The sequence below is a fragment of the Saccharopolyspora sp. NFXS83 genome (genome assembly GCF_026241095.1).
GTDB lineage: Bacteria > Actinomycetota > Actinomycetes > Mycobacteriales > Pseudonocardiaceae > Saccharopolyspora_C.
In genome coordinates this window covers 1-54957 of sequence record NZ_JAPFGB010000018.1, presented here as the reverse complement: position 1 = coordinate 54957, position 54957 = coordinate 1, and the positions used below count along the sequence as shown (strand labels likewise).

Genomic DNA, 54957 nt, shown 5'->3' with positions numbered 1-54957 from the left:
GTCGGCGGCTTCCCGATAGGTGCCGTAGGTGTCGGGTCGCAGTTCGTAGAGGCGTGCGATGACGCGTTCGTTCCAGACCTTCTTCTCCGTCTCCGGCACCACGGTGAGGACGTCTTCCAAGAGCGTGTCTCGGCGGGAGTCCTGTTCGGACTGGAGCTGCTCGCCGATGGCGTGGCCTGTCAGGGTTCCGGCCTGCTCGCGCAGGTGTCGGGCGTAGCTGACGACCTTCTCGGCGGCCGGGCCGTCGAGCCCAGCGACCGTGCGCACGATCTGCGCCTCGCTGCCTTCACCCACCAGGTAGCCGATGCCCTTGTCTTCCCATGCGAACGTCGTGGCCCGGACGCCTTGCTTGTACTTGGAGGTGCCCAAGACCATGTCGTTTTCGGTCTGTCCCTGGACTTTCAGGCAGAACCGGGTCGAGACGTTCGCGCTGATCCCGGTCGGCAGGGACTTCGCGTCGGGGCGTTGGGTGGCGAGCATCAAGATGATCCCCAGCGCCGGACCCCGCTTCACGAGGTCGGTGCAGATCGCTTCAAGTTCCTCGCCGAAGTCGGGGTGCTCGAACCACACCTGGCACTCATCGACCCCGATCACGATGGGGTGCAGCCGCAGGCTCTTATTGCTGGCCAGATCGGGGGTGACCTTGTTCTCCGGCGCCTTTCCGTTCTTCGCCAGGTCGCGGATCAGCTTCGCCCGGCGCCGCAGTTCGTCGCGCAGTGCTCGCAGGTCGGTCACGGCCTGGTCGATTTCCTCCGGCTCGTCGCCGACCCCGTGGACGTGGGTGACGGATTCGAGGGGGTCGAGGTCGCCGGTGCCTTTGAGGTCGTAGGTGTGCAGCTCCGCCCGTGGATCGAGGGCGGCGATGAGCAGCAGCTCGCGCAGCGCGAACGTCTTGCCCATACGGGGAATCGCCCCGATGACCACCGAGGTGAACATCAACCGCAGATCGACCCACCGGCCACGCTGATCGGTCCCGAACGGCTGGGACTGGAACAGGTCCACGTTGTTGCCCTTGCGCAGCGCCCACGCGGGCTGGGTGGCCTTGCGCATGTCCTGATCGCCGACCCAGAGCACGAGGCGTCCGGCGTGCTCGGCGTTGTCGGCCTCCGGCCACACGCACCCCAGCGGTCGGCGCAGGCCGGAGGCGAGCTTGGCGCGACGCTCCATGATGTCGCCCGGTGTCACCCCCGGCGGAAGGTCGATATCCGCCCGCCAGCCCTTCCCGTCCCGGGCGATCGGCCGGGGGAACCCGACTCCGGTTCCGCCCTTGCCCAATGCCTGGTTGATCAGGGAGATACCCAGGGATGCCAGTGCGGTTTCGACGGCGCCGGAGGTGAGCTTGGGGACCTTGGTGGACTCCACCGCCCGCGACGCGATCGGCTTGTCAGAAGGCGCTCCCAACCAGCCCAGGCCAGCGAGCGCGAGCACGGCCGCAGTCCACTGCACCGCAGCGGGAAGCACGGCGTGTCCGAGCAGGACCGCAGCCAGCGCGGCCACGCCGAGCCCAGTAGCGATGATCGCGCGAGCCCTGACCCGTCCGTCCCGCTGCTGGGACAGCTTCAGGTACTCGGCGGCGTCCTCCCGCCGTGCCGACGCGAGCCGCACCGGGAGACCTTCGGCGTCGCCGATCCACCGCAACAGGCCACCGACCAGCCGCAGTGTGCCTCCCGGAATCCGCATGACGACCCGAGCGACGTAGACCGGGCACCGCACCGCATGGAACCCGGCTGAGTGCCCGACATAGCCCAGCGCCCACCGAGCGGTAGCCCGGAACTCCTCGGCATCCTTGGCCCACGCCGGGAGGATTGGGAGCCGCTTCTCAGCCCGGACCAGCGCCGAACCGAGCTCGGGCTTCGTCGGCTGGTCCACCTGCGGCGGCTCGACGATCTCCCCGTCGATCACCTCCGCCTCAGCCTCGGCCGACTCCGGCGCGGGCTGATCGGTGGTGGGTGTGGTGACTCGTTCGGAGGGCAGGTGCAGGACTCGGGCGCTCTGCTGCTCGTCCTGGTCCTGGTGTTCCTCGTGGTTGGTCATGGGGTCACCTCCGGGTGGTCGGTGTGCAGCAGGTGAGTCAGAGCCGCGCCCATGCCGAGCACGGCAACGGGCAGGCAAGCGACCAAGGTGGTGATCCACCACGGGGCGGCGGTCATGCCTGCGGCGGTCATCAGGTGGTAAGCGACCTGCCCGAGCGCTCCGAGCCCGAGGGAGCCCAGCGCGGAGACCTGGGCGAACCGGCGGGCTCGGCGGGGAACCTGGCCGGACAGCCACACCCGCAGTGCGTAGGCGGCGTAGGTCTCGACTCCGATGGGGAGCGTGATCGCGGTGTTGAGTTCTAGGCCGTCCCAGATGCCCGGAAGGGGGTGCACGATCCCGAACCCGGTGAGCCCGCCGAGCCCGACCCACCCGGACCAGATCGCTACGAACGCGGGCAGCGCCAGCAGCAGCACCGGCCAGCGCGGGACCGGCTTGCCGACGGTCGGCGGCTCCGGGTTCACGATCTTGCTGACCTGCTCGGACTCGACCGGACTCGGCTGCTCATGAGCGGTCGGTTCCTCCGGCTCACCCCGCTCGGCCGGGGCGGGATCGGCGGGTTCCGGCTCTGGACTCTCCGCTTCGTCGTGGCCCTCGTCGGGCGGCTCTGTTGCCTGCTCGTCGGGGGCCGTCGAGTCCGGTTCGGAGACCAGGTGCAGCCGAACCGGGTTCGTCTCCTCCAAGTCCTGGGCGGGCTCGGTGAGCAGGTCCAGGACCGTGTTGGCCTTCTTCGCGCCGATCTTCAGTTCCGACATGAGCCGGTTCCGCGACGGCAGTTCGCCGAGGTCCGCCGCGAGCTGCCGAGCCTGCGGCAGGAGATCTTCGATCGGAGTCGGGTAAGCGCTCTTCGCGGTGGTCACCGGGCCACCTCCGGCAGCAGCCGGGGCGCGGGGATGCGGTCGCCGAGGTACTCGACGGCGAGCATCACGCCCTTCAGCAGCACGATCACGGCGAACGCTCCGAGGGCGGTGGTGCGCACCAGCCCGGAAGCCAGCGACAGCGCTACCAGCAGCACGGCGGGCAGCACGGCCCACCGCAACGCCTGGAACGTCACCCGCACGGGCGGGGCCACGATCCGGAACAGGCGCACTAGCATCGGATTCCTCCTGGTTAATCAGGGATTGGTTGGGAGCCCCGGCCCAGCACGGTTCTTGGCGGGATTGGCTGGGCCGGGGGCACCCCTAGCGGGAGTGGTGGTGGAGCGCGTCGCGGACGATCAGGTCGTGGTCGAACGCCAGGCGACGGGACAGCGCGACGTCGACGGGCATCCAGCGGGCGTCTCGCGCGTCGTCTCCGGCGGTGGCGGGCGGCATCGTCGGCAGCAGCGCGGTGAAGGCCACGGAGATCACTCGGCCGCGCCGGTCGCGGTCGGGCTCGTCGTAGACGCCGACTTGCTCCAGGTGCCCGGTGGTCAGGCCGGTCTCTTCGGTCAGTTCGCGACGGGCAGCGGTGAGGAACCGCTCCCCGGTGTCGACATAGCCACCCGGAAGCGCCCAATGCCCCGCGAACGGCGCCCAACCCCGGCGGATGAGCAGCACGTGGCGGACTCCGCCGGACTCGGCGAACAGGACGATGTCGGTGGTCAGGCTGGCGTTGGTGATCTCAGACAAGACAATGCCCTTTCAGACGGTGGTGCGGGTTCAGTCGAAGGTGATGCCGCCGGTGATGACCCCGGCCTGGATGCCGACCACGCCACCGCGGTTGACGTTCACGACGGTGCCGCCCGGCTCGGTGATCGCCGGGTCCTCGGAGTGCTTGCCCTCGGCGAGGTCGTCGGCGGTGTAGCTCCGGCCGCCGATGTGGACGGTGACGTGCTTGGACATGGCTCCTCCTGGTGGTGTGGTGGTCAGAGAACGGCGGTGAGCAGGGCGGCGACGGCCAGCCACAGCCAGTGCCAGGACTGATCGAGCACGTAGGCGCCGGTGCCCAGGCTCGGGTTGTCGTCGCGTCCGGTGCGAGGTGCGCCGAAGCGGTAGAACTCGCCGTTTCCGACCCGGTCCGCCAGTGCGGCGAGGGTGTGGCGGCGGTCGGCCCAGTAGTGGGTGATCGCGCTGACTACCTGGCCGACGACGAACCCGGCCGGGCTGATCGGCAGGCCGAGCACCGCCCACAGCAGCGCGACGGTTCCGGCGGTCGCGGCGGTGTAGGACAGCACGTGCTTGGCGCAGCTGAACCGCCCGAGCCAGTCCGGGCGACCTTTGTTCGCCGCCTGGTGCGAGGTCTGCAACCAGTGATCAGCGACGTGATGCGCCACCAACAGCGCAGGCAGAACCGCAGCGAAGATCAGCGCAGGCTCCAGGTGACCGATCATCACGCGGCCTCCCCGTCCAGCTCGGCCGCCGGAACCTCGGCGGAGACCAGCCGGAGCACCGTGTTCCCGGCCCGCCGTTGGTAGCGGCGCAGACGAACCCGTTCGCCGGAACCCATCTCCGACCAGACGTACGGCGTGACGACGGGTTCCGGGGAACCCAGCTCCTCGGCGACGACCGCATCCCAGTGGTCCCGCACGTGCAGGCGGTCCCATTCCTCCAACGGCGCTTCGCAGTCGGCGAGCCCTTCCGGCAGGGCGTCGAAGTCCAGGTAGTGCATCTCAACTCCTTGGTAATGTCGCAAGACATCTCGGATGTTTGAAGACATTAGGTAAGACGAGGGGTCGTGTCAACCCCATGTCTCAAGACGTTTCGAGTAGGGTGATCGCGTGGCTGACAACGCTCCTGACGAGGACAAACGCCCTGCCAGTCGTCGCGTGGCCGACGCGCTCATGACCCGGATCGAGTCCGGCGACCTGCGACCAGGTGCGGCGCTGCCGACCTACCGGGCGCTCGCCGATGAGTTCGGCGTGGCCGTGAACACGGCGATGGCGGCGGCGCGGCTACTGCGCGATCGGGGCGCGGTCACGATCCGCCCGAACGCCGGGGCGCAGGTCCGCGACCACTCGGAAGACGTCGACCTCGCCGCCGAGCTGAAGAAGGTTCGGGCCGAGATCGGGGACCTCCGGGCCGAGGTCCGGCAGTTCGACGCCATGTTGGGAGACCTCGAATCACGGGTCGCGACGCTCGCCGAGCACGCGGACAAAGAGCGCAGCATCAGCTGACCTCGCCGAAGAAGGTCATCAGGGACTCGCCAACGTGACCGGCTCCCGCCATCGCCGTCGTCACCAAGTCGGCTGCCGCTACCGGGCTCTTGATGACCAGAGCCAGAAACGCCACTAGGGCGAGTGCGAACACGAATTTCGGCAAGGCGCCGCCGCTGGACTTCATTCCCGGAATCGTCTGCTTCGCCATGAGTTCGCTCCTTCTCGCCAGTTCCGCAAGGGCCGTTGTCGCTTGCACATCTAGATTGCGCCCTAAAGCGACGGAGCAGAACTGCCCTACCGCCCCCTCCGCGCTGAACTTTCGCTGAACCGGCACCCCTGAACTTTCACTGCACTTCGGTACGGCGCGGGTTCAGTGCCAGGCTGTGAAGTGCGATGCTGGCGCGCATGGAGCTGAACGGCGCACCCGCGACCCTCGACCAGATCAAGGCGCTGGCCTTGACGAACTACGGGCACTTCACCTCGATGCTGGTCGAGGAAAACCGGGTCCGCGGACTGTCGCTCCACCTGGAACGCCTGGTCAGGGACTGCCGGCACCTGTTCAACGTCGAGCTGGACACCGACCGCGTGCGCGAGTTCATCCGCAAGGCGTTGGCCGGCGCCGAGCAGCCGACCACGGCCCGCGTGACGATCTACGACCCGACGTTGGAAATGGGAGCCATCGGCGCTACCGCCAAACCACACGTGCTCGTCACCACCCGCCCGGCGTCAACCGAGCAGCCCGCACCTTGGCGAGTGCAAGCCGTCTCATACCGCCGTGAAGACCCGGCGATCAAACACGTCGGCCTATTCGGCGCAATGAAGCACCGGCGCGCGGCACAGCGCGACGGATTCGACGATGTTCTGTTCCTGAACCCGGACGGAACCATTTCGGAAATCGCCACCTCGAACATCGGTTTCGTTCGCGGGGATCAGATCGTGTGGCCGCGCTCGGAATGGCTCGCTGGCGTGACGATGGGCCTGCTGCGCCAAGGGCTCGATGAAGCCGTCACAGAGGAGCCGTTGACCCTTTCGGACTTGCCCGCGTTCGATGCCGCGTTCGCGACGAACGCCGCGTCCGGGGTCCGCGCGATCGTCGCCGTGGACGGCACCGAGTGGCCCGACGATCACCCCAAGCTCGGCGAGCTGCGCGAGCTGTACGCCGAGATCCCCGGCGAAGAGATCTAGCTCTTGCGCTCGCGGGTTAGGCTCCCCACCAGCAACATCGGGTTCAGGGGAGTGCAGCTCAAGTGGCGACGGTTCACCAGTGGTCAGGCGTTGAGGTCCGAGCGCTTCGCGACGCGAAGCGGATGAGCATCCGAGAGTTCGCCGCCCACCTGGGCATCAGCGAACGCATGATCTCGAAGTGGGAAGCGGGCGGGGAGAACATCCGCCCACGGCCGGTGAACCAAGCCGCGCTCGACACCTGCCTGAACCGCAGCGACGCCGACACCCAAGCCCGTTTCGCGCATCTGACCGGTGATGCGCTCGTGTCCGGCGCCGGTGACGACTCAGGGCCTGCTCCGATTGGGAGCAGCAAGGTTCGCCACCCGGCGGACGGCAGCGAGATGGTGGAAGTCGAGGGGAGCGTCTTCCTCTCCGGCCGCAGCAACGATCCCGTGTGGCTGGCCGGGTACTTCCTCGACGTGCATCCGGTGAGCAACGCCGACTACGCCCGTTTCGTCGCCGCGACCAGACACCCCGCGCCGAAGCACTGGCCGGACGGCGAGATGCCGGCGGAACTGGCCACGCATCCGGTGGTGTTCGTGACCTGGACCGACGCGGCGGCCTACGCCTCGTGGGCGGGCAAGGCGCTCCCAACCGCGCAACAGTGGGAGAAGGCCGCCCGAGGCACGCGCGGCAACGTCTACCCGTGGGGCGACCAGCCCACCCCGGCGAAGTGCAACGTCCGGGAGAACGGCATCGGCGCCACCACCCCGGTCGGCCGCTACCAGAGCGGCGTGAGCCCGTACGGAGTCTATGACCTGTGCGGCAACGTCTGGGAATGGTGCGTAACCGGGTCAACTCCTGGCCGCCGTGAGCTCAAGGGCGGTGCGTGGACGAGCCCGTTCGAGCGCTGCGCACCACCGTCGTTCAACGATGCCGCCGAGTCGATGTGCGACGACGACACCGGCTTCCGCTGCGCAGTGTCTGCCGAAGATATGCGGAAGCTCCTCGGAAGCTAGCCCGAGGCAACGGCCTTGCCGCCTCTCGCTGAGACCAAGGGGTTCAGGGCGCCCGTTTCGAGTCCTCTACGGCGATCTCAACGCCTTCTGAGGACGTCTCTAACACCACTCGGTGCTGACAGGTGCTGAGTGGCGCGCTTGTGAGGGGTTCGCCTGGCGCAGGCGCACCCAGAAGCTCGGCGAGAGCTGCCAGCGTCGAGGCCAACCGGACCCGCTGATCGTCTGTGACCTGACCGCCGGGAAGCGCGAACGCAACTTCGTCCAATTCCCACTGCGCAGTGCGGAGCACGACAGCCAACCGTGATTTGTCGCTCATGGACACACAGTAGACGACTATGTACGTCTCTAGACATCCTTGGTCGTAGAGGTTCATCCGTACAGGTCAACGGGTATCCAGACTGATGTCATGACTTGGCAGGACCGTTCCGGCCGCATCGACCACGACGGGCCGGTGACGGTGTGGCAGCAGGTTGCCGACGACATCACCGCCGACATCGAGTCGGGCGAGCTGCCGTCGAACTCCCGCCTGCCCAGCGAAGCCGAGCTCACCGAGCTGTACGGCGTCGCCCGAGGGACAGTGCGCCGAGCATTGGCAGCGCTGGCCGACGGCGGAACAGTGACCGTGGTGCACGGACGAGGCACCTTCGTAGCAGCACGTTAGGCGCAACTAAGCCGCAGCAGCGGACACGCCGCAGCCATACGTTCACCACGTGACCAAGCGGCTGCTGTCCCCCGGCGAGCTGGCGAAGGGGGCTAGGGTCTGCCGCCGCTCCATCAGCCGTTACGCCGACGAAGAGCTGATCTCCGTCGCGCTCGTCGCGCATCGCGGCCGACACAAGTTCGACCTCGACGTCGTCCGCGAAGAGCCACGAAAACTGCCCAGAACCGTCGGCGAACTAGTTTTGCCGTGCGCATCCTGACTCAGGCCAGCCGATAAAATGCTGTTATTCTGGCGTGCTGCGTTTTGGTCGCCCTGGGAACCAACCTGCGGGGAACCCAGGGCGCTCTACCAGAACCGATCGCTAGAGCCTACCTACCCCGCCGCAAGTGTTGCAGTCGTTGTTGTTGCCGCTCCCCTCGCAGTTCGGGCACTCGTCTCCTGGCTTCAAACCGACCACGTTGCTCATGTGAATCAGCTTCGCCAAATTAAGTTGATCAAGGGAGTAGCAGGATTTATCCACAGCTTTATCCACAGGCCCCCAGGTCGCGCCGAGTAGGCGCTCATGGCAATCTGAGGCGATGCATTCGAGACTCACGATGCGCGGTCGCATCACCGAATCGGGAGCGCTCCGCACACGCGTGTGCGGTTACGCGGATTGGGAAAACTGGGAGTTCGAGGTGGAGCTGTGGTGGCACGAGGGCAACCTCTGGGGACGGATCGATTCGACACCCCCAACAAATACAGAGGAAGCGATTAAGTATCCGCCGGAAAAGGTATGCGATCGGATCGTCCAGCTTGTTGCAAGCTCCTACGGATGGGGAGACCTTGATCCCCTCGTGGCGATCACAGCAGCAGGATTGCCAAACCCGAGATACAGCAGGGATGAGGACATTCGAGCTGGAGCCACTGCAGCTATCTACCGAGCAGAGCAGGAACGCAACGCGATCTACCGGGAACTAGGGAACGCTTTCAATGACCAACGAAAGCACGACCAGGCAGCTCCCCGTCACGCGATCAGCAAAGCTTTTGGCCTAAAATTCCAGAAGTCGCCAGAAACAGAACTACCAGACGAAACAAAACCAGGAGGGTCGGCAGATAAATACCTTAGCCACGCACGAAGACTTAACATCCCAGGGAGCACTGATACCTATCTTCCTCCCGCAACCAAAAATCCCCCCTCCTCTCTTTCATCCTCAGATGGCAACATTCACGAACCGCGCAAGATTACCCTTTTCTGCTGGAGAAAACCGGAAGATCCAGGAACGGAATCCGACTACCCTGCCGTTGCATCAGACATGACAGTTGAGGCACATTGGACTGACCTGAAAGCAGATTACGAAGACCGAGAGGAATTGCCTTCCGTCGAATCATTAAAAGAGGTCCCTTTTGCGCCACTCGAGACGACGAATCGAATCCGGCCAATTTTTCGACGATTCAAAAAGCAGTATCCGCAGGTGACAGTTACTGCCAAGATCACAAACTCTTGTACTCCACCAAGTGGCTACCCGGCTTGCTGAAGCGCTGGCGGACTCGCTCGACGGTATGTCAACCAGCCGACGGCGAGGCTGCCCACTCAGCCCGCAGCGCTGCGAGCGCGCCGACTTGGATCTCACGGTGGTTGCAGTTGTGGTTGCATTCGCAGACGTTCAACAGCGTTCGGCCGAGTCCGAGAACCAGTCCATTCCAGGAACAACCACATCCGCGGACACTGCCGAACATGCCTGCTCAGAGCTTGAAAGCGAGCGTCCCGAGAGGGACCGGGGGTTCGAATCCCCCCGCTTCCGCTCCTGTGACCAGCACGAACAGAGCCGGCGAGGATCAATCTCGCCGGGCTCTGTTGCTCCTAGTCTCAGTTTTAGTCTCAGTTGCCCCTTGCCGGAACGTTCCGGGGCGTTCTTCCCCAGTGCAGGAGCACAGCGCCAGCAGCGGGCTTGTCCGGGAGTACCTGTCGTGGGTGATCTGCTGCCGCGGGACGCGGCGTATCGGTGGTACCGGACCTGGACGGCCGCGGGCGTGTTCGACCGCATCCACACCGCATTACGGGACCAGGCCCGCGCCCAAGACGGGCGTGACCCGTGCCCATCAGCGGCGGTACTGGACGCGCAGTCGATCAGAACCAGTGAAGGCGGTCTCGAACGCGGCTATGGGCAAGAAAACCACCGGCCGTAACGGCGAGCGTGATGTGCCGGTGCCAGGAGGTCCAGTGCCTGACCTGCTTGGTCGATTCCAGACATCAGCGCGGGTCCTTGCGCATGCACCATGTGTGGGGGCCGCCGTCGGGGAGGGTGACAGCGGCCGTGACCCGGAAGCCGAGCCGCTCGTAGAACCGCACGTTCCTCTCGCTGGAGGTCTCCAGGAACGCCGGATACCCGGCGTTCCCTGCCTCCTCGATGCCGGGAACCAGCACCGCGCTGCCAAGGCCCTTCCCCTGCGCTTCGGGAGAGACGGCCACCGTGTTGAGGAACCACGCCGGCTCCTGCGGCCGGTATGGAGCAACAGCCTGCTCTGCGGATTCGTAGGCGGCCTGCCGGTCGCCGGTCAGCTCGCCGAGCACCGGGCCGACCTCGGCGAAAGCGGGCGAGGGATCCTCGTCGGGAGTGGCCCACACGGCGACAGCGCGCCCTTCGTCGGCGACCCACACGCGGCCGTACACCATGCCGATACGGGTGAGACAGATTTCCTGGAAGCGCCGGACCCGTTCCTCATGGCCTTCTGCGGCGATCACGTGCCGGGTGAAGGGGTAATCGGCGAAGGCTCGAGCAAGTGTGTCGACCGTGGTGGAGATGTCGGCGTCGGTGATGGGACGTACGACGGGGACGTTTTCATGGTCTGCCATGTTCACCGAATCACCTTTTCAGCAGGCGAACGTTTGAGCCGCCCGCCCTCGTTGTCAGCCTGAACACGCGGTCCGGGAGCCCACCCTGCCGCGCCGGCCGAAGGACTCGAACGGCTGCTGGATGACTCGGCCTAAGCGCCGGCACAACTAACCCCCGATCCTCAAGGCGTCGCCGCACGAACGGTCGTGGGGCCGTGCCGGCGGGTGGTTGCGAAGACCGCGGCCGTCGTGGCGATCGTGGGTACGGTGAGGAGCAGCAGCGCCGGTTCACCCGTGCCGCCGAGCAGATCGGTGTGCAGCACCAGTGCGAAGGTGAAGCTGACGGTGTTGTTCAGAGCGTGGAGGACCACAGCCGTCTCGAGCCCACCCGTGCGCCAGGTGATGAGCGCCGCGCCGATGCCGAGGGTCAGGTAGTTCAGGTTCAGCCACAGGTTGCCTTGGAAGTGGATCGCGCCGAACAACGCTGCCGAGACCACCACGCCGACGAGCAGCGCGGTGCGCGGGTTCCGGTTCCAGCTGCTCGCGACGCGCAGGACGAGACCGCGGAACCCGAACTCCTCCCCCGCTGCCTGCAGCGGGGTCAGCAGCAGGGTGACGGCGAGGAGACCGATCAGATCCGCGCTGTTGAACTGCGCGGGCTCGACCGGGGTCACGAGCGAGACGACGGCGATGCAGAGAACCGACAGCGGGCCGGCGAAGAGAAGCGCCCATCCGAACCGGTCGAACCGGAACCGGGAGACGACCGAGATCAGGGAGCGTCCCCGGACTCCGTAGAGCCAGCGCTGCACGAGCATGCTCCACGGGATGAGCAACGCGATCGAGGCCGCCCCAGCGGCCTGGAAGAGGACCGTGACGTCGTCACCGCCGAGCGTCGGGTTGACCCGCCCCATGGACAAGTCGACTTGGGCCGCCAGCCAAGTGATCACCGATCCGAACCCGAACAGCCCGACGACCACCAGCACGATCGCGGCGACGCCACGTCCCACCCGTCGCCGGTCGTGGACCAGGGCCCGGTGGTAGGGGACGCCACCCGCGCGGTCCGTGCCGGTCTCCGCGGGGTCGACCGCCCACGATGCAGCGGTGCTACCTGCCATGCTGTTCTCCACTCCTCGGTCGTCGGTGGCGCGTACGTGTTCGCCGCGACCAAGTGGACACGTTGACGTGACGTCACACTCAAGCCCTGGCTGCGAGGTGATCACCGGCGCGGCGGCCAGCGGAGGGACGGACACGAAAGGCGGGGAGGGCCGGGATGGCGTGGAGCACCAGGGAGCTCGCAGAGCTGGCGGGGACGACCGCGCGCACGGTTCGCCACTACCACCAGATCGGGCTGTTGCCCGAGCCGGAACGACGCAGCAACGGTTACAAGCAGTACGGCGTGACCCACCTGATCCGCCTACTGCGGATCAAGCGACTCGCCGAGCTCGGTGTCGGCCTGCACACCATCGCCCAGCTGGGCGATGACGAGCATCCGGTGGAGGCGTTGCGGGCCCTGGACTCCGAGCTCAGCGAACAGATGAGCCGGTTGAGCAAGGCCCGCGCCGAGGTCACGATGATGCTGGAGGAGCAGCTCGCCACGGACCTGCCTCCGGAGTTCGCGGTGACCGCGGCCGTGCCGATGTCCGACGCGGACAAGCGCCTCACCTCAGTCCTGGGCAGGCTGCTCGATCGCGACGACCGTCAGGTTTACGCGGACCTGGTCGCGTCGGATGCGCGCAGTCGGGTCGACGACGATTTCGAGGGCCTTCCGGCCGACGCCGGAGAAGCCGTCCGGCACGACCTCGCCGTGCGCATGGCGGCGCACCTGGAGACGCTGCGCGAGCAGCACCCCGGTGTCTTCGAGCTGGGCTCATCGGATCCCCGACGCTTCCAGGGCACCGTGGAGCAGGTCTCGCGGGAGATCTACAACCCGGCTCAACTCGACGTGCTGCGCCGGACGACGGCACTGTTCTGGCGGGGCGAGGATCACGCAACGACGTCCCGCGCCGCGCCGCATCCGGCACGACAGGCCGTCGACGAGTGATCCCGGTGGCCGGGCCGCATCGATGGGCGCAGCGGTGACGGTCGCCCTCGGCATCACGGCGGTAGGTCGGGCCGAGCTCGCCGGCGAGGAGGAGGCCGCGCCACCGCACACCGATCAACTCCGGCTCGCCCTGGCGATGCCCCGGATTTCGTCGGGTGACGGGACAGCGGGACGAGCCTGGTCGCAGACCTTTAAACGAGCGTCCCGGTAGGTCACCGGGGGGTTCGAATCCCCCGCTTCCACCCAGGTGACCAGTACGAACGGAGCCCGGCGAGGACGTCCTCCCGCCGGGCACCGTGGCTCAGCTCTGGTCGCGGTCGCAACCGCCCGCCAGAGCCGCAGAACCTGCTGGCGGTCGGCGGGGATGAGTACTTTCACGGATCCCCGTCGTGGGGTGTGGGTGCCACCATCGCTCAATGATCAACGAAAGGCACGTGCAGCGACCTGCCGAACGCTGGGGGCTCAGCGCGGTGCTGGCGGTTCTGACCGCGTCCTGCTGGTGGGCCTGGATGGCCTGGGACCAGGGCTATCAGACCGACCCGGCGGCGGGAGCGGCCAGCGGCCCCTACCAAGCGTGGCAAGTGGCCGGCTGCGTCGTCTGCCTCGTCGCGCTGGGTGTGGGCGCGAGCGTTCGGCTCCCCGCGTGGCTCGTCGTCCCGATCATGCCCGTCGCGTTCACCGCGGCTTGGGCCTGGACCGCCGCCGGGACGGACGACAGCGGTCTCTGGGCCGTCGGTGCGGTGCTGGTCTTCGTCGGCATGCTCGCCGGAACCGGGGTGGTCAGCGCAATCACCGCCTTCGCGCGCGGCGCGGCAGGACGACGAGGGCGAGCGGTTCCAGCAGGCTGATAGCCGCCACCCGCTGGAGCTACCCGGAGGCGAAGGGAGCCCTCCCCCGCACGTGACCTTGCGAGCGGACCGGAGCGTCGACTCCCCGCTTCCCGGTGAAAAGCACGAGAAGAGCCCGGCGAGGACGACCCCGCCGGGCTCTTCCGCGTCCCGCCTCAGTTCCGGCCTCGGCCCCGCAGCCCTCAGCGCGCGGTGGTCCGCTCGATCCAGTCGCGGTGGGCGGTGAGGTCCGTGTAGATGCCGGGGCCGGTGGCGCACGTCGGGTCGGCGTCGCCGTCGCGGCTGGTCGCGCCGATCAGCTGCCAGTCGCCGGGGCGGCCTGCGAGCTGCGGGCCGCCGGAGTCGAGGATGCACGCCTGCGCGTTCTCGGTGGGGCTGTCGGTGCACAGCTCGTTGCCCGGGGCGTAGTTCTCGGTGCACCGGTCGTCCGGGACGAGTTCGGTGTCCAGTTCCTGCAGCGTGATCGGCGGGTCCGGGCATTCGCTGCCGTCCTCGCAGGTCATCCCCCAGCCGAGGATGCGGGTGCCGGTGCCGGCCGGGCCGGGTTCCGCGGCGATCTCGACGGGCTGCGCGTCCACGGGGTGGTCCAGCTTCATCACGGCGACGTCGTCGTGGAACGGCTCGTAGGAGAAGTCCGGGTGCGCGATGACCTCGGTGACCTTGGCTTCGGCGCCCTTCGTGCGGTCGTGGTCGCCGATCCGCACGGAGAGCTGCTCGGGCTTGACGTCCACCGTGCAGTGCCCGGCGGTCACGATCCAGTCCGGCTCGATCAGCGTCGCTCCGCAGTAGTGGTGGCCGTCCTTCTGCACGCTCACCATGAACGGGTACTCCGCGGTGGCGTCGTGGCCACCGATGATCGCCGAAGCGGGTGGGGCCAACACCGCCGTGAGCGCGACCGCTCCCACCGCCCCGAACAGTGCCGCTTTGCCGGGCTTGCCCATCAGATCCTCCTGCGTGCTCCGCGATTCGGTCACACGCCAAGCTAAAGATCCGCCCCGTCGGCGAAATCACCTTCACAGCCAGCGTGATCTACTACTTTCGGCCAACGGCGACGAACGGCCCTGCCGCCGAGAGCGGAAGCCGACGCGGTTCGAAGTCGTTGATGCCTCGGGGAACTCCGCGCGGCCGAAGCGGTGATCAAGCGAACCGGCGGCGCCGTCGGCCTGGCGGATGCGGCCTCCCGTCCGATGCGAGGCGGGATCCGCGCCCCCTCCAGCAGCCCGCCGCGGCTAAACGACTCGCATTCGATTGTCACTCGAAACGGTGAAGTTATGCACCTGAAAGTGGGGCAACCGATTTCCGGCGAATTCGGCAAATCCGCCTGAATCGGCTATTTTCGCTGCTCAGGAACCGGCTTTCGCCGTCCGCGCCGACACGTACGCGCGTACTTTTCCGTTTGGACCGATCCTCTCGGTGGGTTAGCGTCCGCCAGGCACCTGATCGGCGGTACCGGCGATTCGGTGGCATCCCCGATCGCACTGCACTTCCCCGAATGCCGCTTTTCGGCATTCCCTCACCGCATCGCCGCAGCCCGGCATGGCCGGGTCAGGAACCGAGGAACGAGTCATGACAGCGCGAACCCGATCCGCACGAACCGCCCCGGCGCAGCGCCGGGTGCTCGGCTGCGCGCGATCGTCGCTGCTGGCCGGTGGCCTCGCGGCGTTGCTCGCCGGGTGCGGGGGCGGTGCGCTGCCACCTGCTCCGGCGGCGGAATCCGCCGCCCCCGCACCGGTTGGACAAGCCGACCGGGTCGACCTCACCGGGCTCCCCGCGGCGAGCACCTTCGGCGACATCGGCAGCGCCGTCGCCGACCCCGCGCCGGACGCCGCCACCGACGGCGTCGTGCTGCGCGTCGAGCGGGACGTGGCCGTGCACGGCACGCCCGGCGGCCCGGCGTTCGCCCGGCTGCCCGCGATGCAGCTCGGCAACCCGACCTGGGTTCCGGTGATCGCTCGGCACGCCGACTGGGCGCAGGTCCTGCTCCCCTCCCGTCCGAACAGCAGCAGCGGATGGATCCGCGTCGGCCCGGCGAACCCGATCACCCAGGCGCGCACGCCGTACCACGTCGACGTCGACGTCGACGCGAAGCGGCTCGTGGTGCGAGAGGGCGAGCGCGAGATCGGCGCCTGGACCGTCGGGGTGGGTTCGCCGGACTCCCCGACACCGCGCGGGCGCACTTACCTGATGGCCGCGATCGAAGAGACGGTCACGGACTTCAGCCCCATCATCCTTCCCCTCGGCACCCACTCCGAGACCTTCAACAGTTACGGAGGCGGACCGGGAACCGTCGCATTGCACGGCTGGCCGGATCCGGCCGTGTTCGGCGAAGAAGCCAGCGACGGCTGTGTGCGAGTACCGCCGGACGCATTACGGCTGCTGAGCACACTGCCGCTGGGAACACTCGTGTTGCTGCATTGACGACACGTCGTACGACCAGCGGAGACGGAACGCGGCGGGAAGGCGGCAGGGACCAGGCAACAACCCTGTCGCGACGATGAGCCCGGCCCAACCGGACGACGGAAAGCCGGCCCCACAGTAATCCCGGAAATCGAAACGAAGGAAGTGCGACAGTGCACAACAAAGCACGCTTCGCCGGTGTCATCACGGCGACCGCTGGATTGTTGCTGGCAGGCGCTCCGGCGTTCGCCGACAGCGCGGACAACGACGGGGTCAACGTCGGCAACGACAACAACGTGAGCTTGGTTCCGATCCAGCTGTGCGGCAACAACGTTGCAGTCGCCGGAGCCGTCGTCTCCGTACTCTCCCCGCAGACCAGTGAATGCGTCAACGCGCCGGTCGTCGACCACCCGTCGCACAAGCCGGAGAAGCCCGACCACGAAAAGCCGGAGAAGCCGCACAAGCCCCACAAGCCCCACAAGCCGCACAAGCCCGGTGGCCACGGCGGCGGTGGCCACGGCGGGGGCCCCGGCCCCGGCCCGGCGCCCGCTCCGGCGCCCGGCCCGGCGCCGAGCGCTCCTGCCCAGCAGGTGTCCCCGGCCGAGCTGCCCACCGCGCCCAGCCCGGTGGCGGTCGCCGGCCACGCGGCCGTGACCGGCTGACGGAGTTCGTCCCGATTCGCACCGTGCCCGTGCCCCGTTCCGACCCTCGCTGTGGTCGCCGGGGCACGGGCACGTGCACAGTGGTGACATGTTGATCCGCATCCCCACGCCCGGCGACGTACTCGGAATGGCCCGCTCCACGGTCGGCTGGGCGGTGGAATCCGCGACGACGGTCGCCGCGGCACCGGCGCGGGTGCTGGGCCTGGTGGACGGCGTGGAGGCCCTGCTGGCCAGGGTGAACACCGTCGTCGACGGGGCCGAGGAGATCCTCGCCCGCACCGGCCGGACCGTCGACGAGGTCGAAGAGGTGCTGCGGGAGGCCAAGACCGTGGCCGCCGCCGCGGGCGCCACCGTCGAAGCCGCGGGCGCCATCTCCGCCGAGGCTCGCACCATCGTCGAGAACGCCGGTTCGGTGAGCGACACCGCCTCGAACACCGTCGCCGACGTGCAGAAGACCGCGGCGATGGCCGACGAGCTGCTGGCGACCTACGAACCCATCGCCCGGAAAGCGGCGCCGATGGCGCAGCTGTTCGTCGACGAGCTCTCGCAGAAGGAGGTCGACGCGGCGATCCGCCTGGTCGACGAGCTGCCGGTGCTCACCGAGCACGTGCTCTCCGACGTGCTGCCGATCCTGCGCACCTTGGACAAGGTCGGGCCCGAGATCCACGAGCTGCTCGAAGTCACCCACGACGTGCGCCGCGCCATCGTCGGCATTCCCGGCTTCCAGTTCTTCCGCCGTCGCGGTGGGGAGAAGGTCGAGGAGGAGGCCGACGAGCGCTCCGAACCGCGCCCGTTCGAGGCGACGCGGACGGACAGCGGTGAGATCGGCTCAGGCTTGCGCTGAACCAGCTGGATCTGCCACTCGAAAGTGCGATCATGGCGCCTGCGCACGGCGGAATTTCCCGCTGCACGGCTAGATTCGCGTGCGGCGTAGTTCACTACGCAGTCGGCGTGGTCGCCCCGGTCCGACCGGCGGTCACTCCTCTCGGGATGTCCGGCGGAGTACTCCCCCTCTCTTCGCCGGACATCACCGTTTCCCGCTCGCGCCTCGCGAATCTCCCGCAGTGACGGCGTTTCTGACGCGCCGCCTGGACGCTCCGCTTCGGCGATCCCACCGGTTCTCGTTGCGCCGCAACGAAATCCTGGTCAGTCGAGCAGGCCGGCGGTGAGTTCGGTGAGCCGGTTCGCAGCGGTCTCCCAGTCGGTTCCGGCGGGCTGCACGGTGCAGAGCGCGACGATCAGCACCCCGCCGCCGCGGCGGACCAGGCCGGTCGTGTGCATCGCGGGGCGGTCCAGGTCGACCCGATCGTCCGGGACCTTGCGGCGAGCGCTCGCGGGCTCGGCCGGAGCGGGCTCGTTCGGGCCTGGGCCGAAACCGGACCAGCCCTGCTTCACCGCTTCCGGAACCCGCTCCACCGACGGGATGCCGAAGGACTGGTCGAACCCGTCGGCCGCGAAGGTCGTGAAGCGGCGCAGCTCGTCGAGCACGTACGCGCCGGGAGCTCCCGCCGCGCGCAGGTGGCGGTAGGTCAGGACCACGTCGGCGGCGGTGAACACCGCGTAGCCCCACATGTCCGGGTCGCGGGGCGGTTCGGTGTCGGCGAGGCCGATCTCGGCGACCATCCGGTGGATGATCGCCTCCCGGCCGCCGCGGTCCCAGAGCTCGCCGGCCGCGTCGTCGTCGCTGGCGCGCAGCATCGGCTCGAGCAGCGCGCGGTCGGCCTCGGTGGGCTCACCGCGGCGCAGCAGGTGGTCCAGCGCGATGAGCGGCTTCACCAGCGACGCGGAGCGGAAGCGGTGCCGCGAGTCGCGTCGCCGCAGCACCGCCGACGTCTCCGCGTCCACGACGAGGTAGCCGGTGCGCTCGCCGTCCGGTCCGTGCTCCGCCGTCATCGCCGGCCCCCGTTCCTCCGCTGCCGTCCAGGCACCGTAGCAACGCGGTCGACCCGTGATCGACGTTCTCAGCCCTCCGGGTAGAAGGTCTTGGCCGCGGCGAGCAGGGTGTCGTTCTCACCGGTGTCGCCGACGGTGATGCGCACGCCGGAACCGGCGAACGCGCGCACCACGACGCGCTCGGTGAGGCAGTGCTCGCTGAACTCGACGGCGCGGTCGCCCAGCGGCAGCCACACGAAGTTGGCTTGCGTCTCGGGAACCTCGAAGCCGAGGGCCAGCAGCTCGTCCCGGACCCGGACCCGCTCGGAGGCGATCGCGGCGCAGCGCGCCCGCAGCTCGTCCTGCGCGTCGAGCGAGGCCAGCGCGGCGGCCTGGCCGACGGCGTTGACGCTGAACGGGACGCACACCTTGCGCAGCGCCTCCGCCACGTGCGCCGGGCCGATGGCGTAGCCGATGCGCAGGCCCGCGAGGCCGTAGGCCTTGGAGAAGGTCCGCAGCACGAGCACGTTGTCGTAGCGGGCGGCCAGCTCGACGCCGTCCGGCACCTCCGGGTCGGTGACGAACTCGCGGTAGGCCTCGTCCAGCACGACGAGCACGTCGGAGCGGACCGAGTCGAGGAACCGCTCCAGCTCCGCGCGGCGCACGGCCGGGCCGGTCGGGTTGTTCGGGCTGCACACGAAGACGAGCCGGGTGTCCGGGGTGATCGCGGCTGCCATCGCGTCGAGGTCGAGCGCGTGCTCGGCGGTCAGCGGCACCTGGATCTGGGTGGCGCCGACGATGTGGCTCATGATCGGGTACGCCTCGAACGACCGCCACGGGTAGACGACGGAGTCCTCGGCGGTGCAGGTGATCTGCACGAGCTGCTCGCACAGGCCGACCGAGCCGCAGCCGACCGCGATCCGGGCCGGGTCGACGTCGAGGCGGGTGGCGAGCGCGTCGGTGAGGCGGGTGGCGCCCATGTCCGGGTAGCGGTGCACCTCACCGGCCGCTCGTGCGATGGCCTCGGTGACGCTGGGCAGCGGGCCCGCCGAGACTTCGTTGCTGGCCAGCTTCAGCGATCCGGCGACGGTGCGTCCGGCGACGTAGGCGGGCAGCTGGTCGAGGTCGGCGCGGATGCGGACGGTCATGCACGGCTCCTTGGTTCGGGCGGCACCACCGCTTCGCCGCTGGAAGTGCCGCCCGACCACTGTAGAACCGGCCGGGCGCCGCAACGCCGCTGGATCGGGGCGGGGAGGCGCAGAATCCGTGGGGCCGAGCCCGCGTTCCCCGGAGTGATCGGGGCGGGCGGTCCCGGTCGGCCGCCACTGCTTGTGGACAACTTCGCGAAGACTGTGGACAACTCGTTCCGCGCGGGATCGGAGCCGGTCTTGCCCGGTGTGGGAGCGGCTGCCGGGGCGCGATCCGATGACCTGCCGGACGTCCGGATCGGGCTTGCCCGCCGTCAGCATCCGGGCGGCGCCGATCGGGTGTAATACCGCGCACATCCACGGCGGTCCCGCGGCGCTGAACGCCCCCGCCCCGGCGCGGCGCGCGGGACGTCCCGATCCGCCGCTTCGAGCGCATCACCGCACGTGACGTGTCCGCCGCAGGGCGAATCGGTGATCACCTCGACGACCTCCGCGAGCTGCGGCGAGGGCTCCCGGGCGGTGGCGACGGTCTGTCAACCGCACTCCGCCATCCGGTTGATCACGTTGACTGCTGTTCACCCATCCCTGGTTACCTGAACGACATGACCGAAACCCGGACCGAGACGCTCGCGCTCACGGACGGCACCGAGCTCCGGCTGACCGTCGCCGAGCCGGAGAACGTCGTGCGCGGCGGGCTGGTGGTGCTGCACGAGGCGCGCGGCGTCACCGACCGGGTGCGCACCCTGGTCGGCGCCCTCGCCGACGAGGGCTGGCTGACCGTGGCGCCGCACCTCTACCACCGCGAGGGCACCGACGAGTTCTCCGACGACCACGCCGAGGAGCAGGTGCTCGACCAGGTGCAACGACTATCGGGCGAGTCGATCCTGGCCGATTCCGACGCCTCCTTCGTGTGGTTGACCGACCAGGGCGTGCCCGGAGACCGCCAGGGCGTGATCGGCTTCGACATCGGCGGGTCTGCGGCGCTGGTGGTGGCGGCGAGCCGGAGCCTGGGCGCCGCGGTGACCGTGGCCGGCGGCGGCATCCTGAGCCCGCTGTCGGACGGTCTGCCCCCGCTGGTGGAGATCGCCGGCGAGCTGGCGGGCCCGTGGCTGGGCATCTACGGCGCCACCGACTCCCGCATCCCGTCGGGCGAGGTGGACAAGCTGCGCGACGCCGCGGCGACGGCCCGCGTGGCGACCGACGTGGTGCACTTCAGCAGCAGCGAGCACCGCTTCGACACCGACCTGGACGCGGCGGTGGAGGCTTGGCAGCGGGCGCGCAACTGGTTCGACACGCACCTGCGCTGAGCCGCGGCGGGACCTGAGTTGCACACAGGCTGTGGATAAGTTGTCCACAGCCTGTGCGCAACCTGTTTGCGGTGCGCAGAGCGGGGTCGCTATGGCGTCGAAGCGGTGTCGTGAGTTAGGAAGCTAGTCATGACATCGAGCACCCACGCCGGCCAGACGCCCGAGCTCCTGTGGAGCCCCGCTCCGGACCACGTGGCGGGCACCCGCATCGCGGAGTTCAGCGAGTGGCTGCGCACCGAGCGCGGCCAGGACCTGCCCGACTACCAGGCGTTGTGGAACTGGTCGGTGTCGGACCTGACGGGCTTCTGGGGAGCCCTCGCGGACTTCTTCGACGTCGCCTTCCACGAACGGCCCGATCAGGTGCTCGAAGCCGAGATCATGCCCGGAGCGCGGTGGTTCCCCGGCGCGGCGCTGAACTACGCGGAGCACGCGCTGCGCGGCGGCCCCGGCAAAGCCGACGACGACGTCGCGGTGGTGTTCGCCAGGGAGGACGGGCACGGCTCGGAGCTCACCTTCGGCGACCTGCGGTCCCGGGTCGCCGCGATGCGCGCGGCGTTCGCGGAGCTGGGCGTGCGCCGCGGGGACCGGGTGGCGGCGCTGGCGCCGAACTGCCCGGAGACGCTGATCGCCTTCCTCGCCGCGGCCAGCCTCGGCGCCACCTGGTCGTCGTGCTCGCCGGACTTCGGCGTGCGCGCGGTGGCCGACCGCTTCGTGCAGATCGAGCCGACGGTGCTCGTGGCCGTCGACGGCTACGTCTACGGCGGACGCACCTTCGACATCAGGTCCACTGTGGACGAGCTGCGCGCAGAGCTGCCCGGCTTGGCGGGCACCGTGCTCGTCGACTACGTCGGAGCGGGCGAGCTCACCGGAACGCACGACTGGTCGGGGCTGCTGGAACGCCACCGCGGCGCCGAACTCGCCTTCGACCCGGTGCCGTTCGACCACCCGCTGTGGGTGCTGTACTCCTCCGGCACCACCGGCTTGCCGAAGGGCATCGTGCACGGCCACGGCGGCATGGTCCTCGAGCAGTTCAAGATGATCGGCCTGCACGCCGACCTCGGCCCCGGCGACACGTTCTTCTGGTTCACCACCACCGGCTGGATGATGTGGAACTTCCTGCTCGGCGGTCTGCTCACCGGCACCCGGCTGCTGCTGTTCGACGGCAGCCCCGGGCACCCCTCGCTGGACGCGCTGTGGGAGCTGGCCGCACGCCACCGGGTCACCTACTTCGGCACCTCCGCGCCGTTCATCCAGAGCTGCCTGAAGAAGGAGCTGCGTCCCGGCGACACCCACGACCTGGGCGCGCTGCGCACCGTCGGCTCGACCGGCTCCCCGCTGAGCACCGACGGCTTCCGCTGGATCGCCGACGCCGTGGGCGCCGACGTGCAGATCGCCAGCGTCTCCGGCGGCACCGACCTGTGCACCGCCATCGTGGGCGCCGCGCCGACCGTGCCGGTGTGGCTCGGCGAGATCTCCTGCTCGATGCTCGGCGCCTCGGTGCGCTCCTACTCGGAGGACGGCGCCGAACTGCGCGGCGAGGTCGGTGAGCTGGTCCTCACCAAGCCGATGCCGACGATGCCGGTGTTCTTCTGGAACGACCCCGACGGCTCTCGCCTGCACGAGGCGTACTTCGACACCTACCCCGGGATCTGGCGCCACGGCGACTGGATCGAGGTCACCGCGCGCAACACCCTGGTGATCCACGGCCGCAGCGACTCGACCCTCAACCGCGGCGGCATCCGGATGGGCACCGCCGAGTTCTACCGCGTGGTGGAGGCGTTCGACGAGGTCGCGGATTCGCTCGTCATCGACACCTCGGGCGCGACGGGCGAGGGGGAGGAACTGCTGTGCTTCCTGGTCCTCGCCGAAGGCGCCCGGCTCGAGGACGTGGAACCGGAGCTGAAGAAGCGGCTGCGCGAGCAGCTCTCGCCGCGGCACGTGCCGAACCGGTTCCTGCCGATCGACGAGATCCCGCAGACGCTCAACGGCAAGAAGCTGGAGGTCCCGGTGAAGAAGATCCTCGCCGGTGCCGACCCGGAGCGCGCCGTCAGCCGCGACGCCCTGCGCAATCCGGCGGCGCTGAACCCGTTCGTGCAGCTCGCGAGAGGTTCGCAGGGCTGACGGAGATCAAAACCCACCCCCTTCGTTGAGGCGCGGAAGGGCCGTGTAGTCTTTCCGCAGTGGCCAAGAGGACTACCGGGAGGCTTCGCCTAGTCTGGTCTATGGCGCCGCACTGCTAATGCGGTTGGGGGTCACGCCCCCTCCCGGGTTCAAATCCCGGAGCCTCCGCAGGGGTTCCCGCCCAGGCGGGGATCCACAACTGAACACGCGCCCGTAGCTCAACGGATAGAGCATCTGACTACGGATCAGAAGGTTAGGGGTTCGAATCCCTTCGGGCGCACGTCTGGTCGAGACAGCAGAAACCCCCTACTTAGTCGCAGGGGGTTTCTTGCTTTCCGGGTTCGGTGGAATCACGGCCCCACCGCCGCGAGAGCGCGGATTCCGCCGCTTCGCCTTGGCCGCTCGGCCCGATCGCGCGGCCGAGCCGCCCACCCCCATCACCTCGATGATCAACCGGCGTGCCGCCGCGGCGGCGTCGGATCGCAGGCGCGCCGGGGCACCGACGACGCGGGAATCGACCGCGGTCCAGCTGGTGAAGCTCCTGGTCCCGCAGGCCGATGCGGCGGGCCGCCAAGGCCAGCCGGGCCTGGCGCGGGAACCGCTGAGCCGCGCCAGGGCGGCGGGTGACGGCGGCCCGGGAACCGGCCGATGATCTGCGGCGGGCCGCGGAGCTCGAAGCCGGGCCGCGAGCAGGGATGGGCGAACCGTTGCCGGTGCTATCGGGCGAGTGCCCGGGTTCAGGCCGCGGAGGTCGACGGGGTGACGATGTCCTCGGAGAGCGGGGCGATGGCGGCCAGGATCGCGTCCACCGTGGCCGGTGGGACGCCCGCCTCGGCCAAGGAAGCGGTCAAGTGCTCGACGACCAGGTCGAAGTGCGCCTGCCGGATGCCGCGGCCCTGGTGGACCTGCTTCATCGCGGCGCCCCGGTACGGCTCGGGGCCGCCGAGCGCGGCGGCGAAGAACTCCACCTGCCTGCCCTGCAGCCGGGACATGTTGGTGCCGGTGAAGAAACCGGCGAGCTCCGGGTCGGCGAGGACCTTCTCGTAGAACGCGGCGACGACCCGTTCCAGCGCCGGGGTGCCACCGATCTCGTCGTAGATGCTCATCTCGCGGCGTCCTTCCAGTGGGGGATTCCAGCTCACCGCGGAGGAATTGCCGGGGCGTGTGGCGGCCGTGAACGAGTTGTTGCGTTCCGCTCATCGCGCGGGCGGGCGGCGGTGAGCGCGACGCGGCTTCCCGGTGGCGCGGCCCGCAATGAGCCTGAACACGGACTGTTGCAATGGAAAGTTGATTACTCTTCGTGCTTTTTTTCCTCGCCGACGAGCCGGAGAACCCGAGACGTTCGGCTTCTTCCAGCGGAGACACGTCACCGAATCCACCACTCCCGGTGACTTCAAGATCGTTACTGCTGAGCCGGAAAAGTCCGAAAGATATTGCGATAGGAAACTCGGACTCGAAACGGTAACAGAGTGCAACCTTTGGAACCCTGCCGGCGATCAAGGGGTGACGACTCGAAAGGGGTTAGGAGTGACCGTCACCAAATTCGCCGGAGCCGCCCTCAGCGCCGCGGCCCTGTGCTTCCTTGGCGTGCTGCCCGGCGCGGGGCACGCGCAGCCGATCAGCGAGCTCACCAGCGGGTCCGCCACGACGACCCGCGGCGCCGCGACGACCGGGGAAGGCACCGCGCAGGACGGCCTCCTCCACGACGTGGCGGAGGGGTTGAGCGAGCAGCCGGCCAGCGCCGCACCCGCCACCAGCGCCCCCGCCACCGACGAGCAGGACGCGCCCGGCGAAGGCGCCATCGACGAGCGCTACTCCGCACTGCCCCGCGAGGTGAAGGACGCCATCGGCAACCCGCTCGGCGACGAAGAGGTCGAGAGCGACTCGCTGCGGTGGCGGGAGTACGAGCACGCCCGCTTCTACTGGACGCCGGACACCGGCGCGCGGATCGTGTTCGGCGGCATCCTCGACCGGTTCGTCGCGCTCGGCGGCCACGACGTCATCGGCGTGCCCACCACCGACGAGACCGGCGACGACAACGGCGCCCGCTACAACGAGTTCATCAGCCTCGACGGGGCGGAGACCGCTTCGGCGATCTACTTCACCGGCGAGACCGGCGCGCACCACCTGAGCGGGCCGATCCTGGAGAAGTGGGCCGAGCTGGGCGCGGGCGACGCCCTCGGCTACCCCACCAGCGACACCGCGGCCACACCGGACGGGCTCGGCGCCTACAACCACTTCTCCCGCAGCGGCGGCGCCTCCATCTACCTGACCAGGGACAACGAGACGCACGTCGTGCAGGGCGCGATCCGCGACAAGTGGGCCGCGTCGGGCTGGGAGGCCGGGCCGCTGGGCTACCCGACCACCGACGAGCTCACCGCCGCCGACGGCCGCGGCAAGTACGCGCGGTTCGACGGTGACGGCGAGTTCGCCGCAGGAATCGTGTGGAGCCCGGAGGCCGGCGCGCACTCCGTGCGGGGCGCGATCGGCGACCGCTACATCGAGTTCAGCGGGCCGAACGGACTGCTCGGCCACCCGACCACCGATGAACTGTCCACTCCGGACGGACGTGGCCGGTACGCGCACTTCACCGGCACCGGCGGCGCTTCCGTCTACTGGTCGCCGCAGACCGGTGCCGTCGAGGTCTACGGCGGCATCCGCGCCCGCTGGGCCGAACTCGGCTGGGAACGGTCCTACCTCGGCTATCCGGTGCGCGGCGAGCACGACGTGACCTGGGGCCGCAGCACCGAGTTCGAACTCGGCTACATCGACTGGCACCGCGACACCGGAAAGGTCTTCGACTTCCCGAAGTGAGTCGAGTTTTCCGCTGTGCGGCCCGCAATCGGGCCGCGACGAGCTGAGGTGCGCCTGACGGAGTGGGGTCCGTCAGGCGCACCTCTTCCTTTCTGCCACCTCGTGCCCCGCCGCCGCCGGGAATTCGACGAACCCGCGGCTGCGACGTTCGAGTGGAGCGTCCCCCGGCGACTGCGGCCAAACCGGTGAACGCCTCGGAGCGGGGCAACCACCGGCACCCGTCGGGCGTGTCCATGTCGTACGGAATTCCTTGCTACGCAAGCGAAAAGGGGACGTGCCTTGAAGACCAAGCACTGGGGAATCGTGCTCGCGGCGGCAGCCGTACCGCTCGCGCTCGCCGGGCCGGCGGCCACCGCCGCCACCGCGCCGGAACCCGCCGCGCAGACCGCCCAGGCCGAGCAGCAGGCTTTCACCGCGATCGAAGACCGCTACTGGAACGACGCCGCATTGCGGGAACTGCTGGGCGAGCCCGTCGACTCCGAGCAGAACGCCGAGAAGTTCAACTACCAGCAGTACCAGCACGGCTGGATGTTCCAGAATCTCGGCGACGGCGCCGTCACCGCGATCCAAGGCGACATCGCCGCGCGGTACACCGAGCTCGGCGGCGCGCCCGAGCTCGGCGCCGCCACCACCGACGAACTGGTCGCACCGGACGGTGTGGGGCGCTACAACCACTTCACCGGCGGCAGCGTGCACCCGTCGATCTACTGGACCCCGGACACCGGGGCGCAAGCCGTGTGGGGCCCGGTGCGGGACTTCTGGGAGTCGAAGGGCTGGGAGGTCGGTTACCTCGGCTACCCGACGAAGAGCACCTCCACCACCGCCGACGGGGCAGGCGCGTACAACCACTTCGTCGGGCCGGACGGGGCGGGCGCCTCGGTGTACTGGTCCGATGAGTCCGGCGCGCACTCCGTGCAGGGCGACATCCGCGACGTCTGGGCCGGGCAGGGCTGGGAGACCGGAACGCTGGGCTATCCGACGACCGACGAGCTGGTCGTCGCCGACGGCGTCGGCCGGTACAACGAGTTCGCGGGCACCGGCGGGGAGCCCGGAGCCGCCTACTGGTCCCCGGATTCCGGCGCGCACTGGCTGGCCGGGCCGATCCTGGAGCGCTGGGACCAGCTGGACGGGCAGGCCGGCTACCTCGGCTACCCGACCTCCGACCCGCACGAGGTCGAAGGGGGCACGCAGGTCGACTTCCAGCGCGGCTACGTCGTGCTGGACGAGAGCACCGGCGAGGTCACCGACGCGCCGTGGTGAACCCGCCGCGGGTGAACCGCCACTGACGGGCCGGGCCTGCTTCGGCAGGCCCGGCTTCGCGCGCCCCTCGTCAACCGAGTTCACCGGCCAGCGATCCCAGCAGATCGGCGAATTCCGCCGGGCGGCAGAAGTACCCGACGTGGCTGGAATCGATCGACCGCACGTCGAACCGGGCGTCGGGCGCCAGCTCGTCGGCTTCCTCGATCATGCGGTCCTGCTCGGCGAGCAGGATCGACTCGTCCGCGGTGAACCGCACGAAGGTGCGCGGAACCCGGCCCCAGCGGGCGGCGGTGGCGAACCGGGGCTCCGCGGCGATGGCGACGTTCACGTCCGGCTCCATGACGTCGATCAGCGCCCGGAACTCGTCGTCGGTCCCCTCGGCCATGATCGCCGCCTTCGCCGCCCGCAACAGCTCCGGATCGGAACTGCGCAGGTTGACCCGGACCACGCCCAGCGCGGCCGGATCGCCGATCACGGGCCACGGGATCCGGTCGAACAGGTTCCCCGCACGTTCCGGCCGGCTCGCGTACTCGCCGACCGCGTCCGAACCGACGGCGCACCACGCGGACAGGTACACCAGCCGGTCGACGAGCTCCGGCACCCGCTCGGCGACCGCGGTGATCGGGACGCCGCCCGCGCTGGTCCCAGCGAGCAGCACCGGGCCGTGCTCGGCGACGCGGCGGACCAGCGCCTCCACGTGGTCGGCGTAGTCGTCGACGCCGACGCCCGCCAGCGCGGACGGGGCGGTGGCGAACTCGTCGAGGTCCTGCGGAGCCTGGTAGAAGCCGGGCGGGTGGTGCGCGTTCATCCCGTGGCCGGGCAGGTCCGGCGCCAGGCTGCGGTGACCGCGCAACGCCAGTTCGCGTTGCAGCGGACCCCAGATCGCGGCCGTGCTCGCCGCACCGTGGATCAGGACGATCGTGGCTGACATGGAAGCCTCGTTCTCCGCCGCGGAAACCGCCGCGCGGCGAGTGGTGGGGACACCGAAGGCACCGATCTCGGGCGGAGACCGGCGAGCGCTCGTGCCGAACGGCTAGCGCGGAATTCGCGCCGAGGGCGCCGGCAACTCCATCGGGAGCTCCGGGGTGCCGGGTTCCGGCGAGCGGGCTGCTTCGTCAGCGGATCACGTCGTTCAGATTACGGCGCCGTGCAAGCGAATATCGACGCGCGGCGGCGGGCCGCTCGGGACGACGGGGCGCCGCTCGTGGTGGGCGCGCAGCGCGAGCAGCGTCGCCAACCGGTGGCAGACCCACTCGTCGGTGCGCAGGCGGTGCTTTCCCACGTGCTCCGGCTCGTCGGTCGGCCAGACGATCTCCTCGTCCGGCACGGCGGCGATCGGCGCCGCGACCACGGCCGGGGGCGGCGGCGCGGCGCGGAGCCGGTCCACCGTGACCGTCCCCGGACCCGCGTGCGCGTGCTCGCCCGCCCCGCCGCGCAGCGGGAGCAGCAGCGCCAGCGCGATCAGCAGCGCCGCTGCGGCGGCGAGCGCCGCGAACTGGGCGATCATGCCTGCTCCCGCGCGTCGCGCAGGGCCTTGGCCCGGATCAGGCAGTCCGAGCAGGTTTCGGCGAACCAGTCGCAGTCGGTGGGTTCGGTGACCGTCAGCCGCAGCCCGCACAACGCCTCGCGCGCCTGCCCCGGATAGGGGCGCTGCTCCGGGGACAAGGCGTGCCGCTCGCCCTGCGCCGGGCGCCAGTACGCGACCGGGCCGGCTGACCTGATGAACACCGCGAACCTCCTCGTTCGTCGCCGCGGACAGCGGTGCGCCGCGCGGAACCACCGGTCGAAATCCGGGACATTCCGGTCCGCCGCGTCGTTCGCGCACCACGATCGACATCCGAAACGAAACCGTGTACCTGAACGATAAAGAGAGTTCATTCCACAAGGAACTACCCATTCGGATGATCTTGATTGCCTTCGGGTCCCGGCACTGGAAGAACTGGTAGTGATCACACAATTCGCTCGAAAGGCCGCCGATGAGCATCACCGGCCCGCCCGTCGCCCGGCTGCAGCTGGGACGACTCCTGCGGGACATGCGCGAGAACTGCGGAAAGACCCAGGAACAGGCCGCGATCGCACTGGAATGCACCAAACCGAAAATCAGCAAGATCGAGACGGGGAAGGCCACCATCGGACCGGGAGACGTCCGGCTGCTCATCGACTGCTACGGGGTGGCGGGCGACTCCGCGGACACCGTTGTGCAACTCGCCCGCCAAGCGCGGAAACGGAATCACATTCGCGTTCCCGATTGGGCGCAGCGATTCATCGCGATGGAAAGCATCGCCGCCACGATCTCGACGTACGAGTCGGAACTCGTGCCCGCGCTGTTCCGCACCCCGGAGTACGCGAAGGCCGTCGGGCTCGCCGCTGATCCGCGCCGGGACGCCGACGAGCTCGAACGGCTCGTCACCATCAACGCCGACCGCCAATCGGTGCTCAGCAGGGACGAACCGCCGGTGCTCACCGCGGTGCTCAACGAAGCCGTGCTGCGCCGCCAGGTCGGCGGTTGCGCCGTGATGCACAAGCAGCTCGCGCACCTGCGCGACCTCACCGAGCGGCCGAACATCACGGTGCAGGTGCTGCCGTTCGGCACCGGCGCGCACGCCGCGATGGGCACCACCTTCCACCTGCTGCGCTTCGAGCAGCCCACTCCCGGCTCGCTGGTCTACATCGAGAACCTGGTCAACGCCGACTACCTCGACGGCCCCGCCCAGACCGACTGGTACGACACCGCGTTCACCCGGCTCCGCGCGGCTGCGCTGAGCCCCGGCGACACGGCCACCTTCCTCGACGAATCGCTCTGAGCACCGGTGCGGCACCGACCGCGAAGACCGGCTCCCCCGGCGGTGACGGGAGCCGGGCCTGACGCGTGCGCAAGAATGACCCCGCGGCGACGGGGAAGATCTTCTTGAGGACGGTGTCGTGGAGCCCAGCAGCCCGATCCGCTCGGACGGAGCACCCGGGGAAAGACCGAAGGCGCCACCGAGCCGTCAGCTCGACGCGTTGCCCGCCCCCACGGCACGCCGCGCCCGGTGGATCGCGCACGTGGTGGCGCTGCTGCTCGGCGTGGCCGGTCTGAGCTGCGCGCTCGCGCTGCCCTTCGCGCCGGTGTGGGCCGACCGCACCGAGGTGAGCTGGCCCGCCGCCGACGAGCCCGCCGTGTCCACCACCGCCCTGCTCGCCCCGTACCGGCCCGCCCAGTTCACCGCGACGATCCCGTGCCCCGCGCTGCGGGCCGCGCTGGACCGGCCGGATCCGACGATGGTGCTCGCGACGGTGCCGCCGGGAAGCGACCGGGACGGTCTGCTGCTGAGCGCCGAAGGCGGCGCCCCGAAGCTGGTCATGGGTGAGCGCGCCGTGGCGCTGCCGCCGCTGCCCGCCGACTGCGACCTCACCGTCCGGGCCGACGCCCAGCACTCCACGATCACCGTGGGGACGCTGCCGCCGATCGCGCTGCCCGGAGTGCCCGCACCGGAGATCTTCACGTTCAGCACCGGGCTGCCACCGGAGCAGGCCGTGCAGCTGTCGGTCACGGCCCGCACCTACACCTGGTTCGAGACGGCCCCGACGTCGCTGAAGCTGTCCTTGACCGGGTTCGCGATCGTGCTGGCCGCCGCGTCGTTGCTGCTGCTCATCGCGCACACGCCACCGGCCTGGGCCGGAATCCGGCGAGCAGCCCTCGGTCGCATTCGCTTCGACCTCTCGCTATTACTGCCGGTTGATGCCCTGGTCGCCGCCGTGCTGGCGTTGTGGCTGGTCATCGGGCCGATCAGCGACGACGACGGTTTCGCGATGCTGACCATCCGCAACCACGCGGCGACCGGCGACATCGGCAACTTCTACCGCTGGTTCAACGCGTCCGAAGCACCGTTCACGCTGGTGCAGCACCTGATGCGCTGGGTCTCGGAGTACAGCCTGGCCCCGGCGTGGCTGCGGGTGCCGAGCGTCGTCGCCGGGCTGCTCACCTGGCTGGTGCTCAGCCACGGCATCGTCGCCCCGCTGTGCCGGGGCGTCCGGCGGGCGGGCGTGCACCTGCTGACCGCGGTGTTCTTCTTGGCGTGCTGGCTGCCGTTCGACCTCGGCATCCGGCCGGAGGCGTTCGTCGCGCTCGGCACCGCCGCCGTTCTCGCGCTGCTGCTGCGAGCCACCGCCCCCGGTGTGCGGGCTCCGTTCGGATACCTCGGCGGGGCCGCGCTGCTGACGGGGCTCACCGTCGCGGTCACGCCCACCGGGATCGCGGCCGTGCTCGTCGTGCTGATGTTCGCGCCGCGCATCCGGCGACTCCTGCTGCTGCCCGGTGAGCTGCCGCGCTGGATGGCGGTGCCGACGCGGGCCGCGCTGCTGTGCTGCCTCGGTTCGGTCGGCGTGGTCGCGATGTTCGCCGACTCCACCTGGACCGGCTTCACCCGGGCGACCGCGATCCACAACGAGTTCGGGCCGAACCTCGGCTGGTACGAGGAGATCGAGCGCTACTCCTCGTTGCTGGGGACCAGCACGTGGGGCACGGCGAGCAAGCGGCTCGCGGTGCTGCTCGTGCTCGCGGCGGTGCTGCTGGCCGCGGCCGGGGTGCTGCGAAGGCTGCACCGCGCGGTGCGGATGCCGGAGCTGCCGCTGCTGATCGGCGCGGTGCTGGCGGTGTTCGCGACGCTGTGGCTGACGCCGTCGAAGTGGACGCACCACTTCGGCGCGCTCGCCGGGGTCGCGCCGGCGCTGCTGGCGGCGACGGTGGTGCTGCTGGCCCGGGTCGGGTCGTTGCCCAACGCCCGCCGGGAGGCCCGGCAGCTCGGCGTCGCCGGTGCGGTGGCCGGTGCCGGGGCGGCGGCGTTGGCGTTCCAGGGACCGAACTCGTGGTGGCAGTACTCGGACTTCGGCGTGCCGTGGTCGGACACCGCGACCCGCCCGCTGGACCTGCCGCTGGACGGCCCGCTGCCGTGGCTGCTGGCCGCGGTGCTGATCGGCGTCGTCGCGTTCGGGCTGGTGCGGCTGCGGGTGCTGGCGGGGGCGTGGACGCTGCCCGCGACGGCGCTGTTCACGACGTCGGCGCTGGTGATGGTCGCGGTGCTGATCGGCTCGTTCCTGCAGGCTCCCGCGCAGGCAGGCGCGTTCTCGGTGGGCCGCTCCAGCTGGGACAGCGTGCGGGCGCGCAGCTGCGGCATCGAGAACGAGGTGGAGACGCTGCCGCTGGCCGAGGACGGCACGCTCGCCCTCACCGGAGGACCGCTGGACGACACCGAGCAGGACGCGGCGGACGAGCAGCGACGTGAACCCGCCGGTTTCGTCGCCAACCAGGGCCGTCCCGGCTGGCCCCCGCAGGAACCGCTGCTGCGCCGCCCGCCGGACGAGCTCGCGCTGCGCCCCACGGGCGCCGAGGCCGAGCCCACCGACGCGAGCCCGCTGATGTGGGACAGCCTCGCCGACGGCCCGCGCACCACCGGCGAGGTCACCACCGGCTGGTTCGAGCTGCCCGCGCTGCGCTCCGGCCAGGAGCTGTCGGTGTGGGTGGCCGGGCGTCCCGAGCAGGGCAACGACCTGCGCGTGGAGTTCGGCCAGAACACCGCGGGCCCTGAGACCGCCGACCAGGTGCGCGCGCTGGGCTCCCGCGAACTGCGCGATCCGCCGCCGCGCCAGCTCCCCTACGACGACCCGCGGATGGGCCGCGCCGCCGACTGGCGCGACTTCCGCTCCTGGCGGCTGATCACCGTCGATGCCGCGGACCTGCCCGCGGGCGCGGACCGGGTGCGGCTGCGCGCCACCGACGCCACCACCGACGAGCAGGGCTGGCTGGCGTTCGGCGGGCCCGCGGTGCGCGACGTGGTGCCGCTGCGCGACGTGCTCGACGGGGGTGTTCCGGCGCTGGTCGACTGGCCGATCAGCTTCCTGTTCCCCTGCTACGTCGACTACCCGCGCGTCTCGCACGGCACCGCCGACAGCCCGGGCCTGTTCATCACCCCGCCCGGCGGTGAGGGCTCGATGGCCTTCGACCCGTCCTACGGCGGCGTGTTCACCGGAGTGCCCGCCCAATCTCGCAGGTGGGAGACGCCGAGCAGGCTGCGCGGCGATCCCGGCTTCGTCTGGGGCCACGTGCTGTCGGTGAGCTACGACCTGGACCGCGACGTCTACGACCGGACGACCCGGCGGGTGCGCCAAGGCGGCGCGGGCGGCGACGGCGAGTACCCGTTCGAAGAGGGGAACCTGCATCCGTGACCGCGCGGCGACGCGCGTGCCGCACCAGCCGAACCGGTGATACGTCGAGCTCCGGCAAGCCCGTGATCACCGCGTTCTCCGGGCCGACGCATAACGATCACACGATCTCGGTGCGAAAGTGCCCGCGGATGCGGAAAACTGGCCGCGCCGGGCACCCGCGGCGTTCCTCGTTTGGAAGGCCCGCGCCGGATCCCCGGCTGCCGGGCAACCGATCAGCCGCGCTCGGCGTCCACGCAGGGCGAGCGGCGATGAGGGGGAGTCAGGTGGCCGAAACGATCAGCCCAGCGGTGCCGGTGCCGTCGCACCAGCGGACCGAGGAGGCGGCAACGGGTTCGCTCATCTCCTACGTGCTTCCGGTCTACAACGAGCAGGACGGCATCCGCCGCTTCCACCACGAGCTGATCGCCGCCACCGACACCCGGCCGGACTTCGACTACGAGTTCGTCTACGTCAACGACGGGTCCGCCGACGATTCCCTAGCCGTGCTGCGGAAACTCGCCGAGGCCGACCCGCGGGTGCGGGTGCTGGACTTCGCCCGCAACTTCGGCCACCAGATCGCCATCACCGCGGGGCTCGACCACGCCGAGGGCGACGCGGTGATCGTGATGGACACCGATCTGCAGGACCCGCCGAAGGTCAGCATCGAGATGATCGACGCGTGGGCGCGGGGTGCGGAGATCGTGTCCGCGCGGCGCCGCACCCGCCGCGACACCCGCTTCAAACGGCTCACCGCGCACTCCTACTACCGCTTGCTGCACAACCTGGCCGAAGTGGACATTCCCGTCGACACCGGGGATTTCCGGCTGCTGGACCGCCGGGCCGCCGAGGAGCTGCGCGGTTTCCGCGAACGCAGCAGGTTCATCCGCGGCATGGTCGCCTCGATGGGGTTCCAGCAGACCGAGGTGCTGTTCGACCGGGACGAGCGAGCCGCAGGCGAGACGAAGTACCCGCTGCGCAAGATGGTGCGGTTAGCCGCCGACGGGGTCACCGGGTTCTCCACCGCGCCGCTGAAGCTGATCACCCGCATCGGGTTCCTCAGCCTCGCGCTGGCCGTGCTGGGCATCCTCTACGCCGTGGCGATGCGGGTGTTCCTGCCGCAGGTCACCGTGTCCGGCTGGACCATGATCATGGTGGTGATGCTGTTCCTCGGCGGCGTGCAGATGCTCTCGCTCGGCGTGATCGGCAGCTACGTCGGGCGCATCTACGACGAGGTGCGCCAGCGCCCGCTCTACATCGTGCGCAAGGTGATCCGGCATGACCAGAGTTGAGCCGCGCCCGCCGAGGCTGCCGCGGCCCAGCCGGGCCCTGGTGCTCTACGGGATCATCGGCGTCAGCGGTGTCACCCTCGACTACCTGGTGTTCCTGCTGCTGTTCAACACCTTCGGCCTGCACGAGCAGCTCGCGAACGCGATCAGCACCAGCGTCGGCATCGCGAACAACTTCGCGCTCAACGCTTGGCTGAACTTCCGCACCTCCGACCGGCTGCTGATCCGCTTCGCCCGGTTCTACAGCGTCGGGCTCGCCGGGATGGCGCTGACGTTCCTGCTGCTGCACCTGGGTTCCGGGATGCTCGGGCTGACTCCGAACCTGGTGAAGGCCGCCGCGATCCCGCTGGTCGTGGTCCTGCAATACCTGATCAACAAGAGATGGAGTTTCGGATGAAGCTGGGTGTCGTGGGCGCCGGAGCCACCGGCCTGACGGCCGCGTTCGACGCGGTCAAGGCCGGCCACGACGTCACCGTGCTGGAGGCGTCGGCCGAGCTCGGCGGCCTCGCGGCCTCCATCGAGGTCGGCGGCACGCCGCTGGAGCGCTTCTACCACCACAGCTTCAAGTCGGACCGGGCGATCATCGACCTGATCACCGAGCTCGGGCTGGCCGACGAGCTGCGGTTCCACTCCCCCACCACCGGCGTGTACCTGGACGGCGAGCTGCACCCGTTCGGAACTCCGGTGGAGATGCTGAAGTTCCCGAAGTTCTCGATGCTCGACCGGCTGCGCTTCGGCGCGAGTTCCGCCGCGCTCAAGGTGGTCCGCGACGGCTCCCGCTTCGGTTCGGTGCGCGCGCTGGACTGGATGCGCCGCTGGGCCGGGCCGCGCGTCACCGGGACCATTTGGGAACCGCTGCTGACCGGCAAGTTCGGCGACCGCGCCGAAGAGGTGTCGATGGCGTGGCTGTGGGCGCGGATCCACTACCGCACCTTCGGACTCGGCTACGTGCACGGCGGCTTCGAGCAGGTGTACCGGGCGCTGCTGGACGCGGTGACCGAGCGCGGCGGAAGCGTCGAGTTCGGCAAGCCCGTCACCTCCATCCGCCAGCCCGCGTCGGTGGAGGTCAAGACCGCCGACGGCACCGCCTACGAGTTCGACCGGCTCATCGTCACCGTGCCGCAGCCGGTGTTCGCGAAGGCCGCCGAGATCGAGTCCGACGACGTGCTGTGGCGCAACCAGTACCTCGGGGCGACGTGCTTCGTGCTGGAGTGCGACCGCAGCGTCATCCCGTACTACTGGCTCAACATCAACGACACCGAGTTCCCGTTCCTCGCGGTCGTCGAGCACACCAACATGGTCGACCGCGCCGAGTACGGCGGGCGCCACGTCGTCTACGTCGGCAACTACGTGCCGCGCGACGACTGGCGGTTCACCACCGAGCCCTCGGAGCTGCTGGAGCGCTACATCCCGTGGCTGCGCAAGCTGAATCCAGACTTCGACGAGTCGTGGATCCAGGACTGGCACTTCTCGAAGGCCGGTTTCGCCCAGCCCGTCGTCACCCCCGAGTACCGGGCGCTGATCCCGGAGCACACCACCTCGATGCCCGGCGTCACGCTCGCCACGATGTCCCAGATCTACCCCCAGGACCGCGGCCAGAGCTACGCGATCCAGATGGCCCACGACGTGATCCGCGACCTCGGCCTCGACCGGAGCCCGTCAGCCTGAGCAGGTGAGGGCCCCCGGCCGAAGCCCGTCCAGTGGCCGACGAAGCGACTCCTCTCCGACCAAAAGCCCGTGCCTCACGACAAAGCCGTGCCTTGGGCTGCGAAGCAAGCCTGCCCTGCGGCCGAAAGCCGTGCCTGTAATCGCGCCGCGATTAGCCCACGTCCACAAGCCGACCACCGGCGGGTTCTCAGCGGCTTCCTCGCGAGGACAGCTTTTTCCCTCGTGGCGAAGCCACTCGGGAAAAAGATCCCGCAGCGAGGAAGCCGCTGAGGTTCCGCTAAATGGCCACCAACGCAACCAACGCAGAACGCCCCCGGCCAACGGGCCGGGGGCGTTCCAGTGAAACCGAGGTATTACAGGTAGTACGCCAGGAACAAGCACCCCGCCAGGATCGCTCCGAGGACCAGCAGCACCTTGTCCTTCAGCGCCACCTCCTCGGGCTCGCCTGCGACGCCCTTGTCCACGTCCACCGCGTACCGCAGGATCGCGATCACCATCGGGATGATCGAGATGATGCCCCAGCGGGACTGCTCGATCTCGCGGATGTCGTAGGCCCACAGGCAGTACGTCATGATCGTGATCGCGGCCGCGATGGCCCACACGAACCGCAGGTAGGACGGCGAGTACGCCTTCAGCGACTTGCGGATCTTCGCGCCGGTCTCGGCCGCCAGCTTCACCTCGGCGTAGCGCTTGCCCGCCACCATGAACAGCGAACCGAAGGCCACCACGATGTAGAACCACTGGGTGATCTCCAGCCCGGCCGCGGCACCACCGGCGACCGCGCGCAGCAGGAACCCGGAGGCCACGATGCACAGGTCGATCACCGGCTGGTGCTTCAGGCCGAAGCAGTAGCCCAGCTGCACCGCGATGTAGACGGCCATCACCGTCAAGAGCCCGAAGCTCACCCCGGCCGAGATGGCCAGCGAGCCGCCGAGCAGCAGCACCGACACGACCCAGGCGATCGGCAGCGGGATGAGGCCCGCCGCGATCGGCCGGTTGCGCTTGGTCGGGTGCTGGCGGTCGGACTCGACGTCGATGGCGTCGTTGATGAAGTAGATGCCCGAAGCGGCCATCGAGAACACCACGAACGCCAGCGCCGCGTCCAGCACCACGGACGGCTGCAGCAGCGCGCCAGCGGTGAACGGTGCGGCCAGCACCAGGACGTTCTTCACCCACTGCTTCGGGCGAAGCTCCTTGATCAGTCCGCTGACCAGGCCCGCGGGCGTGCCCGCCTTCGCGGTCACCTTCGCGTGGTAGGCGTCGGAGGACTTGTCCTTCTCGTCCCCGGCGCCCGCCGTCGTCTCCTCGGGTTCCTCCAGCGCGCCCGCGCTGCCGCCGCCCTCGGAGCCGATCGAGCCCTCCACGTCGGATTCGACCTCGTTGCGCACCTGGTCAGCGTCGGTCTCGGTCACGGCCTTGCCGTTGCCGGACGTGCCGTTGGTCCCGGCCGCGTCGAGCCCGCTTTCGGGATCGCTGACGGTCGCGCCCGTCTCGTTCTTGTCAGCCACGGTTCCTCCGCCGTCTCATGAACCGCCGGACGCCCAGCGCCACGGCACCGCCGAGCGCTGAACCGGCGAGAACGTCGCTCGGGTAATGCACCCCCAGAACCATCCGGCTGACCATCATCGGCGGCACCAGCGCCGGAGTCAGCCGCTTGCCCAGCAGTCCTCCGTAGAGGACCGCCGCCGTCGTCGTTGACGTGGCGTGCGAGGACGGGAAGCTGAGCTTGCTCGGCGTTCCGACCAGCACCTGGACCTGCGGGTCACCGGGGCGGCTGCGCCGCACGACCCGCTTCACGCCGATCGACGCCCCGTGCGCGAAGGCTACGCCCGCCGTCGCCGCGACCCACTCTCCGCGTCGCTTGCGGTCCACCAGCGCGCCCACGGCACCGATCGCCAGCCACCCGGCCGCGTGCTCGCCGAACAGCGACATCGCGCGGGCCGCTTTGACCACCGGCGGCTTCGCCAGCGCGCCCTGCACCTTGCGCAGGGCGAGCGTCTCGGTGGTGACTTCCGGCACCGGTTCCCAGGTGCCGGGGATGAACTCCCGCTCCTCGGCGCTCGCAGCGCCGGGAGTCGTCGTAGTCGGTTCAGCAGCCACTTCGTCTCCGGGGTCGGGGCACACAGATCAGGGGGTACTCACTTCTTGTCGAAGGCCTGTTTCCAGGACTCCGGGCTGGTCAGCTCCGGCAGCGCCGCGCGGTAGACCTCGCGCAGCCGCGGCCATTCGCGGGCCAGCTTGCGGTAGTTCGCCAGCGCGCGGAGCCCGAGCCTGCGGAACTCCTCGGGGTCGCGGCGGCGGAACGACACGCCGCTGCCGTCGGCGTTGGACACCGTCGCGCTGTCCAGCGCGCCGAGCAGGAACCAGCGGGCGCTGTCGGCCGGGATGTTCAGCTGCGGGCGCTCGCCCGCCGCCTGGTCCGGCTCCTTGAGGTTGTGCAGCAGCGCCTTCGACGCGCGGGCCGCGATGATCGCCGGGTTCACCGGTGGCTTCAGCAGGCCCTCGGCCATGATCGGGTCCGCCGAGGGCGGCGGGAACTCGCGGGCCGAGGGCAGCGTCTTCGCGTCGTCGTAGTGCTTGCGCAGCTCCACCACGTCCGGGCGGGCGGTGTGCAGCGAGTCGAACAGCTCGCCAGGCCCGGCCATGAAGTCCTCGATGGCCTTCTGCTGCACCGCCACCGTCGAGTACTCCATCGACAGCAGGTGCCGGAGCGTCAGCTTCAGGCCTTGCTTGACCAGGACCTGCCGCACCTCTTCCGGGCTGTGCAGCGCGGCCATGACCAGCCGGTTGCGGGTGTGGAAGTAGGCCGTCCAGTCCGTGGCGTCGTTCTTGTCCGTCCACGGCATGTGCCAGATCGCCGCACCCGGCAACGTGACCGTCGGGTACCCGTTCGCGCCGGCGCGCAGCGAGTACTCCGAGTCGTCGAACTTGATGAACAGCGGTAGCGGCAACCCGGAGTTCTCGATGACCTCACGCGGGAACAGGCACATCCACCAGCCGTTGTAGTTCGCGTCGATCCGCTTGTGCAGCTTCTTGCTCTTGCGCAGCGGGGTCTTCGCGAAGTCGTGGTCGGTGACCGCACCCGGCGCCGGACGCCAGATGCCGATGCCGACGTCGACGACCTCGCCCATGCTGTGCAGCCGCGAGCGGGCCTGCAGGTTCAGCATGTGCCCGCCGACGATCACCGGGTTGGTGGCCGCGCGGGCGAACGCGTTGGCGCGCAGCACGCTGTCCGGTTCCAGGGCGATGTCGTCGTCCATGAGCAGGACCTGCTCGGCGTCCGAGTTGTACACGCCCTCGTACATGACGCGGGTGAACCCGCCGGAGCCGCCGATGTTGGCCTGCTCGATCACCTGGAGCTTGTCGCCGAGCCGCTCGGCGGCCACGTCGAAGCCCTCGGTGTCGCGGATCTTCTGGCCGCCCTGGTCGGCCACGACGACCTTCTCCACCACGTCCATGACCTGGGGGTCCTCCCCCAGCGTCTGCAGCGCGGTGACGCAGTCGGCCGGGCGGATCGTGGTGGTGCCCACCACGACCCGCTGGCGCGGCAGCTCGACGTCGGTGGTCCAGGCCGCCTCGTCGATCTCCAGCGCGCTGTCGTTGGTGAACAGGTCGAACCAGATCCAGCCGCCGTCCTCGAACGGCTGCAGCGAAACCCGGAACTCCAGCCACGTCCACGACTTCGGGCTGGCGACCGGCGCACCTTCCAGGTGCACGCTGTCGCCGTTGGCCTTCGAGCGGTAGACGTCGAGCCGACCGGCCCCCTTGACCTTCAGCCGCAGCACCACTTCGCCGACCTTCGTCCACCGCTTCCAGTAGCTGGCGGGGAAGGCGTTGAAGTAGGACGCCAGCGAGATCTTGGAGTGCGCGGGCACCTTGATCGAGCGCCGGTTCACGACGGTCGTGGTGCCGGTCTGCGGCTCGTCGATGTAGAGCGCGCGCACGTCCAGCGGGTCCTCACCGCGCGGGAACACCACGCGTTGCAGGACCTGCTCGGCTGCGACCTTGCGGCGACCGCCGGAGCGGACCGAGGTCACGTCGCTGACTTTGCTCTCGCCCGCGGCTGCGGGTCCGGTCTCGGCGCGCTTCGCGGCGGCCGAGGACTCGTCGGGGGTCCGGTCGGTCACGTCAGTCCTCCAGCGAGCCGTCCAGCGAACGGCCCTCGGTGAAATAGGGGGTGAGCTTGTTGTCGAACATGCTCAACGCCGAGCCGATCGCCATGTGCATATCGAGGTACTTGTAGGTGCCCAGCCGACCACCGAAGAGCACCTTGCGCTCCTTGGCCTCGGCCTTCGCCCGCTCCCGGTACGCCTCGAGCTTCACCCGGTCATCGGAGGTGTTGATCGGGTAGTACGGCTCGTCGCCGCTCTCGGCGGCCCGCGAGTACTCCCGGACGATGACCGTCTTGTCCTTCGGGTGCTTGTGCTCCCGCTCGGGGTGGAAGTGCCGGAACTCGTGGATCCGGGTGTAGGGCACCTCTTCGTCCGCGTAGTTCATCACCGGCGTGCCCTGGTAATCACCAGTGGCCACGACCTCCGACTCGAAGTCGAGGGTGCGCCAGCCCAGCTCGCCCTCCGAGTAGTCGAAGTAGCGGTCCAGCGGGCCGGTGTACACCACGGGCACGTCGGCGGGCAGCTCACCGCGGACGTCGAAGTAGTCCGTGCTGAGCTTGACGTCGATGTTCGGGTGGTCCGCCATCTTCTCCAGCCAGGCCGTGTAGCCGTCGACCGGAAGACCCTCGTAGGTGTCGTTGAAGTAGCGGTTGTTGAAGTTGTAGCGAACCGGCAGCCGGGTGATGTTCGCCGCGGGCAGTTCCTTCGGGTCGGTCTGCCACTGCTTGGCCGTGTACCCGCGCACGAAGGCCTCGTACAGCGGGCGGCCGATCAGGGAGATCGCCTTCTCCTCGAGGTTCTGCGCATCGGCGGTCTCGATCTCCGCCGCCTGCTCGGCGACCAGCGCCTTGGCCTCGTCCGGGGAGAACGCGCGACCGAAGAACTGGGCCAGCAGTCCCAAGTTCATCGGGAACGAGTAAATCTGTCCCTCATGACGGGTGAACACCCGATGCTGGTAATCGGTGAAATCCGTGAACCGGTTGACGTAGTCCCACACCCGTTTGTTCGAGGTGTGGAACAGGTGCGCGCCATAGCGGTGCACCTCGATACCGGTTTCCGGTTCCGGTTCCGAATAGGCGTTGCCGCCGATGTGGTCACGTCTGTCCAGCACCAGCACCCGCTTGTCCAGCTGGGTGGCGGCGCGCTCTGCGATCGTCAGTCCGAAGAATCCGGAACCAACAACGATCAGGTCATAGCCTGCGAAGCTCACAGTCGTCGAGGGTAGCGGCCAGCCACCCGCGCCCGGAAACCGCGTTGAGGTTCCCGTCCCGATCCGACTACCACCCGTGTTTTCGCTGGCCATCCGGGTGGCGGCGAGTCCGATCAGGACGGATTGCGCACCACGAACAGTAACATTCCTGCACCCTCCGGAGTCATCGGGCCGATCAATGTCGCTCTGGTCGGCGACGGGCCCGGCGAGTCGGATTGGGTAGTATCGGCGCCCCCCACGACAGCCCCTCGAGCGAGAAGGTGATCCGAAGCGTGACTCGGGCCCGCGACGGCCGGTACCTGCTGGTCACGGCGATCATCCTGGAAGTGCTGGCGATCTGGTTCGTCCACTGGATCGACACTCGTGGCTATATGGACACCGAGATTTACCGGCTCGGTGCCCGAGCGTGGCTGAACGGTTACGAGGTCTACGGCAGCGACCTCACTCCGGAATCCCCGGAGAGCGGGACCCTGCCGTTCATCTACCCGCCATTCGCCGCAATCCTGTTCACCCCGCTGTGGTGGTTATCCGAGGACGGCGCCGTGGTCGCCATCGCGGTGATCTCACATCTGTCGATCCTGGTTACCGCATATTCACTGGCCCGTTCCTCGACATATCTGGCATCCCGGGCGGGTCTGGTGGCGGTGGCCACCGCGGCGCTGCTGCCGTTCATGACGATCATCGAGCCGACTCGGGACACGCTGAACTACGGGCAGATCAACCTGCTGCTGATGGCGCTGGTCGCCGCCGACTGCCTGCTGCCGCGCACCCGGTGGCCGCGCGGGCTGCTGGTGGGCATCGCCGCGGCCATCAAGCTCACCCCGCTCGGGTTCCTGCTGCTGTTCCTGCTGCGCAAGGACTTCCGGGCGATGTCCATCGCGGCCGTCACCTTCGCCGCGACCGTGCTGCTGGGCCTGCTGGCGGCACCGAACGACTCCGCGGACTGGTGGCTGGACAAGATGTGGTCCACCGGCGAGGAGACCGGCGCGGTGTACGCGGGGAACCAGACGCTGCGCAGCCTGCTGGCCAAGCAGGAGCTGACCGGCGCGCCGCTCGATTCGCTGTGGATCGCTGGCTCGGTGCTGCTGCTGGTCCTGGCCGTGCTGGGCATGCGCTACGCGCTGCACACCCGCAACGTGCCGCTGGCGCTGATCATCAACGCGGTGCTGGTGCTGATCGTGTCGCCGATCTCCTGGTCGCACCACTGGGTGTGGGCCGGGCCCGCGCTGGCGCTGATGTTCGCGATGGCCTGGTGGCACCGCTGGTACGGGGTGCTGCTGTACGCCGGTCTCTGCGCGCTCACCGTCCTGGTGGCGCCGCACTGGTACCTGCCCTACACCAACGACCGGGAGTTGGACTGGACGTTCTCGCAGCAGGTCGTGGGCAACTCCTACCCGCTGCTCGGGATCGGGTTCCTCATCGCCTGCGCCGTCGCCTACGCGCTGCACCGGCCGCGGCGGCCCGCCGAGCCGCGCACCGAGCAGGTGCCCGCCGGGGTGTAGCCCGGACGCCGTGTTCGCCTCTCCAGCCCGAACACGGCGCACCGTCGATGTTCATCCGAACTTCACCCGCGTCCGCCGAATCCGGCGGCCCTGCTCACCACCAGCGTTCCAGCACCTGGGCCACGCCGTCCTGGCTGTTGCAGGTGGTGACCTCGTCGGCGACCTCCAGCACGCCCGGATGCGCGTTGCGCATCGCGACGGCGTGGCCGACCCAGTCCAGCATCGGGATGTCGTTGGGCATGTCGCCGAACCCGATCACCTCGTGCCGGCCGACCCCGATGTCGTCGGCGACGGACGCGAGCCCGCTGGCCTTGTCCACCCCCTGTAAGGACAGCTCGACCGGGCCGCCCATCATCGAGCAGGTCAGGTGCAGGCCGGCGCCGAGCACCTCCTCCACCGCCGAGGCCAGGTCGATGTCGAGCCGGTCCTCGTGCAGCACCATCAGCTTCACCGCGGGCCGGCCGAACAACTCGCCGTCGTCGACCACCCGGATGTCCCGGTTCGGCCACACGCGGTGGAAGCCCGCCTCCGCCAGGAACTGCTCGGCCACGTCGTCGCGGGCCCGCCGGGTGGAGCGCTCGACCGCGAACGTGCAGCCGGGCAGCGCGTCGCGCAGTTCGCGCGCCGCGTCGCGCAGCCGCACCGGCTCCATCTCGGAGCTGCGCAGCACCTTGTCCGCGGCGGCGTCGTAGACGACGGCGCCGTTGGAGCACACGGCGAGCCCCGCCACTCCCAACCCGTCCACTATCTGCGGCACCCATCGTGGTGGTCGTCCCGTGACCAGCACGAACGGGGTGTCGTTCGCGACGGCGCGCACGGTGCGCGCCGTCCGTTCACTCACGCGGACCGAAGAGTCCAGCAATGTTCCGTCCACATCGGATGCGACCAGCGCAGGTTTGTTCACGCCGGACATGCTGGCGAGGCTGTGACCAGCACGGTGGCCGATCAATCCCGCTTCACCTGAGCGTGTGGATCTTCCCGGTGACCTGCAACACGGACGTGTCGCCGGTCCCGATGCGCGAGAACAGCCCGCACAGGGTCGAACCCTTCCGGGTGGTACCGATACGGTCAGCGGTGTGCGCGTTGGGATTGTGATACTGCCCGAACACCGGTGGTGGGCTGCGGAGCCGCTGTGGCGGATGGCCGAGGAGTACGGCTTCGCCCACGCCTGGACCTACGACCACCTCGGCTGGAGGTCGCTGGTCGACAAACCGTGGTTCGACGCGGTGCCCACGCTGACGGCGGCGGCCACCGCGACCTCCACGATCCGGCTCGGCACCCTCGTCGCCTCGCCCAACTTCCGGCATCCGGTGCACTTCGCGCGCGAGGTCACCGCCCTCGACGACATCTCGGACGGGCGCCTCACGCTGGGCATCGGCGCGGGCGGAGCGGGCTTCGACACCACCGCGCAGGGCGGGCAGCCCCTCCAGCCGGCCGTGCGGACCGAACGGTTCGAGGAGTTCGTCGAGCTGCTCGACAAGATCCTCACCCAGGACAACACCAGCTGGTACGGCGAGCACTACACCGCGGTCGAGGCCCGCCGCGCGCCCGGCTGCGTGCAGCTGCCCCGGTTGCCTTTCGTCATCGCCGCGAACGGCCCGCGCGCCATGCGGCTCGCCGCCCGCTACGGCCAGGGCTGGGTGACCACCGGGAAGAACGAGGGCGGCGACGATCTCGAAGCCTGGTGGCGCGGCGTGGCGGAACTGACCAAGAGGTTCGACGACACCCTGGCCGCCGACGGCCGCGCCCCGCACCGCGTGGCGCGCTACCTGCAGGCCGACGCCGCGCCGAAGTACTCGCTGAGCAGCGCCGAGTACTTCAAGGAAGTGGTCGGCCGCGCCGCCGAACTCGGCTTCACCGACGTCATCACGCACTGGCCCCGCACGGAGTCCCCGTACGAAGGCACCGAGTCCACCGTCGAGGAGATCGCCTCCGAGGTGCTCCCCGAGCTGTGATCGGCCGGCGTTCGCGGGTGTCCGGGCGGCGAGTCCTCAGTGATCGGCCGGAGTGGTCAGCAGGGTTGCTCCGACCGCGAGGAACTCGGCGGGCTCGTCGCCCGGCACCACGAGGCGGTGCCGGACCGTGGACCCGAAGCTGGCGCTGTCGCCTGCTCGCAGCGTCACCGAGTCCTGCTCGAACTCCACCCGCAGCTGCCCGCTGAGCACGTACAACCAGTCGTGCCCCTCGTGCTGCACCGGGCGCACCCCGAGACCGGTCGGCGACAACCGGTAGCGCGCCGCGTACAGGCCCGGCAGCACCGACCGGGGCGTGAGCACCTGCACCGCGAGATCACCCGACTCGACGGTGGGCACCTCGTCACCGCGCATCACGACCGCGGCCGGGCCGGGAACGGCGTCGGTGAACAGCTCCGCCAGCGGCACGTCCAGCACGGCCGCGACCGCCGTCAGCTCCGCCAGCGTCGGGGTGCCGCGCTCCTCCTCGACGTCCGCCAAGCGCTGCTCGCCGACGCGCGCGCTCCCGGCCAGCGCGGCCCGCGACATCTCCCGTTCTGCGCGCAGGCGGCCGATCCGCTCGCCGATCCCGGCGAGCACCCGGCCGACCCGGCCGTCGTCGCGCGAGCCGGGCACCTCAGCTGATCGATCCACGTCCTCCACCATAAGCGCAGGTACCATGCGTCGCCCCGCGCCGAGCCGCGGCGGGTCGCGCTCCGGTGTGCGTGCCGGAACCGGCGGGTAGGCCGAAGAGGAGGAGGTGCGACATGTCCGAGCGATCCACCGCCCGCGCGCTGCTGCGCGAAGCGGGCACGACCTATGCGGAGCAGGCGGGAGCGCCGCTCGCCGACAAGCCGTCGCCGCTGTACCGCCTGCTGGTGCTCTCGGTGCTGCTGTCCACTCGGATCAAGGCCGAGATCGCGGTCGCGGCGGCGCGCGAACTGGGCGAGTTCCCGACGGCCCAGCGGATGCGCGACGCCACCTGGCAGCAGCGGGTCGACGCCCTGGGCCGCGGGCACTACGTCCGCTACGACGAGAGCACCGCGACCGCGCTCGGCCGCGGCGCCGAACTCGTCCTCCACAAGTACCGCGGTGACCTGCGCAGGCTCCGCGCCGAAGCCGACGGGGACGTGCCGAGGATGCGGGAGCTGCTGTGCGAGGTGCCGAGCCTGGGTCCCGTCGGCGCGCACATCTTCTGCCGGGAGGCGCAAGCCGTGTGGCCGGAGCTGAGGCCCTACTTCGACAAGAAGGCGCTGTCCGGAGCCGAGCAGGCCGGGCTGCCGACGGACGTGGACCGGCTGGCCCGGCTGGTCGAGCCGGGCGACTACGCCCGGCTCTCCGCCGCGCTGGTCCGGATCACCTTGGAGAAGGGGCTCCTCGCGGAGATCACCGCCCCGGCCTGACCGGGCGGGGGAAGTCGGCGGGCGCCGGCTCCGGCGCCCCCGGATCACGCGACGGGTTCGAGGACTTCCCGACCGCCGAGGAACGGGCGCAGCGCCTCCGGCACCCGCACCGAACCGTCCGGCTGCTGGTGGTTCTCCAGGATCGCCACGATCCAGCGGGTCGTGGCCAGCGTCCCGTTCAGCGTGGAGGCGATGGCGTTGGGCCCGTCGGCCTCGCGGTAGCGGGTGTTGAGGCGGCGGGCCTGGAACGTCGTGCAGTTCGACGTGGAGGTCAGCTCGCGGTAGGCCTGCTGCGACGGCACCCACGCCTCGCAGTCGAACTTCCGCGCCGCGCTCGCCCCGAGGTCGCCCGCCGCGGTGTCGATCACCCGGTACGGCACCTCGATCTTCGCGAGCATCTCCTCTTCCCAGGCCAGCAGCCGCTCGTGCTCGGCGCGCGAGTCCTCCTCGCGGCAGTAGACGAACATCTCCAGCTTGTTGAACTGGTGCACGCGGATGATGCCGCGGGTGTCCTTGCCGTAGGAGCCGGCCTCGCGCCGGAAGCACGTCGACCAGCCCGCGTAGCGCAGCGGCTGCTCGGCCAGGTCGAGGATCTCGCCCGAGTGGTACCCGGCCAGCGGCACCTCGGAGGTGCCCACCAGGTACGCGTCGTCCTCTTCGAGCCGGTAGACCTCGGTGGAGTGCGAGCCGAGGAAACCGGTGCCCTCCATGATCTCCGGGCGGACCAGCACCGGCGGCACGACCAGGGTGAACCCGGCCGCGGTGGCCTGCGCGGCGGCCATGTTCAGCAGCGCCAGCTCCAGCTGCGCGCCGATGCCGGTGAGGAAGTAGAACCGGGCGCCCGCGACCTTCGCGCCGCGCTCCATGTCGAACGCGCGCAGCCCCAGGCCCAGGTCCAGGTGGTCGCGCACCTCGAAGTCGAACTCGCGCGGCGTGCCCACGTGCTTGAGCACGACGTAGTCGTCCTCGCCGCCGGGCGGGGTCTGCGGCTCGATGATGTTCGAGACCTTCTTCTGCGTGCTCAGCAGCTCCGCGTCGGCGTCGGTCTGCGCCGCCTCGGCCTGCTTGACCTGCGCGGAGAGGTCCTTCGCGCGGGCCAGGAGCTCGTCGCGCTCGTCGCCCTTGGCCTTGCCGACCTGCTTGCCCAGCTGCTTCTGCTCGGCGCGCAGCGTGTCGGCGCGGGACACCGCTGACCTGCGACGCTCGTCGGCGGAGAGCAGCGCGTCCACGAGGGACACGTCCTCACCTCGGGCGCGCTGCGAGGCGCGCACGGCCTCCGGATCTTCGCGAAGCGTCTTCAGGTCGATCACAGCTGGTGAGCCTAGCTGGCCCGGTTCTTCCCGAACCCCGCTGGGGTCGCACGCGGGTCGAACCGGGCCGGGTCAGGAACCGGGGATGCGGTGCGGGACGAAGGCGGCGCCGTCATCGGTGATCAGGCCCGCGGTCTCCCGGATGCCGAGGCCCGCCGCGGAGTCGCCGACGACCCACGCGCCCAGTGCGGGGCGCATGCCGTCGAACTCGGGCAGCGGGTCGAACGCCTGGTAGACGTAGCCCTCCTCGCCGTAGAAGCCGCCGGTCTCGGTCTCCCAGCCGGGGGCGACGACGGTGATGTTGTTGCCTTCGCGGCCCAGCCGCGGCTTGCGCACGTACTCAGTGAGCAGCCCGGGCTGGTCCAGGAACGTCGGCAGCAGGTTCGGGTGCCCGGGGTACATCTCCCACAGCACCGCCAGCAGCGCCTTGTTCGACAGCAGCATCTTCCACAGCGGCTCGATCCACTGCGTCGCGGGCAGCGCGTTCACCGCGTGGCGGCCGAAGTCGTCGTCGACCATCCACTCCCACGGGTAGATCTTGACGACCGAGTTCATCGGCGCCTCTTCGAGATCCACGAACCGCTCCAGCAGCGGATCCCAGCCGATCTCCTCGATCGACATGCCGACCGTGTCCATGCCGGCCTCGGCCGCGGTCTCCTGCAAGTAGGCGGAGGTGATGTTGTCCTCGCCGCTGGTGTCGGAGCTCGACCAGGTGAAGTGCACTTCGCGGGTGGCGAGCTGGTCGCTGATCTCGCTCCAGCGCTCCACCAGCTTCTCGTGGATCGAGTTCCACTGGTCGTCGCCCTCGTGGCACTCGGTCAGCCAGTTCCACTGCACGACCGCCGCCTCCAGCAGCGAGGTCGGCGTGTCCGCGTTGTACTCCAGCAGCTTCGCGGGGCCTGATCCGTCGTAGCGCAGGTCGAACCGGCCGTAGAGGTGCGGATCGTGCCGCTTCCACGACTCGGCGATCTTCGGCCACACCCATTCCGGGATGCCGAAGTCCTTGTAGCGCTCGGTCGTGACGACCTGGTCCACCGCGTCCAGGCACATCGACTGGAGCAGCTCGACGTCGGCCTCCAGCGAGAGCACCTCGTCCAAGCTGAACTCGTAGTGCACGCCCTCGTCCCAGTAGGGGCGCTGCGAGCCGTCCGCCGCGCGTGCCGGGGTGCCGAACACCAGTCCTAGTTCTTCGACCTTGCGCTGCCAGTCCGGCCGACGCTCGGTTGTCCTCCGACGCACTCGTTCAGCTCCCGCTGCTGCCGCTCTTGTTGCTGATCCCGAAACCGCCGCGCTGCACCGTCTGGCCCTTGGTGTTCTTGATGTTCGCGTCGGCGGGCTTGTTGAAGCTCGATCCGGACACCGTCTGTCCGGGCGTGGGCGCCGGCGAGCCGGGCGGGGTGTAGCCGTACCGGTAGGAGTTGTACCCGCCGATTCCGCCGCCGGGCAGGAAGATCGGCATGAAGAACATGCCGCCGGAGCTGTACCCGCCTTGTTCCCGGACGTAGTTCTCGTCGCAGAGGTCGGGGTTCTGGGCCACCTCGCCCTGCTTCTCGGCAGCGCAGTACTCGTGGACCGCGTTCTGCTCCGCGCTGTAGGCCGAACCCGAGTAGAACGCCGCGACCAGCGCCACCACGCCGACCGTGACGCCGCCACCGACCATCACGCGACGACGCTTCTGCGTCTTGCTCTCCTGCTCGGCGAGGGCGGCCTGGGCCTGCTCCTCCTGGCGCTTCTCCGCCGCGATGCGAGCCCGCTTCTCGGCGAGCGTCGGTTCTCGCGGCGCCGTCGACTCGTCCTGGTAGCGCATTCGGCCGCGGGCCTGGCCCGCGGCCTCGCCCTGCTGCTCGCCGCCTGCGTTCGCCTGCGTCACGTCGTCAGCGGACCCGCCCGTCGAGGGCTGGTCGCTGCGCTGCGGCCCGTCCTGGTCTGCCAATGGTCTGCCATCTTCCGTCATAGCCCACTCCCAGCAGCAACACTACCCACCGTGCCCCCGCCCGGGGTACGCCTTGATGTGACGCAGCCGGACACGAATCGGTTTCAAGTCGATGCGTGAGCGCTTGAGCACACCGCGGGGCCGACAGGCATGATGTGATCGATGGCCGAGCGCAGCGACACCCAGAAGCACCGCCGGAAGCCCAACACCCGGCTGGTGATGATCGCCGCCGCCATCGGTGGCGCACTCGTTCTGCTGATCAGCGCCTTGCTGAACACCCCGACCGGGGGTGGCGGCTCCGGCATCGGCGGCCCCGGCCGCGAGGGCGCCTCGCCCGCCACGCCGCCCGTGTTCGAGGCGAAGGCGGGCACCTGCCTGCACTGGACCGAACCGGACGCGGCGGACATCCGCCAGGTCAAATGCGGCGAACGCCACCTCTTCGAGGTCACCGGCAAGGCCGATCTGAGCGCCGATTTCGCGAACACCGCCCCGTACCCGAGCGCCGAGCAGTGGGAGCAGCTCAAGCAGGAGCGCTGCACCGCCGTCTCCCAGCAGTACCTCCGCGGGCGGTTCGACCCGAACGGGCGGTTCTCCGTCGGCGCCTTCACCCCAAGCCAGCAGGGCTGGGGATCCGGGGATCGGAAGCTGCACTGCGGGCTCCAGCAGCCCGGCCCGTCCGGGAAGCTCTACGCCAGCAAGGGCACCGTGGCGAGCCAGGACCAGTCGAGCACCTACGAGGTCGGGCGCTGCCTCGGCATCAACGGCACCGACGTGTGGGACTCGGTGGACTGCGCGCAGCCGCACTCGGTGGAGATCACCGGCGTCGTCGACCTCGGCACCGAGTTCCCCGCCGAATACCCGTCGGAAGGCGATCAGGACGGATTCCTCGCGACCCGGTGCGGCGAGCTCACCGCCGAGTACGCGGGCAGCCCGACGGCGGTGACGGACAAGAAGCTCGTGGCCTACTGGGACACGCTGCCGCAGGAGAGCTGGGACGCGGGCTCGCGGCAGGTCAACTGCAAGGCCAGCGCACAGCTGCCCGACGGCAGCGGGCTCGCGCCGATCACCGGCAGCGTCAAGGGCGACGTGCAGGTCGGCCAGGAACCCGCCCCGCAGGACACCGCGCCGATCGAGCCCGGCGTCCCCGCCGTCGGGGAGCGCTGATCCCGATGCCGGTGGAGATGACGCGGGTGCGCTTCGAGGAGCTCGTCGCCGACGCCCTGGACCTGGTGCCCGAGCAGTTCGCGACGGCGATGAACAACGTCGTGGTGCTCGTCGAGGACCACAACGCGGACGATCCGTCGCTGCTCGGCCTGTACTTCGGCATCGCGCTGACCGAACGAGAGGAGAGCAACTACGCGGGCGTGCTGCCGGACCGGATCTCGATCTACCGCGAGCCGCTGCTGGAGATGTGCGACAGCGAGGACGAGGTGGTCGACGAGGTGGCGATCACCGTGGTCCACGAGATCGCCCACCACTTCGGCATCAACGAGGACACCCTGCACGCCCTCGGCTGGGGCTGACCGACCTGGCGATCAGTCGGGCATGTCGTCCCACTGGACGCAGCGCCAACCGGTCGCCGCTCCCGAATCCGCTTCGAGGACGATGACCCCGGTGTTGGGCAGGTACGCCTCGCTGGAGCGCCGCGCGGAGATCTCCCCGGCCAGCCGCTTCGCGACCAGCCGCACCATCGCGCCGTGGCTCACGAGCACCACCGAGCCGGTCGTCACGTCGTCCAGCACCGGCTGCGCGGAGTCGAAGAACCTGGTCAGCGCTTGGGTTCCGGTCTCGCCGCCGGGCATCGGCCGGTCCGGTTCGCCGTGGTGCCAGCCCGCGTAGATCTCGTCGAACAGCGCGCGGGACCGCTCGTCGCCGAGCCCTTCCAGGTCGCCCACGAAGACCTCGTGGGTGCCGTCGGCGATCCGCACGTCGAGGCCGTGGCGGGTGGCCGTCGGCAGCGCGGTCTCCTGCGCCCGCAGCGCGCGGCTGGCGTGCACCGACAGCACCTTCTCGGTGGCCAGCCGTTCCGCGAGGTCGTCGGCCTGCCGCTTGCCCAGATCCGTGAGTCCGGGGCCGGGCGGGCGCGTGTCGAGCACTCCTCGCACGTTCGACGGCGTCTGGCCGTGGCGCACCAGCACCAGGCGCAGACCGTCGGCGTGCGCGCGCAACACCGGGCTCATGCGACACCTCCTTCGCGCAACCGCGCCAGCCAGCGGGCGGATGCTTGGAACGCCTGCTCGGAAGCGGACGGCCGGACGTTCGCCGGCGAGTGGTCGGCCTTCGGGTAGGAGCCGAGGAAGCGGACTTCGCTGCAGCGCCTGCGCAGGCCGCTGAGCGCATCCCCGATCCGGGCGTCGGCCACGTGCCCGTCGAAGTCGAGGAAGAACCGGTACTCGCCTAGGCGGTCCTTGGTGGGCCGGGACTCGATGCGGCTGAGGTTGATGCCGCGCAGCGACAGCTCCAGCATCAGCTCGGTCAGGGTGCCGACCTCGTCGGCGATGACTGCGGCGATGGAAGTGCGGTCGGCGCCGGTCGGTTCGGGCAGCGCGCCCGGCCTGCGCAACAGCAGGAACCGGGTGATGGCGTCGGGCGTGTCGGCGATGCCGCGAGCGACGGCGCTGAGGCCGTCGAACAGCTCGATCGCCAGCGGTGAGGCGATGGCCGCGTCCAGTTCGCCGTCGGCGACCTCCTTCGCGGCAGCCGCCGTCGAGGAGGCCATCCGCACGTCCGCTTGCGGCAGGTTCGCCGCGAGCCAGCCGCGGACCTGCGCGATGGCGTGCGGGTGGCTGGCCACGGTGCGCACCTGATCGGCGGTGACGCCCGCGCGCACCAGCACGTCGAACTGCACCGGCACGGTCGCCTCGGCCACCGCGATCAGCGGATCGCCGCTGATCAGCGCGTCGAGCGTGGCGGGCACCGACCCCTCCACCGAGCTCTCCACCGGCACGCCGGCGGCGAGCACCTCGCCGGAGCGCAGCGCGGCGAGCGCCTGCGGCACGGTCTCGTAGGGCAGCAGGTCGGCGTCGAAGCCTTCGGTGAGGACCCGGGTCGCCTGTTCGGTGAAGGTTCCCGGCGGCCCCAGGTAGGCGATGTGCGGCACGGGCACCAGCCTACGGCCCGCGCTGAACCCCTCCCCCGACCCCGGATCGGTGATCATCTTTCCCCGAAGGTGTGACCTACCCAATTACATTCAGTCGTCCGTTCCTGCGATGCTGTGCGGGTGACCGCGGATTCGGAGCGCTCATCAGACCGAGCGGAACCGGAGCTCCGGCTCGTCCTCTGCGCCTTGGACGAGCCGCTGACGGCAGCATGGCGCGATGTCGCCACCGACCGCGACAACCTCGACGTCCACCAAGGATCGGTGCTCGACCTGCGGGTGGACGCGGTGGTGAGCCCGGCCAACTCGTACGGGTGGATGCGCGGCGGGGTGGACGCCCTGTACTCGCGCGCCTTCCCGAACGTGGAGGAGTCGGTGCGCAGCGCCGTGCTCGCGTACCACGGCGGGGAACTGCCGGTCGGCGAGGCGCTGCTCGTGCCCACCGGAGCTCCGTCGCCCGCCTGGCTGGTCAGCTCGCCCACCATGCGCACTCCGGGCGAGGTGCTCCCGTCCGACACCGTGCACCCGTACCTCGCGGCGCGAGCGGTGCTGCGGCTGTGGACGCACGGCGTGCTGGAGAACGGGATGCGGGTGCGCGACGTCGTGCGCACCATCGCGCTGCCCGGCCTCGGCACCGGCGTGGGCGGAGTGAACCCGCGCCTGTGCGCCCACCAGGTCGCCGCGGCCTGGGACGAGATCTTCGCCCGCGCCGACCAGAACTGATCTCCGTCCCGCACTGTCCTGCCGGCGTCTTGCCAACGGCGAAGCCGCTGATCAGCGATCCGGCGAGCAACCGCCACCGCAGCGGGTTCTCAGCCGTCTTCTCGCGAGGACGGCTTCCTCCCTCGTGGCGGAGCCACTCGGGGGGACGATCCCGCAGCGAGAAGACGGCTGAGGTTCCGCCACCCGATCACTCCGAGGCGTTCCGGGCGCGGATCGTGACCTTGGTGGGGGTCGCCTGTTCCAGCGCGCCGCGGACCCGGACCTCCAGGACGCCGCGGTCGTAGTCCGCTTCGACCTGGTCACCGGTCACGCCCTTCGGCAGCCGGAAGCGACGGCTGAAGGATCCGCCGCGGAGCTCCCGGACCAGCGCGCGCGGTGCTTCCTCGTCGCCTTCGGCCGGAGCCTCCGCGCGGGTGGCGCGGCTGCCGCTGATCGCCAGCGTCCCGTCGGCGACCTCGACCGCCACGTCCTGCTCGACGTCCACGCCGGGCAGGTCCAGCCGGAACACCAGGTCGGATCCGTCCCGCAGCACGTCCGCCGCCGGGGCGAACGCCTGTCCGGAGCCACCGCGACCGGCGAAGGCGCCGCGGATCAGCTGGTCGAACTCACGGTCCAGGCCGGTGAACGCGTCCCAGCCACGAACGGCAAGAGCCATCACTCATCACTCCCTCATCGAAGCCGGGTCATCACCGAATCGGATGCCCGGTCACTGCGGTTACGTGAGTCCCAACGGCTCAACTTTGCGGATTGTTCCCGGCGCAGCGGAGAAGATCCGATTCGATGCCCAGGACCCGCCACAGCGGTCGATGACCAGGACTTCCACCGCTCGCGCGACCGGCAGCGCCACCGCGGAACCGGGAGCACCACGACATCGCCGCCCGAACGGGACGCATCCCGAATGAAGATCAACAGCAGAGCCGGAGCGCGGGCACGCGGCGCGGTACGGTCGGGGCCGCGTCCACTTAGGAGGTCTCATGATCGTCCGCCGTTTGGCCCGTCCGATGCTCGCCGCGATGTTCATCTACGGCGGCATCGGCGCCCTGCGCAATCCCGAAGCGCTCACCAAGACCGCTCAACCGGTGCTGGACCAGACGGTCGGACGGGTCGAGGACTCGCTGCCGGAGCAGGTGCCCACCGACGCGGTGACGCTGGTGAAGCTCGACGGCGCGGTCAAGCTCGGCGCCGGGGTGCTGCTGGCGCTCGGCAAGGCACCGCGGCTGTCCGCGGTGCTGCTCGCGGGCACCTTGGTGCCGACGACGCTCGCGGGCCACCGGTTCTGGGAGCTCGACGACCCGCAGGAACGCGCCGGCCAGCAGATCCACTTCTTCAAGAACCTGGGCCT

At 69.7% G+C, this 54957-nt stretch carries 57 protein-coding genes and 2 tRNA genes (1 of these 59 only partly in view); 30 read left to right on the top strand and 29 right to left on the bottom strand.

Going from position 1 to position 54957, the window contains the following annotated elements; translation table 11 throughout:
• From OOZ19_RS19900 to OOZ19_RS19870, 7 genes are all read right to left on the bottom strand, one after another.
• A protein-coding gene (locus OOZ19_RS19900; protein ID WP_266091635.1) for an FtsK/SpoIIIE domain-containing protein crosses the window boundary here: on the bottom strand, positions 1 to 2034 show its 5' portion. Its footprint begins 150 nt before the window's first position; the window shows 2034 of its 2184 coding nt (coding positions 1-2034); its start codon is at positions 2032 to 2034; the stop codon falls past the left edge of the window.
• Positions 2031 to 2891, bottom strand: coding sequence for an ABC transporter permease (locus tag OOZ19_RS19895; protein WP_266091634.1), 861 nt, complete (start codon positions 2889 to 2891; stop codon positions 2031 to 2033). Before OOZ19_RS19895 ends, OOZ19_RS19900 begins: the two co-directional genes overlap by 4 nt.
• Positions 2888 to 3127, bottom strand: a complete 240-nt coding sequence (locus tag OOZ19_RS19890; protein ID WP_266091633.1) for a hypothetical protein — start codon at positions 3125 to 3127, stop codon at positions 2888 to 2890. The genes OOZ19_RS19895 and OOZ19_RS19890 overlap by 4 nt, the downstream gene beginning before the upstream one ends.
• An 85-nt stretch (positions 3128 to 3212) precedes the next feature.
• Positions 3213 to 3641, bottom strand: coding sequence for an NUDIX domain-containing protein (locus OOZ19_RS19885; RefSeq protein WP_266091632.1), 429 nt, complete (start codon positions 3639 to 3641; stop codon positions 3213 to 3215).
• Between the two features lie 30 nt (positions 3642 to 3671).
• A complete protein-coding gene (locus OOZ19_RS19880; RefSeq protein WP_266091631.1) occupies positions 3672 to 3854 on the bottom strand; it encodes a hypothetical protein in 183 nt (60 codons plus the stop codon).
• Between the two features lie 23 nt (positions 3855 to 3877).
• On the bottom strand, positions 3878 to 4342 hold the full coding sequence (locus tag OOZ19_RS19875; RefSeq protein WP_266091630.1) for a DUF3307 domain-containing protein: 465 nt from the start codon (positions 4340 to 4342) through the stop codon (positions 3878 to 3880).
• Complete coding sequence (locus tag OOZ19_RS19870) at positions 4342 to 4620, bottom strand: hypothetical protein (protein WP_266091629.1); 279 nt, start codon at positions 4618 to 4620, stop codon at positions 4342 to 4344. Before OOZ19_RS19870 ends, OOZ19_RS19875 begins: the two co-directional genes overlap by 1 nt.
• A gap of 109 nt (positions 4621 to 4729) precedes the next feature.
• On the opposite strand from OOZ19_RS19870, the gene OOZ19_RS19865 reads away from it, so the two are divergent.
• Positions 4730 to 5125, top strand: coding sequence for a GntR family transcriptional regulator (locus tag OOZ19_RS19865; RefSeq protein WP_266091628.1), 396 nt, complete (start codon positions 4730 to 4732; stop codon positions 5123 to 5125).
• Here OOZ19_RS19865 and OOZ19_RS19860 read toward each other — a convergent pair.
• Entirely contained in the window at positions 5118 to 5315 is a 198-nt protein-coding gene (locus OOZ19_RS19860; RefSeq protein WP_266091627.1) for a hypothetical protein, read from the bottom strand. The genes OOZ19_RS19865 and OOZ19_RS19860 overlap by 8 nt on opposite strands.
• Positions 5316 to 5512: 197 nt before the next feature.
• On the opposite strand from OOZ19_RS19860, the gene OOZ19_RS19855 reads away from it, so the two are divergent.
• From OOZ19_RS19855 to OOZ19_RS19835, 5 genes are all read left to right on the top strand, one after another.
• Complete coding sequence (locus OOZ19_RS19855; protein ID WP_266091626.1) at positions 5513 to 6292, top strand: aminotransferase class IV family protein; 780 nt, start codon at positions 5513 to 5515, stop codon at positions 6290 to 6292.
• A 62-nt stretch (positions 6293 to 6354) separates the two neighbouring features.
• Positions 6355 to 7290 carry an SUMF1/EgtB/PvdO family nonheme iron enzyme gene (locus tag OOZ19_RS19850; protein WP_266091625.1) on the top strand — a complete coding sequence of 312 codons (936 nt, stop codon included), beginning with the start codon at positions 6355 to 6357 and terminating at the stop codon, positions 7288 to 7290.
• Between the two features lie 406 nt (positions 7291 to 7696).
• Entirely contained in the window at positions 7697 to 7951 is a 255-nt protein-coding gene (locus tag OOZ19_RS19845; protein ID WP_266091624.1) for a GntR family transcriptional regulator, read from the top strand.
• 49 nt (positions 7952 to 8000) lie between these two features.
• On the top strand, positions 8001 to 8210 hold the full coding sequence (locus tag OOZ19_RS19840; protein ID WP_266091623.1) for a hypothetical protein: 210 nt from the start codon (positions 8001 to 8003) through the stop codon (positions 8208 to 8210).
• Between the two features lie 337 nt (positions 8211 to 8547).
• Positions 8548 to 9468: a hypothetical protein gene (locus OOZ19_RS19835; RefSeq protein WP_266091622.1), complete on the top strand. Its 921-nt coding sequence runs from the start codon at positions 8548 to 8550 to the stop codon at positions 9466 to 9468.
• Between the two features lie 716 nt (positions 9469 to 10184).
• Here OOZ19_RS19835 and OOZ19_RS19830 read toward each other — a convergent pair.
• Together OOZ19_RS19830 and OOZ19_RS19825 are read right to left on the bottom strand one after the other, a co-directional pair.
• Complete coding sequence (locus OOZ19_RS19830; protein WP_266091708.1) at positions 10185 to 10787, bottom strand: GNAT family N-acetyltransferase; 603 nt, start codon at positions 10785 to 10787, stop codon at positions 10185 to 10187.
• A gap of 161 nt (positions 10788 to 10948) precedes the next feature.
• Positions 10949 to 11881: a CPBP family intramembrane glutamic endopeptidase gene (locus OOZ19_RS19825; protein WP_266091621.1), complete on the bottom strand. Its 933-nt coding sequence runs from the start codon at positions 11879 to 11881 to the stop codon at positions 10949 to 10951.
• Between the two features lie 155 nt (positions 11882 to 12036).
• Between OOZ19_RS19825 and OOZ19_RS19820 the strand changes: the two genes are divergently transcribed.
• Both OOZ19_RS19820 and OOZ19_RS19815 read left to right on the top strand, forming a co-directional pair.
• Positions 12037 to 12807 carry a MerR family transcriptional regulator gene (locus OOZ19_RS19820; RefSeq protein WP_266091620.1) on the top strand — a complete coding sequence of 257 codons (771 nt, stop codon included), beginning with the start codon at positions 12037 to 12039 and terminating at the stop codon, positions 12805 to 12807.
• A gap of 416 nt (positions 12808 to 13223) precedes the next feature.
• Positions 13224 to 13655: a hypothetical protein gene (locus OOZ19_RS19815; protein ID WP_266091619.1), complete on the top strand. Its 432-nt coding sequence runs from the start codon at positions 13224 to 13226 to the stop codon at positions 13653 to 13655.
• Between the two features lie 182 nt (positions 13656 to 13837).
• On the opposite strand, the gene OOZ19_RS19810 is transcribed toward OOZ19_RS19815, so the two are convergent.
• Entirely contained in the window at positions 13838 to 14629 is a 792-nt protein-coding gene (locus OOZ19_RS19810) for a S1 family peptidase (protein ID WP_266091618.1), read from the bottom strand.
• Between the two features lie 592 nt (positions 14630 to 15221).
• Between OOZ19_RS19810 and ldt-CoaP the strand changes: the two genes are divergently transcribed.
• The 3 genes from ldt-CoaP (at position 15222) to OOZ19_RS19795 (ending at position 17558) form a co-directional block, all read left to right on the top strand.
• On the top strand, positions 15222 to 16073 hold the full coding sequence (gene ldt-CoaP / locus OOZ19_RS19805) for a L,D-transpeptidase (RefSeq protein WP_266091617.1): 852 nt from the start codon (positions 15222 to 15224) through the stop codon (positions 16071 to 16073).
• A 152-nt stretch (positions 16074 to 16225) separates the two neighbouring features.
• Positions 16226 to 16714: a hypothetical protein gene (locus OOZ19_RS19800; protein ID WP_266091616.1), complete on the top strand. Its 489-nt coding sequence runs from the start codon at positions 16226 to 16228 to the stop codon at positions 16712 to 16714.
• Positions 16715 to 16802: 88 nt separating this feature from the next.
• Positions 16803 to 17558: a hypothetical protein gene (locus tag OOZ19_RS19795; RefSeq protein WP_266091615.1), complete on the top strand. Its 756-nt coding sequence runs from the start codon at positions 16803 to 16805 to the stop codon at positions 17556 to 17558.
• A 302-nt stretch (positions 17559 to 17860) separates the two neighbouring features.
• Here OOZ19_RS19795 and OOZ19_RS19790 read toward each other — a convergent pair whose 3' ends face one another.
• Complete coding sequence (locus OOZ19_RS19790) at positions 17861 to 18607, bottom strand: hypothetical protein (RefSeq protein WP_266091614.1); 747 nt, start codon at positions 18605 to 18607, stop codon at positions 17861 to 17863.
• A 68-nt stretch (positions 18608 to 18675) separates the two neighbouring features.
• A complete protein-coding gene (hisC, locus tag OOZ19_RS19785) occupies positions 18676 to 19734 on the bottom strand; it encodes a histidinol-phosphate transaminase (protein WP_266091613.1) in 1059 nt (352 codons plus the stop codon).
• 602 nt (positions 19735 to 20336) lie between these two features.
• Between hisC and OOZ19_RS19780 the strand changes: the two genes are divergently transcribed.
• The 5 genes from OOZ19_RS19780 to OOZ19_RS19760 all read left to right on the top strand — a co-directional run bounded on the left by OOZ19_RS19780 (position 20337) and on the right by OOZ19_RS19760 (position 23814).
• Positions 20337 to 21041: a dienelactone hydrolase family protein gene (locus OOZ19_RS19780; protein WP_266091612.1), complete on the top strand. Its 705-nt coding sequence runs from the start codon at positions 20337 to 20339 to the stop codon at positions 21039 to 21041.
• Positions 21042 to 21170: 129 nt separating this feature from the next.
• Positions 21171 to 23162, top strand: a complete 1992-nt coding sequence (locus OOZ19_RS19775) for an acetoacetate--CoA ligase (RefSeq protein WP_266091611.1) — start codon at positions 21171 to 21173, stop codon at positions 23160 to 23162.
• Between the two features lie 78 nt (positions 23163 to 23240).
• Positions 23241 to 23330: transfer RNA gene (locus OOZ19_RS19770), tRNA-Ser, on the top strand.
• 39 nt (positions 23331 to 23369) lie between these two features.
• Positions 23370 to 23442: transfer RNA gene (locus OOZ19_RS19765), tRNA-Arg, on the top strand.
• A gap of 165 nt (positions 23443 to 23607) precedes the next feature.
• Positions 23608 to 23814, top strand: coding sequence for a hypothetical protein (locus tag OOZ19_RS19760; RefSeq protein WP_266091610.1), 207 nt, complete (start codon positions 23608 to 23610; stop codon positions 23812 to 23814).
• A gap of 85 nt (positions 23815 to 23899) precedes the next feature.
• Here OOZ19_RS19760 and OOZ19_RS19755 read toward each other — a convergent pair whose 3' ends face one another.
• Entirely contained in the window at positions 23900 to 24268 is a 369-nt protein-coding gene (locus OOZ19_RS19755; protein WP_266091609.1) for a group I truncated hemoglobin, read from the bottom strand.
• Positions 24269 to 24689: 421 nt separating this feature from the next.
• Between OOZ19_RS19755 and OOZ19_RS19750 the strand changes: the two genes are divergently transcribed.
• Together OOZ19_RS19750 and OOZ19_RS19745 are read left to right on the top strand one after the other, a co-directional pair.
• Positions 24690 to 25976, top strand: coding sequence for an LGFP repeat-containing protein (locus OOZ19_RS19750; protein WP_266091608.1), 1287 nt, complete (start codon positions 24690 to 24692; stop codon positions 25974 to 25976).
• Between the two features lie 279 nt (positions 25977 to 26255).
• Positions 26256 to 27236, top strand: coding sequence for an LGFP repeat-containing protein (locus tag OOZ19_RS19745; protein ID WP_266091607.1), 981 nt, complete (start codon positions 26256 to 26258; stop codon positions 27234 to 27236).
• A gap of 70 nt (positions 27237 to 27306) precedes the next feature.
• On the opposite strand, the gene OOZ19_RS19740 is transcribed toward OOZ19_RS19745, so the two are convergent.
• The 3 genes from OOZ19_RS19740 to OOZ19_RS19730 form a co-directional block, all read right to left on the bottom strand.
• Positions 27307 to 28167 (bottom strand): alpha/beta fold hydrolase, encoded by an 861-nt coding sequence (locus OOZ19_RS19740; RefSeq protein ID WP_266091606.1) that lies wholly within the window; start codon positions 28165 to 28167, stop codon positions 27307 to 27309.
• 201 nt (positions 28168 to 28368) lie between these two features.
• Positions 28369 to 28743, bottom strand: coding sequence for a hypothetical protein (locus OOZ19_RS19735; protein WP_266091605.1), 375 nt, complete (start codon positions 28741 to 28743; stop codon positions 28369 to 28371).
• The gene (locus OOZ19_RS19730) at positions 28740 to 28964 is read right to left on the bottom strand and encodes an HC3 family zinc finger protein (RefSeq protein ID WP_266091604.1); all 225 of its coding nucleotides are present in this window, start codon (positions 28962 to 28964) and stop codon (positions 28740 to 28742) included. Before OOZ19_RS19730 ends, OOZ19_RS19735 begins: the two co-directional genes overlap by 4 nt.
• 248 nt (positions 28965 to 29212) lie before the next feature.
• On the opposite strand from OOZ19_RS19730, the gene OOZ19_RS19725 reads away from it, so the two are divergent.
• The 5 genes from OOZ19_RS19725 (at position 29213) to OOZ19_RS19705 (ending at position 36373) form a co-directional block, all read left to right on the top strand.
• On the top strand, positions 29213 to 30040 hold the full coding sequence (locus tag OOZ19_RS19725; RefSeq protein ID WP_266091603.1) for a helix-turn-helix domain-containing protein: 828 nt from the start codon (positions 29213 to 29215) through the stop codon (positions 30038 to 30040).
• Between the two features lie 199 nt (positions 30041 to 30239).
• A complete protein-coding gene (locus tag OOZ19_RS19720) occupies positions 30240 to 33440 on the top strand; it encodes an arabinosyltransferase domain-containing protein (protein WP_266091602.1) in 3201 nt (1066 codons plus the stop codon).
• A 263-nt stretch (positions 33441 to 33703) separates the two neighbouring features.
• Positions 33704 to 34708 carry a glycosyltransferase family 2 protein gene (locus tag OOZ19_RS19715; RefSeq protein ID WP_266091601.1) on the top strand — a complete coding sequence of 335 codons (1005 nt, stop codon included), beginning with the start codon at positions 33704 to 33706 and terminating at the stop codon, positions 34706 to 34708.
• The gene (locus OOZ19_RS19710; protein ID WP_266091600.1) at positions 34695 to 35102 is read left to right on the top strand and encodes a GtrA family protein; all 408 of its coding nucleotides are present in this window, start codon (positions 34695 to 34697) and stop codon (positions 35100 to 35102) included. The genes OOZ19_RS19715 and OOZ19_RS19710 overlap by 14 nt, the downstream gene beginning before the upstream one ends.
• Entirely contained in the window at positions 35099 to 36373 is a 1275-nt protein-coding gene (locus OOZ19_RS19705; RefSeq protein WP_266091599.1) for an NAD(P)/FAD-dependent oxidoreductase, read from the top strand. The genes OOZ19_RS19710 and OOZ19_RS19705 overlap by 4 nt, the downstream gene beginning before the upstream one ends.
• A gap of 353 nt (positions 36374 to 36726) precedes the next feature.
• Here OOZ19_RS19705 and OOZ19_RS19700 read toward each other — a convergent pair whose 3' ends face one another.
• The 4 genes from OOZ19_RS19700 to glf are packed head-to-tail and all read right to left on the bottom strand — an operon-like array spanning position 36727 to position 41695.
• On the bottom strand, positions 36727 to 37881 hold the full coding sequence (locus OOZ19_RS19700) for a decaprenyl-phosphate phosphoribosyltransferase (RefSeq protein ID WP_323055160.1): 1155 nt from the start codon (positions 37879 to 37881) through the stop codon (positions 36727 to 36729).
• Positions 37874 to 38473 (bottom strand): phosphatase PAP2 family protein, encoded by a 600-nt coding sequence (locus OOZ19_RS19695; RefSeq protein WP_397545402.1) that lies wholly within the window; start codon positions 38471 to 38473, stop codon positions 37874 to 37876. Before OOZ19_RS19695 ends, OOZ19_RS19700 begins: the two co-directional genes overlap by 8 nt.
• A gap of 38 nt (positions 38474 to 38511) precedes the next feature.
• Positions 38512 to 40500, bottom strand: a complete 1989-nt coding sequence (locus OOZ19_RS19690) for a glycosyltransferase (protein ID WP_323055159.1) — start codon at positions 40498 to 40500, stop codon at positions 38512 to 38514.
• A gap of 1 nt (position 40501) precedes the next feature.
• On the bottom strand, positions 40502 to 41695 hold the full coding sequence (gene glf / locus OOZ19_RS19685; RefSeq protein WP_266091598.1) for a UDP-galactopyranose mutase: 1194 nt from the start codon (positions 41693 to 41695) through the stop codon (positions 40502 to 40504).
• A 272-nt stretch (positions 41696 to 41967) separates the two neighbouring features.
• Between glf and OOZ19_RS19680 the strand changes: the two genes are divergently transcribed.
• Complete coding sequence (locus OOZ19_RS19680) at positions 41968 to 43197, top strand: glycosyltransferase 87 family protein (protein WP_266091597.1); 1230 nt, start codon at positions 41968 to 41970, stop codon at positions 43195 to 43197.
• Between the two features lie 94 nt (positions 43198 to 43291).
• Here the strand turns inward: OOZ19_RS19680 and OOZ19_RS19675 are convergent, their stop codons facing one another.
• Positions 43292 to 44038 carry an HAD-IIB family hydrolase gene (locus OOZ19_RS19675; RefSeq protein WP_323055158.1) on the bottom strand — a complete coding sequence of 249 codons (747 nt, stop codon included), beginning with the start codon at positions 44036 to 44038 and terminating at the stop codon, positions 43292 to 43294.
• 235 nt (positions 44039 to 44273) lie between these two features.
• Here OOZ19_RS19675 and OOZ19_RS19670 point away from each other — a divergent pair, with 235 nt between their 5' ends.
• Entirely contained in the window at positions 44274 to 45152 is an 879-nt protein-coding gene (locus tag OOZ19_RS19670) for an LLM class flavin-dependent oxidoreductase (RefSeq protein ID WP_266091595.1), read from the top strand.
• Between the two features lie 36 nt (positions 45153 to 45188).
• Here the strand turns inward: OOZ19_RS19670 and OOZ19_RS19665 are convergent, their stop codons facing one another.
• A complete protein-coding gene (locus OOZ19_RS19665) occupies positions 45189 to 45803 on the bottom strand; it encodes a helix-turn-helix domain-containing protein (RefSeq protein ID WP_266091594.1) in 615 nt (204 codons plus the stop codon).
• A gap of 113 nt (positions 45804 to 45916) precedes the next feature.
• Between OOZ19_RS19665 and OOZ19_RS19660 the strand changes: the two genes are divergently transcribed.
• The gene (locus tag OOZ19_RS19660; protein WP_266091593.1) at positions 45917 to 46552 is read left to right on the top strand and encodes an endonuclease; all 636 of its coding nucleotides are present in this window, start codon (positions 45917 to 45919) and stop codon (positions 46550 to 46552) included.
• Positions 46553 to 46596: 44 nt separating this feature from the next.
• On the opposite strand, the gene serS is transcribed toward OOZ19_RS19660, so the two are convergent.
• From serS to OOZ19_RS19645, 3 genes are all read right to left on the bottom strand, one after another.
• Positions 46597 to 47862, bottom strand: a complete 1266-nt coding sequence (gene serS / locus OOZ19_RS19655) for a serine--tRNA ligase (protein ID WP_266091592.1) — start codon at positions 47860 to 47862, stop codon at positions 46597 to 46599.
• Between the two features lie 72 nt (positions 47863 to 47934).
• Complete coding sequence (locus OOZ19_RS19650) at positions 47935 to 49101, bottom strand: glutathionylspermidine synthase family protein (protein ID WP_266091591.1); 1167 nt, start codon at positions 49099 to 49101, stop codon at positions 47935 to 47937.
• A gap of 4 nt (positions 49102 to 49105) precedes the next feature.
• Positions 49106 to 49732 carry a DUF1190 domain-containing protein gene (locus OOZ19_RS19645; protein ID WP_323055157.1) on the bottom strand — a complete coding sequence of 209 codons (627 nt, stop codon included), beginning with the start codon at positions 49730 to 49732 and terminating at the stop codon, positions 49106 to 49108.
• A 225-nt stretch (positions 49733 to 49957) separates the two neighbouring features.
• On the opposite strand from OOZ19_RS19645, the gene OOZ19_RS19640 reads away from it, so the two are divergent.
• Positions 49958 to 50959: a septum formation family protein gene (locus tag OOZ19_RS19640; protein ID WP_266091590.1), complete on the top strand. Its 1002-nt coding sequence runs from the start codon at positions 49958 to 49960 to the stop codon at positions 50957 to 50959.
• Between the two features lie 5 nt (positions 50960 to 50964).
• Positions 50965 to 51318: a metallopeptidase family protein gene (locus OOZ19_RS19635; protein WP_266091589.1), complete on the top strand. Its 354-nt coding sequence runs from the start codon at positions 50965 to 50967 to the stop codon at positions 51316 to 51318.
• 12 nt (positions 51319 to 51330) lie between these two features.
• Here OOZ19_RS19635 and OOZ19_RS19630 read toward each other — a convergent pair whose 3' ends face one another.
• Positions 51331 to 51975, bottom strand: a complete 645-nt coding sequence (locus tag OOZ19_RS19630) for a histidine phosphatase family protein (protein ID WP_266091588.1) — start codon at positions 51973 to 51975, stop codon at positions 51331 to 51333.
• A complete protein-coding gene (gene pheA / locus OOZ19_RS19625) occupies positions 51972 to 52895 on the bottom strand; it encodes a prephenate dehydratase (RefSeq protein ID WP_266091704.1) in 924 nt (307 codons plus the stop codon). Before pheA ends, OOZ19_RS19630 begins: the two co-directional genes overlap by 4 nt.
• Positions 52896 to 53015: 120 nt before the next feature.
• On the opposite strand from pheA, the gene OOZ19_RS19620 reads away from it, so the two are divergent.
• Entirely contained in the window at positions 53016 to 53615 is a 600-nt protein-coding gene (locus OOZ19_RS19620; RefSeq protein ID WP_416309466.1) for a macro domain-containing protein, read from the top strand.
• A 187-nt stretch (positions 53616 to 53802) separates the two neighbouring features.
• Here OOZ19_RS19620 and OOZ19_RS19615 read toward each other — a convergent pair whose 3' ends face one another.
• Positions 53803 to 54270, bottom strand: coding sequence for an Hsp20/alpha crystallin family protein (locus OOZ19_RS19615; RefSeq protein WP_266091586.1), 468 nt, complete (start codon positions 54268 to 54270; stop codon positions 53803 to 53805).
• 319 nt (positions 54271 to 54589) lie between these two features.
• Between OOZ19_RS19615 and OOZ19_RS19610 the strand changes: the two genes are divergently transcribed.
• Positions 54590 to 54957, top strand: a 368-nt coding sequence (locus OOZ19_RS19610; protein ID WP_266091585.1) for a DoxX family protein, incomplete at its 3' end; no start/stop codon positions are given.

What these genes read in the sequence shown, in the direction of transcription:
- OOZ19_RS19890 (WP_266091633.1), bottom strand. Translation starts at nt 3,127, where the DNA reads ATGCTAGTGCGCCTGTTCCGGATCGTGGCCCCGCCCGTGCGGGTGACG.
- OOZ19_RS19880 (WP_266091631.1), bottom strand. Translation starts at nt 3,854, where the DNA reads ATGTCCAAGCACGTCACCGTCCACATCGGCGGCCGGAGCTACACCGCC.
- OOZ19_RS19875 (WP_266091630.1), bottom strand. Translation starts at nt 4,342, where the DNA reads ATGATCGGTCACCTGGAGCCTGCGCTGATCTTCGCTGCGGTTCTGCCT.
- OOZ19_RS19870 (WP_266091629.1), bottom strand. Translation starts at nt 4,620, where the DNA reads ATGCACTACCTGGACTTCGACGCCCTGCCGGAAGGGCTCGCCGACTGC.
- OOZ19_RS19860 (WP_266091627.1), bottom strand. Translation starts at nt 5,315, where the DNA reads ATGGCGAAGCAGACGATTCCGGGAATGAAGTCCAGCGGCGGCGCCTTG.
- OOZ19_RS19855 (WP_266091626.1), top strand. Translation starts at nt 5,513, where the DNA reads ATGGAGCTGAACGGCGCACCCGCGACCCTCGACCAGATCAAGGCGCTG.
- OOZ19_RS19845 (WP_266091624.1), top strand. Translation starts at nt 7,697, where the DNA reads ATGACTTGGCAGGACCGTTCCGGCCGCATCGACCACGACGGGCCGGTG.
- OOZ19_RS19835 (WP_266091622.1), top strand. Translation starts at nt 8,548, where the DNA reads ATGCGCGGTCGCATCACCGAATCGGGAGCGCTCCGCACACGCGTGTGC.
- OOZ19_RS19830 (WP_266091708.1), bottom strand. Translation starts at nt 10,787, where the DNA reads ATGGCAGACCATGAAAACGTCCCCGTCGTACGTCCCATCACCGACGCC.
- OOZ19_RS19825 (WP_266091621.1), bottom strand. Translation starts at nt 11,881, where the DNA reads ATGGCAGGTAGCACCGCTGCATCGTGGGCGGTCGACCCCGCGGAGACC.
- OOZ19_RS19820 (WP_266091620.1), top strand. Translation starts at nt 12,037, where the DNA reads ATGGCGTGGAGCACCAGGGAGCTCGCAGAGCTGGCGGGGACGACCGCG.
- OOZ19_RS19815 (WP_266091619.1), top strand. Translation starts at nt 13,224, where the DNA reads ATGATCAACGAAAGGCACGTGCAGCGACCTGCCGAACGCTGGGGGCTC.
- ldt-CoaP (WP_266091617.1), top strand. Translation starts at nt 15,222, where the DNA reads ATGACAGCGCGAACCCGATCCGCACGAACCGCCCCGGCGCAGCGCCGG.
- OOZ19_RS19795 (WP_266091615.1), top strand. Translation starts at nt 16,803, where the DNA reads ATGTTGATCCGCATCCCCACGCCCGGCGACGTACTCGGAATGGCCCGC.
- OOZ19_RS19790 (WP_266091614.1), bottom strand. Translation starts at nt 18,607, where the DNA reads ATGACGGCGGAGCACGGACCGGACGGCGAGCGCACCGGCTACCTCGTC.
- hisC (WP_266091613.1), bottom strand. Translation starts at nt 19,734, where the DNA reads ATGACCGTCCGCATCCGCGCCGACCTCGACCAGCTGCCCGCCTACGTC.
- OOZ19_RS19780 (WP_266091612.1), top strand. Translation starts at nt 20,337, where the DNA reads ATGACCGAAACCCGGACCGAGACGCTCGCGCTCACGGACGGCACCGAG.
- OOZ19_RS19775 (WP_266091611.1), top strand. Translation starts at nt 21,171, where the DNA reads ATGACATCGAGCACCCACGCCGGCCAGACGCCCGAGCTCCTGTGGAGC.
- OOZ19_RS19760 (WP_266091610.1), top strand. Translation starts at nt 23,608, where the DNA reads ATGATCAACCGGCGTGCCGCCGCGGCGGCGTCGGATCGCAGGCGCGCC.
- OOZ19_RS19755 (WP_266091609.1), bottom strand. Translation starts at nt 24,268, where the DNA reads ATGAGCATCTACGACGAGATCGGTGGCACCCCGGCGCTGGAACGGGTC.
- OOZ19_RS19740 (WP_266091606.1), bottom strand. Translation starts at nt 28,167, where the DNA reads ATGTCAGCCACGATCGTCCTGATCCACGGTGCGGCGAGCACGGCCGCG.
- OOZ19_RS19735 (WP_266091605.1), bottom strand. Translation starts at nt 28,743, where the DNA reads ATGATCGCCCAGTTCGCGGCGCTCGCCGCCGCAGCGGCGCTGCTGATC.
- OOZ19_RS19725 (WP_266091603.1), top strand. Translation starts at nt 29,213, where the DNA reads ATGAGCATCACCGGCCCGCCCGTCGCCCGGCTGCAGCTGGGACGACTC.
- OOZ19_RS19710 (WP_266091600.1), top strand. Translation starts at nt 34,695, where the DNA reads ATGACCAGAGTTGAGCCGCGCCCGCCGAGGCTGCCGCGGCCCAGCCGG.
- OOZ19_RS19705 (WP_266091599.1), top strand. Translation starts at nt 35,099, where the DNA reads ATGAAGCTGGGTGTCGTGGGCGCCGGAGCCACCGGCCTGACGGCCGCG.
- OOZ19_RS19660 (WP_266091593.1), top strand. Translation starts at nt 45,917, where the DNA reads ATGTCCGAGCGATCCACCGCCCGCGCGCTGCTGCGCGAAGCGGGCACG.
- OOZ19_RS19640 (WP_266091590.1), top strand. Translation starts at nt 49,958, where the DNA reads ATGGCCGAGCGCAGCGACACCCAGAAGCACCGCCGGAAGCCCAACACC.
- OOZ19_RS19635 (WP_266091589.1), top strand. Translation starts at nt 50,965, where the DNA reads ATGCCGGTGGAGATGACGCGGGTGCGCTTCGAGGAGCTCGTCGCCGAC.
- OOZ19_RS19630 (WP_266091588.1), bottom strand. Translation starts at nt 51,975, where the DNA reads ATGAGCCCGGTGTTGCGCGCGCACGCCGACGGTCTGCGCCTGGTGCTG.
- OOZ19_RS19615 (WP_266091586.1), bottom strand. Translation starts at nt 54,270, where the DNA reads ATGGCTCTTGCCGTTCGTGGCTGGGACGCGTTCACCGGCCTGGACCGT.